A 55,923-nucleotide genomic window follows, 5' to 3' on the forward strand; every position below is an offset into this window, starting at 1 on the left:
TGCGCTCGAAAGCGAGGTCGTCATCGGGCGAGACGGCGAGGCGAAAATAGGCCATGGCATCGCGGATCTCGCGCCGCTCGTAAAAGCGCGGCCCGCCGATCACCCGGTAGGGCAGGCCGATGGTCAGGAATCTGTCCTCGAAGGCGCGCATCTGATGCGAGGCGCGCACCAGAATGGCGATTTCGTCCAAGCCGAAGGCGCGCATGCCGCGCGTGCCCTTCTGCATCGCCTCGATCTCATCGCCGATCCAGCGCGCCTCCTCCTCGCCGTCCCAATGGCCGATGAGGCGGACCTTCTCGCCCTCCGCGCGGTCGGTCCAGAGCGTCTTGCCAAGCCGCCCGGCATTGGCCGCGATCAGCTTCGAGGCGGTGGCAAGGATATGCGGCGTCGAGCGGTAGTTCTGCTCGAGCCGGATCACGCGGGCGCCGGGAAAGTCCTTCTCGAAGCGCAGGATGTTGCCCACCTCCGCCCCGCGCCAGCCATAGATCGACTGATCGTCGTCGCCCACGCAGCAGATGTTGCGATGCCCGCCGGCGAGAAGCCTCAGCCAAAGATACTGGGCGATGTTGGTATCCTGATACTCGTCGACGAGGATGTAACGAAACCAGCGGCGGTATTGTTCGAGAATGTCATCATGGCCCTGGAAGATCGCCAGCACGTGCAGGAGCAGGTCGCCGAAGTCGACGGCGTTGAGCTCGCGCAACCGTTCCTGATACTGGGCGTAAAGCGCAATGCCCTGCCGGTTGAAGGCATTCGCTTCGCCTGCCGGCACCTTGTCGGGCGTCCAGGCGCGGTTCTTCCAGTTGTCGATGATCGCGGCAAGCTGGCGGGCCGGCCAGCGCTTCTCGTCGATGTTCGCGGCCAGGATCAGCTGTTTCAGCAGCCGCACCTGGTCGTCGGTGTCGAGAATGGTGAAGTTCGGCTTGAGCCCCACAAGCTCGGCATGGCGACGCAAGAGCTTCACGCAGATGGCGTGGAAGGTTCCGAGCCAGGGCATGCCTTCCACCGTCTGGCCGAGCAGTTGCGAGACGCGCTCCTTCATCTCGCGCGCAGCCTTGTTGGTGAAGGTCACGGCCAGAATCTCGTTGGGCCGCGCGGTGCCGGTGTGCAGAAGATGCGCGATGCGCGCGGTCAGCGCCCGCGTCTTGCCCGTGCCCGCCCCGGCAAGCATCAGCACCGGGCCATCGAGCGCCTCGACGGCTTCGCGCTGGGCGGGGTTGAGACCCTCCAGGTACGGCGCAGGGCGCCCGGCGGCGAGCGCGCGGGCCGACAGGGTGCCGGGGGCAGAAGCGTCTTCGGGCATGGTCATGGCTCCTAGATAGCCCATGGCAGGCGGCCTGAAAAGCGCCTGTTCGGCAAATGTTCGCAAGCGCCGGCAATGCTGCGCCGTGCGCTTTGCGCCACGAATTCCCGCGCGGCGTCTAACGGGTCCTTAAGGTTTCTCGCCCAGTGTGCCGCAACGGGGCCAGTCGGCCGCAGGCGCGGTCTGGGCGGAGTGCGAGATGTTGGCAGCTGCGACACGGGCGCCGAAGGGCGTCGCGCGAGTGATTCGGCGGGGTTTGCTCCGCTACGGGGCGCTCTTGCGTCATCGCGGCCTGCGCTGGCTGGCGATGTTCGTTCCTGCGGCCATCGCGGTCACGGTCGCGGTGGTTGTGCTGGTGCCCGAGCCGGCGGCCGATCAGCTTCTGTTGCGCGATGTGGTGCGAAAGTCGGAGCTCTGGCGCCGCCAGATCCTTGGGCTGCTCCTTGGCGGTTCGACGGTGTTCGAGAGCGGCGAATTCTCGCGCGCCGACCGCGAGTCGCTCGCCCGCGTCACCCATGCCTCCGACATCTTCCTCCTGCGCCTGTTCGACGCCGGGGGCCGGCTCATATGGTCGAGCCGCGGCGGCGGCGAGGGTGTGATGGACGAGAGCCTCCCGCCTGACGTGCTGCGCGGTGAAACCGTCGCAAGCTTGCGCCCCCTGCACGAAGGGGAGGTGGACAATCTCTGGCTCCACGCCGCCAACCCGGGTGATCGGGAGGAGTTGCGCTGGGTGGCGACCGTCTATCGCACCGTTGAGAGGGATGGACGGCTCGTGGGCGCGATGGAGTTCCACTCCGACATCACCGACACCCGCCGCCCGGTCGTGCGGCTGCTGCGCAGCGTCATCGGCGGGCTCGGCTCGCTTGGGCTTGCGGTCACGATCGTCGGGCTGATCATGACGACCCGCGCCAGCCGGCGGCGGCTGAACGAATTGCGCGAGCGGGCCGAGCGGGATGCGCAGATCATGGCCGAACAGGTGAAGCTCGCCCGCGAGGTTCAGCTGCTCAGCGACCTCAACGAGTGGCTGCAGTCGGCTTCGACGCTTGACGAGCTGTTTGGCATGATTTCGCGCTTCATGGGCCATATCATGCCGCTCAGCGAGGGGGCGATCTATGTCTATTCCAATTCGCGCGATGTGCTCGACGGTGGCGTGGGCTGGAATGGCATGGAGGTCGAGGATCACATCCGCCCCGATTCCTGCTGGGCGCTCAGGCGCGGCCGCACCTTCGTGCATGGCACGACCGAGGTCAGCTTCTCATGCGCGCATGTGGAGCCCCACGACGGCAGGCCCTACTTCTGCTTCCCGATCCTTGCGCATGGCGAGACGGTGGGGCTGATGCACCTTCGCGCGGCTCCGGAGGAGACCGCGGCGGAGTTTCGCGAGTCGCGCAAGCTCGCCCAGATCTGTGCCGAGCAGATCTCGATGGCGATCGCCAATGTGCGGCTACGCGATCAGCTTCAGGAACAGTCCGTGCGCGACCCGCTGACCGGGCTCTACAACCGCCGCCACATGATGGACCGGCTGCGCGCGCTCACCGAGCGGGCGCGCAACGGTGGCGAGCCGGTTGCGCTGCTGGCGATCGACGTCGATCATTTCAAGAAATTCAACGACAACCACGGCCATGACGCGGGCGACATGGTGCTCAGGGCCGTGGCCACGGTGCTCGATCAGTCGGTCTCCGGCGAGGAGATCGCCTGCCGGCCCGGAGGTGAGGAATTCGCCCTCGTGCTGCCCGGTGTGGGCGGCGAGGCTGCACTTGCGCGCGCCGAGGCGCTGCGGGCGGCGGTGGAGGCGATCGAGGTGCGTTACGGCGACAGAATGCTGCCGCGGATCACCATTTCGGTCGGGGTTGCGGAGTTTCCGCGCGATGCGGCGATGGTGCAGGAGCTGATCCTTGCATCCGACCGAGCGCTTTACGCGGCCAAGGCCCAGGGGCGCAATCGCGTTGTCGCCTGTGCTGGCGCGGGCGTGACCGCGACGCGCGGCGGCGCAGGCGTGGGCGCGGCGCCCGGCGTGGCGGGCGCGGATGGTTCGCGGAACGCGGCAGAAAGGCTGGCGCGGCTCCCGCGCATGCGGGCTGGTGGCGGGAGTGCGCAATCGGCGGGCGAACGCGACGTGCCCGGTTGAGCGCCTGAGCGCCCGCACCTGCCCGTGTGCAGCACGCGCCGCCACGCCGCGGCTGCAGGACTGGTCGTGTCCGCCGGATTGGTCGCGCCTGCCGGATTGTCGGGGGCGGCGCGGGCGCGTATGGGTTGGCCATGGATCTGGACCACAGCCATCCTGCCATCAGCGATCTCGCCGCACGCGCGCGGCGGCGAATCCCGCGCTTTGTGTGGGACTATCTCGACAGCGCGACCGGGTCGGAATCGACCCTGCGCCGCAATCGCGAGATGCTCGATTCGGTGCGGCTTGTGCCTTCCATACTGCACGGCGAGATCGCGCCGGATCTCTCCACGCAGCTCCTCGGCCGGGAGTGGAGCCGGCCTTTCGGGATCGCGCCGGTGGGCATGTCGGGGCTGATGTGGCCCGATGCCGAGCGCATCCTCGCCGGAATGGCCGGCGCGACGAACATACCCTACTGTCTTTCCACGGTGGCGACGCGCACGCCCGAGGAGGTCGGCCCGCATGTGGCAGAAGCGGGCTGGTTCCAGCTCTACCCGCCGCGTGACCGTGAGATTCTGACCGACATGCTGCGGCGGGCGCGTTCGGCAGGGTTCCGCACGCTGGTGCTGACCGTCGATGTGCCCGTGGCCAGCCGCCGCGAGCGTCAGCGCAAGGGCGGCTTGACCCACCCGCCGCGGCTGACGCCGCGGATCATGGCACAAACGGCGATCCGCCCGGCCTGGGCGCTCGGAACGCTTCGCCATGGCATGCCGCGGCTGCGGTTCATGGAAAGCTACAGGAGCCATCGCGGCCCGCTGCCCTCGACTCAGCACATCGGTTATTTGCTGCGCACGTCGCCCGACCGCGACTATCTCGCGCGTCTGCGCGATGCCTGGAAGGGGCCGCTGGTGGTCAAGGGGGTGCTGCGCGCCGACGACGCGGCGGCGCTGGTCGGGGCCGGGGTGGACGCCGTCTGGGTGTCGAATCACGCCGGACGGCAGTTTGACGCCGCTCCGTCGACGATCGAGGTGCTGGCGGCCATCCGTGCCGCCGTGCCGGCCGGCTTTCCCGTCATCTTCGACTCCGGCGTCGAGAGCGGGCTCGACATCCTGCGCGCCTTCGCGCTCGGGGCGGATTTCGTCATGCTTGGCCGCGCCTTCCATTACGGGCTTGCCGCCTTTGGCCGGCGAGGGGCCGCGCATGTGGTGCACATTCTCACCGAGGATCTGAAGGCCAACATGGGCCAGCTCGGCATTGCCCGGCCCGAAGAGGCGCGTCATGTGCCGCTGATCGGCCCCGTCGCGCGCGCGCCATAGCGGCGGCGCGTTCGGGCGCGCTGGGATGTTTACCGCTGGCGCGCTTTCCCCTAGAGATGCTGCAACTGCGAAATCGGGGAGGGCAGGCATGGCCGAATTCCGCAAGATCCTTGTCGCCAACCGCGGCGAGATCGCCATCCGTGTGATGCGCGCGGCCAATGAGCTGGGCAAGAAGACGGTGGCGGTCTACGCGGAGGAGGACAAGCTGAGTCTCCACCGCTTCAAGGCCGATGAGGCCTACAAGATCGGCGGCGGGCTCGGGCCGGTGGCGGCCTACCTCTCCATTCCCGAGATCATTCGCGTGGCGCGCCAGAGCGGCGCGGACGCGGTGCATCCGGGCTACGGGCTTCTCAGCGAGAACCCCGAATTCGTGGAGGCCTGCGAGGCGGCGGGTCTCGCCTTCATCGGCCCGAAGGCGGAGACCATGCGCGCGCTTGGCGACAAGGCAAGTGCCCGCAAGGTGGCCATTGCGGCGGGGGTGCCGGTGATCCCGGCCACCGATGTGCTGGGCGACGACATGGAGGCGATCCGCGCCGCGGCCGAGAAGATCGGCTATCCTCTGATGCTCAAGGCCAGTTGGGGCGGCGGCGGGCGCGGCATGCGCCCGATCTTCGGGCCGGACGAGCTTGAGGCGAAGATCCTCGAGGGCCGGCGCGAGGCCGAGGCCGCCTTCGGCAACGGCGAGGGGTATCTTGAAAAGATGATCCCCCGCGCGCGCCATGTCGAGGTGCAGATCCTCGGCGACTCCCAGGGCAACATCTACCACCTGTGGGAGCGCGACTGCTCGGTGCAGCGGCGCAATCAGAAGGTCGTCGAGCGTGCGCCGGCGCCCTACCTCTCCCCCGCCCAGCGCGAGACGCTCTGCGCGCTCGGCAAGAGGATCGCCGAGGCGGTCGGCTACCAGAACGCTGGCACCGTCGAGTTCCTCATGGACATGGAGACGGGCGAATTCTACTTCATCGAGGTCAATCCCCGCATCCAGGTCGAGCATACGGTCACCGAGGAGGTGACCGGCATCGACATCGTCCAGGCCCAGATCCGCATCGCCGAGGGCAAGAGCCTCGTCGAGGCCACGGGCGTTGCCGCTCAACATGACGTGCAGCTCAACGGCCACGCCATCCAGTGCCGGATCACCACCGAGGATCCGCTCAACAACTTCATCCCCGACTATGGCCGCATAACCGCCTATCGCGGCGCCACGGGCATGGGCATCCGCCTTGACGGCGGCACCGCCTATTCGGGCGCGGTCATCACCCGCTACTATGACTCTCTTTTGGAAAAGGTCACCGCATGGGCGCCCACGCCCGAGGCGGCGATTGCGCGGATGGATCGGGCCTTGCGCGAATTCCGCATCCGCGGCGTGGCCACGAACATCGCCTTCGTCGAGAACCTGCTGAAGCACCCGACCTTCCTGAACAACGAGTATCACACCAAGTTCATCGACGAGACGCCGGAGCTCTTCGATTTCGCCCCGCGCCGGGACCGGGCGACGAAGATCCTCACCTACATCGCCGACGTCACCGTCAACGGCCACCCGGAGACCAAGACGCGCCCGCGCCCGCCCGAGGGGCTCAAGACGCCCGAGCCGCCGCGACTGAGGGCCGAGACGCCGCCGCCGGGCACGCGCCAGATCCTCGAGGAGCGCGGCCCCGAAGGGCTTGCCGAGTGGATGAAGGCGCAGGAGCGGCTCCTGATCACCGACACAACCATGCGCGACGGCCACCAGTCGCTTCTGGCCACGCGCATGCGCTCGATCGACATGATCCGCGTGGCGCCTGCCTATGCGGCGAACCTGCCCACGCTGTTTTCGGTCGAGTGCTGGGGCGGTGCCACCTTCGACGTGGCCTACCGCTTCCTGCAGGAATGCCCCTGGCAGCGGCTGCGCGATCTGCGCGCGGCGATGCCGAACCTTCTCACCCAGATGCTCCTGCGCGCCTCGAACGCCGTCGGCTACACCAACTACCCCGACAATGTGGTGGTCAGCTTCGTGCGCCAGGCGGCGGCCTCGGGGGTGGACATCTTCCGCGTCTTCGATTCGCTCAACTGGGTCGAGAACATGCGCGTCGCCATGGACGCGGTGATCGAGACCGGCAAGGTCTGCGAGGGCACGATCTGCTACACGGGCGATCTTCTCGATCCGGCGCGTTCGAAATACGACCTGAAATACTACGTCAACATGGCCCGCGAGCTGGAGGCGGCCGGCGCCCACATCCTCGGCATCAAGGACATGGCGGGCCTCCTGAAACCGGCGGCGGCCACGGCGCTTTTCACCGCGCTGAAGGAGGAGGTGGGCCTGCCCATCCACTTCCACACCCATGACACGGCGGGTATCGCCTGCGGCACGATCCTTGCCGCGGCCGAGGCGGGAGTGGATGCGGTGGACTGCGCGATGGACGCGCTTTCGGGCAACACCAGCCAGGCCACGCTCGGCACCGTCGTCGAGGCGCTGCGCCACACCGCCCGCGACACCGGGCTCGACATCGGCGCGATCCGCGAGATCTCCAACTACTGGGAGGCGGTGCGCGCCCATTACGCCGCCTTCGAATCGGGGCTGCAGGCGCCCTCGTCGGAGGTCTATCTGCACGAGATGCCGGGCGGGCAGTTCACCAACCTCAAGGCGCAGGCGCGTGCGCTGGGGCTCGAGGAGCGCTGGCACGAGGTGGCCGAGATGTATGCCGCGGTGAACCGCATGTTCGGCGACATCGTGAAGGTCACGCCTTCGTCCAAGGTTGTGGGCGACATGGCGCTGATGATGGTGGCCCAGGGGTTGACCCCTGAACAGGTGCTGGACCCGGAGGTGGAGGTCGCCTTTCCCGACAGCGTGGTGGACATGCTGCGCGGCAATCTCGGCCAGCCGCCGGGGGGCTGGCCCGAGGTGCTGGTGAAGAAGGCGCTGAAGGGCGAGACGCCGTTCACCGACCGGCCCGGCAAGCATCTGCCGCCGGCCGATCTCGAGGCGGCGCGGGCCGAGGCGGAGAAGCTCTGCGGCGAGAACATCGACGACGAGGATCTCAACGGCTACCTGATGTATCCGAAGGTCTTCGTCGACTACATGAAGCGGCACGCGATCTACGGGCCGGTGCGCACGCTGCCGACAAAGACCTTCTTCTACGGCATGGAGCCGGGCGAGGAGATCTCCGCCGAGATCGATCCGGGCAAGACTCTGGAGATCAGGCTGCAGGCGGTGGGCGAGACGCGCGAGGATGGCAATGTCAGCGTCTTCTTCGAGCTCAACGGCCAGCCGCGCATGGTGCGTGTCCCCAACCGCGCTGTGCAGGAGACAAAGCCCGTGCGTCCCAAGGCCGATCCGGCAAATCCGGCTCATCTCGGCGCCCCGATGCCGGGCGTGGTGGCCTCGGTCGCGGTTGGCGAGGGGGCGCGGGTGAAGCCGGGTGATCTCATCCTGACGATCGAGGCGATGAAGATGGAGACGGCGATCCATGCCGAGCGCGAAGGTACGGTGAAGGCGGTGCATGTGCGCCCTGGCGACCAGATCGACGCCAAGGATCTTCTGGTCGAGATCGGCGAATAACGCCGGCTTGCCGACGTGCCGCGGGCCAGCGGCAGACGATGGGCGCCGGTCGGAGGAGGATGACAATGCCAATGACGGAGCTGCTGAGCGATCCGAGCGTCTGGGCGAGCTTCCTGACCCTGACGGTGCTGGAGATCATTCTCGGCATCGACAATGTGATCTTTCTTTCGATCACTGCCGCGCGATTGCCGGAGCATCAGCGCCGTCCGGCGCGCATGATCGGACTTGGCCTGGCGCTTGGCATGCGCATCGCCCTGCTCTTCTCGATCGCCTGGCTGATCACCCTCACCGAGCCGCTTTTCACCGCCTTTTCGATCACGTTCAGCTGGCGGGACATGATCCTGCTGGGTGGCGGGCTGTTCCTGATCTGGAAGGCTGCCACCGAGATATTCGACGAGGTCGAAGGCGACGGCCATGACGAACGCCCCGCCAGTGCCGGCTTTGCCACGGTCATTGCGCAGATCGTGGTGCTCGATGTCGTCTTTTCGCTCGACAGTGTGATCACGGCGGTGGGAATTGCCGATCACCTCGAGGTCATGATCGCGGCGGTCGTCGTGGCGATCCTGGTGATGATGGTGGCGGCCGAGCCGATCGCGCGTTTCGTCGAAGGTCATCCATCGACAAAGATGCTGGCGCTTGCCTTCCTGGTGATGGTGGGCATGGCGCTGGTGGCCGACGGTTTCCACTTCCACGTCGAGCGCGGCTTCATTTACGCCGCCATGGTCTTTGCCGGTTTCGTCGAGGCGCTCAACCTGCTGCGTGCGCGCAACCGCCGCCTGGCCCGCGCGCGCGCCGCCCGGCGCGACTGATCGGCCCGCCGGTCAGGCCGCGGTCACGAGTGGCGCCCGTGCACCGCGCCGGCAGGAGGTGAAGAGAAGCCGCCCCGCTTCGGCCTGCGGGTCATGCGCCGTCGCCTGAGCCGCTTCGGGCGCGCCACCGGGCCGGGCGGCGTGGTCGGCTCCTGGCGATATCGGGGGCGCCCGCCCCTCGCGGACGGGCTGCGCCCGGCGGCAGTGCGGCCAGGGATCGATGCGCAGATGCTCCTCGAGCACCAGCCGCCCGCCCGAGGCGGCGCGCCTTGCCGCGGCGGTCACGGCGTCAAGGGCGGCATGGGCGAGTTCGGCCGGGCGGATGTTGCCGGGCATCAGCGCGTGCAGGCTCGGCAGCAGCAGGTGCAGCTCTTCCGCTTCCGGTCCCTGCCGTTCGCTCAGCATGATCGTCGCGGCGGCTGGGTTGCGCCATTCCGCCAGCAGCGCCAGGGAATGGGTGAGCCTTCCGCGAAGGCGCTCGGGCAAGATCAGCACGTCGACATTGCCCCGGCGAATGCAGGACTCGGCGACGTGATAACTGGCTGCGCAGCCTGCCTGGAAGCCCTTGCGCATGAGCGCCATTGAACATGCAAGCTGCCGGCGGCAGTCATCGTCAAGGATGAGGGCGTGCATCCCGTCGCCTCCCTTCTGGAGCTGTGAATCGCTCCCAACCTACGGGCGCAGGGTTAAGCGCTCGCTAAGCGGTGGCGGGGGAGGGCGGCGATGAGGATTTTTCTTTCTCCCCGGCAATTTCCCCCTTGAAGCCGGCGGCGAATCTTTCTAAATCCCGGCTCACCCAACGGGGCGGGCGTAGCTCAGGGGTAGAGCATTACCTTGCCAAGGTAAGGGTCGTGAGTTCGAATCTCATCGCCCGCTCCAACTAGCCTTTTACATCGTGACGTAGCTGCCTCTGCGGAGTTTGCAGGTGCGCATATGGTGCGCATGGCGCGCGATTTGCGCGCCTGTCGCGGCGCGATGCCAAGGACGATCGCCGAGCGTTCAGGCAGTCGATGCCGGGCGACCAAGTCCGCGGGCTTTCGCGCGGGTGGGTGACAGCCTGTCTTGCGGGAAGATCCGGGGCCGGGAGCGGAAGCCTCGCGCAAGCCTCCTTCCCGGCACCCGGCCGTTGTGCGGGCCCAGCCTGAGCCGTGATCCGGTCAAGCTGCGTCGACTTGCGCCGTTACCAGTTCGGGCGCGAATGTGCGATGCGGTCGATATCGCCCCGCGTGAGCCCGATGTCGTCGAGCTGGCGGTCGCTCAGCCGCGACAGGGCCTTGCGCGTGATCCGCGCGTCATTCCACTCTGTAACCGCGGCAATGAGGGTGGCGAAAAGGCTGGTCAGGCGACCACCGCTCCGGTGGCCGCCGGCCATGTTGCGGGTCTGCTCATAGGTGGCCATCTGGGCGTTCCTTCATGTGGAATTGCGCACGGCAAGGCGCCGTGTCACCGGCGGGCAGCTAGCCGCGCCCCGGCGTGCGGACAACGATGATTTTCGCATGGCACCCATGCAGCCCCGGCATGACGCGGCCCGTCCGCCATTCCGGTGGCCGGCGGCGCATGGGCGGACATGCGCGAAGCGGCTTGGCGGATGTTCGCGTTTCGTGCTAGTCAGGCCGCACGGGGCACGGGCAGGGCAGGCGAGCACATGCGCATACTCGGCATTGATCCGGGACTCCGCACCCTCGGCTGGGGTGTGATCGAGGCAGATGGCGGGCGAATCGGCCATCTGGCCAACGGTCTCTGCCACGGCGCGGGCGAAACCCTCGCGGAAAGGCTGCTGGCGCTCTATCGGGGCCTGAGGGTCGTGATCGAGACCCATGCGCCCGACTGCGCCGCCATCGAACAGACTTTCGTCAACCGCGACGGCGCCGGCTCGCTCAAGCTCGGGCAGGCGCGCGGGGTGGCGCTGCTCGCGGCCGCCGAGTCGAGGCTCCCGGTGGGGGAATACGCGCCCAACACGGTGAAGAAAACCATCGTCGGCACCGGCCATGCGGCCAAGCGGCAGATCGACCACATGGTGCGTCTGCAGCTTCCGGGCGTGCAGATTGCCGGGCCCGATGCCGCCGACGCGCTGGCGGTGGCGCTGTGCCATGCCCACCACGGCAAGGCAGGCGCCCGGCTGGCGGCGGCACTGGCGAGGGCGGGCGCGCGATGATCGGGCGGCTTGCAGGCCGGCTGGTCTACAAGGGCGAGGACCACGCGCTCGTCGATGTGGGCGGCGTGGGTTATGTCGTCCAGCTCGCCGGGCCGACGCTCGCCGCGCTCCCCGCCCCGGGCGAGGCGGTGGCGTTGTGGACGGAGATGCTCGTGCGCGAGGACGCGATCACGCTCGTCGGTTTCGCCTCGCTGATGGAAAGGGAATGGTTCCGGCTGCTGGTCTCGGTGCAGGGGGTGGGCGCGAAATCGGCGCTCGCCGTGATCGGCGCGCTCGGGGCCGAGGGAGTGAGCCGGGCCATCGCGCTGGGCGACTGGAACGCGATTCGCGCCGCCCATGGCGTGGGGCCGAAGCTTGCCCAACGCGTCGTCAACGAGCTGAAGGATCGCGCCCCGGCGGTGATGGCGATGGGGGCGGGCGAGGCCGCGCCTCTTGCCGGCGCGCCAGAGGAGATGGCCCCCGAGCCCGCTTCGCAACCGTCTTTTCCGAAGTCCCGCCCGCAACCCCCCACCTTCGCCACGGCGCAGGCCGAGGCGCTCTCGGCGCTGGGCAATCTGGGCTATGGGCCGTCGGAAGCCGCGCGCGCGGTGGCCGAGGCGGCCGCTGCCGAGCCCGAGGCCGACACGGCCGCGCTCATCCGTGCCGCGCTGCGGCTTCTCGCGCCGAAGGGATGAGCGGCATGGCCTGCAGGCTTGAACGGGTGAAGCCCCCCTTCCATATCCCTCGCGAGAGCGCCCGTAAGGGCGCGAGAGCGTTCGAGGCCCGGCATGATGTCGACCATTCGCACCTTCATTCTCCTGGCGGCGCTGACCGCCCTCTTTGCCGTGATCGGCGGGATGCTTGGCGGGCAGACCGGGGCGATCATCGCGCTCGTGATTGCGGGCGGCATGAACCTCTTCGCCTGGTGGGGGTCGGACCGGATGGTGCTGGCGATGAACGCCGCGCGCCCCATCAGCCGCGCCGAGATGCCCTGGCTTCACGACATGGTGGCCGAGCTTGCCGCGCGCGCCGGGCTGCCGATGCCGAAGCTCTATCTGGTGGAGACCGACCAGCCCAACGCCTTCGCCACCGGCCGCGATCCGGCGCATGGCGCGGTCGCGGTCACGCGCGGGCTTCTCGCGGCGCTCTCGCGCGAAGAGCTTGCGGGGGTGATCGCCCACGAGCTTGCCCATATCCGCAACCGCGACACGCTGATCATGGCGGTGGCGGCAACGCTGGCCGGCGCGATCTCGATGCTCGCCAACTTCGCCTTCTTCTTCCGCCCCTCCGACCGCGAGGGGCCGGGGATTTTCGCCACCATCCTGATGATGATCCTCGCCCCGCTTGCCGCCGCTCTGGTGCAGATGGCGATCTCGCGGACGCGCGAGTATGCGGCCGACCGCGCCGGTGCCGAGATCTGCGGCCATCCCTTGTGGCTTGCCTCCGCGCTCCAGCGCATCGAGGCGCTCGCCCGCCGCGTGCCGAACCCCTATGCCGAGGCGAATCCGGCCGAGGCGCATCTGTTCATCGTCAATCCGCTCACGGGGCGGGGGATGGACAATCTCTTCTCCACCCATCCGAGCACTGCGAACCGCGTGGCCGCGCTCCACGCGCTTGCCCGCGAGATGGGGCGCGCCTCCGATCCCGCGCCGCGCCCGTGGCAGGCGCGGCAGCGCCGCTTCACCGGCCCCTGGAGCTGAGCGGCGCGGCATTTGACCGCGCGCGGACAAGCGGCGAGAGTGGCGCCGCGACCCACACAGCAAGGCGCCGCCCATGACCGAACCGGACCCGCTCCTGCGCCCCGAGCCGCGCCCCGAGGATGCCGACCGGGCGTTGCGGCCCCAGAGCCTTGACGAGTTCATCGGCCAGGCCGAGGCGCGGGCCAATCTGGCCGTCTTCATCGAGAGCGCCCGCCGGCGTGGCGCGGCGATGGATCACGCGCTCTTTCACGGCCCCCCTGGCCTTGGCAAGACGACTCTGGCGCAGATCATCGCCCGCGAGTTGGGGGTGAACTTTCGCATGACCTCCGGGCCGGTGCTGGCGCGGGCGGGCGATCTTGCCGCGATCCTGACCAATCTCGAAGCGCGCGACGTGCTCTTCATCGACGAGATCCACCGGCTCAACCCGGCGGTGGAGGAGGTGCTCTATCCGGCGATGGAGGATTTCGAGCTTGACCTTGTCATCGGGGAGGGCCCGGCGGCGCGCACGGTGCGCATCGAGCTGCAGCCCTTCACGCTGGTGGGCGCGACCACGCGGCTGGGGCTTCTGACCACCCCCCTGCGCGACCGTTTCGGCATTCCGGTGCGGCTGCAGTTCTACAGCGACGAGGAGCTTTACGAGATCGTCTCGCGCGGGGCGCGGCTTCTGGGCGTCGCGGCCGAAGAGGCGGGGTTGCGGGAGATCGCCGCCCGTGCCCGCGGCACGCCGCGCATCGCCGGGCGGCTCCTGCGCCGGGTGGTGGATTTCGCGCTCGTCGAGGGCGACGGCCGGCTCACGCGCGAGATCGCCGATCGCGCGCTCACCCGGCTCGGGGTGGACAAGCTCGGGCTTGACGGCGCCGACCGGCGCTACCTGCGGCTCATCGCCGAGCACTACGGCGGCGGGCCGGTCGGCGTGGAGACGCTGGCCGCGGCACTGAGCGAGGCGCGCGATGCCATCGAGGAGGTGATCGAGCCCTATCTGTTGCAGCAGGGGCTGGTGAGCCGCACGCCGCGCGGGCGGGTTCTCGGCCGCCGTGCCTGGGCGCATCTGGGGTTGGCGGCGCCCCGCGAGCCGGGGCAGGGAGATCTGTTTTCGGAATGAGCTTGAGCCGGGAGCGGCCGCGCGGGGGCATCGAGCCCCCGCGCGCCCGGCCTCCGGCGGGGGTATTTGGCCCAGGGTGAGAAGAGGGGCGGTGCGATGAGCATGCTGCCGGAGCCATTTTCCGGCTGGCTGGCGCGGCGCGGCTGGGAGCTGCATCCGCATCAGCGCCAGATGCTGGCGCGCGCGCAAGACAAGGCGTTGCTTCTCGTCGCGCCGACCGGCGGCGGCAAGACGCTGGCGGGGTTTCTGCCAAGCCTCCTCGAGCTTGCCGCGGGCGCGCGTGACGGGCTTCATACGCTCTATGTCTCGCCGCTCAAGGCGCTTGCCGCCGATATCCGGCGCAACCTGTCTGTCCCGGTTGCCGAAATGGGCCTTGCGGTGCGGATCGAGGACCGCACCGGCGACACGTCCGCCGGACGCAAGCGCGCACAACGGGTGGACCCGCCGCACATTCTTCTGACCACGCCCGAGAGTCTTGCGCTGCTGCTGAGCTATCCGGAGGCGCCGCAGCTTTTCGGGACGCTGTCGCGGGTGATCGTGGACGAGGCGCATGCGCTCGCCGAATCGAAACGCGGTGACCAGCTCGTGCTCGCTCTCGCCCGGCTCGAGCGTCTCGCCCCGGGGCTGCGGCGCGTGGCGCTATCGGCGACGGTGGAAGACCCGCGGGCGCTGGCACAATGGCTGGCCCCCGAGGGCCTTCCCTGCGCCGTCCTCCAGGCCGACCCCGGCCCCGCGCCCGACATCGCCATGCTGGAGACTGCCTTGCCCCCGCCCTGGGCCGGGGGCGGCGGGCGGCATGCGATCCCCGAGATCCTCGACGCGATCCGCCGTCATCGCACGACGCTGATCTTCCACAACACCCGCGCGCAGGCGGAGATCTTCTTTCACCATCTGTGGCTGGCGAATGACGATGACCTGCCGATCGCCATCCACCACGGATCGATGGCGCGCGAGGCGCGGGCCCGCGTGGAGGCGGCGATGGTGGAAGGCAAGCTGCGCGCCGTCGTGTGCACCGGCACGCTCGATCTCGGCATCGACTGGGGCGATGTCGATCTCGTCGTGCAGGTGGGCGCGCCGAAGAACGTCAAGCGGCTGGTGCAGCGGATCGGCCGCGCCAACCATCGCTACAACGCGCCCTCGAAGGCGCTTCTGGTGCCGGCGAACCGCTTCGAGGTGGTCGAATGCGTGGCCGCGCTCGAGGCGGTGCGGGCCCGCGCGCTTGACGGGGCGCCGCGGGGCAATGGCCCGCGCGACGTGCTCTGCCAGCACATCCTCATCACCGCCGCGGCGGGTCCGTTCGATGCCGACGCCCTCTACGAGGAGGTGCGCGGCGCCGGCGGCTACCGCGATCTTTCGCGCGCCGATTTCGACGCATGTCTCGATTTCGTCGCCACGGGTGGCTATGCGCTGCGTGCCTATGACCGCTGGCAGCGCCTGAAGCGCCGGCCTGACGGGCTGTGGGAGCTGCGCGACCCGCGCACCGCCGCACGCATCCGCATGAACATCGGCACCATACAGGACAGCGACATGGTCAAGGTGCGCCTGCGCGGGCGCGGCCGGCCGCTTGGCGAGGTGGAGGAGGCCTTTGCAGCCACGCTGACACCGGGGGACACCTTTCTGATCGGCGGGCGCGTGGTGCGCCACGAGGCGATGCGCGAGATGACGGTGGAGGTGAGCCCCACCGCGGCGCAGCGGCCGAAGGTGGCGGTCTATTCCGGCACCAAATTCGCAACCTCCACCCAGCTCATGGACCGCATCCTTGCCCTCCTGGCCCGTGAGAGCTGGCCGGAGCTGCCCTGCCACACCGCCGAGTGGCTGGCGCTGCAGCGGCAGGTCTCCCGCATGCCGGCGCGCGGGGAGATCCTTGTCGAGACCTTTGCCCACGACGGCCGGCCGCATGCCTGCGTCTGGGGCTTTGCCGGGCGCAGCGCGATGCAGACGCTGGGGCTTCTCCTCACCCGACGGATGGAGACGGCGGGGCTCGGCCCGCTCGGCTTCGTGGCAAGCGACTACGCGGTGATGATCTGGTCGGTCGATCCGGTCACCGAGCCGGCGCCGCTCTTTGATGCCAGCGGGCTGAGGGCCGAGTTCGAGGACTGGCTGCAGGGCAATGCGGTGATGAAACGCACCTTCCGCTGCGCTGCCATCATCGCCGGGCTGATCGAGCGCAACGCCCCTTCGGGGCGCCGCAGCGCACGGCAGGCTGCCTTCTCCTCGGACATCATCTATGACACGCTGCGCCGCTTCGATCCCGACCATGTGCTGATGCGGATCACCCGGGAGGAGGCAATGAAGGGCCTCGTCGATTTCGTGCGGATCGAGGAGATGCTCATGCGCACCGGCGGGCGCATCGTGCATGTGGCCTGCGAGCGCGTGCCGCCGCTTGCCGCGCCGCTCCTGCTCGAGGCCGGCCGCGTGCCGATCGATGGGGCGGGCGCCGAGCGGCTGCTCGCCGCCGAGGCCGAGAGGCTCATGCAGGCCGCCGGCCTTGCCGACGTCGGGGCGGGATCTTCATGAGCGGCCACGTCTTCACCCTTGCCGGTGCCGCGCTCGAGGCACGGGGCTCGGGCGCGCTCTGGTGGCCCGAGCGCGGAATTCTCGCGGTCTCCGACCTGCACCTGGGCAGGTCCGAGCGGGTCGCGCGCCTGGGCGGCGCCCTGCTGCCGCCCTATGAGAGCGCCGCCACGCTCGCCCGGCTCGAGGCCGAAATCGCAGCCCTCGCTCCGCGCAGCGTGGTCTGCCTCGGTGACAGCTTCGATGACGATGCCGCGGGTCACGCCCTGGACGAAAAGGCCCGGCTGTGGCTCACTCGTCTCATGGCCGGCCGCAGCTGGACCTGGATCGCCGGCAATCACGACCCCGGCCCGCCGGCGCTTGGCGGCAGCCACCTTGCCGAACTTCCCGCACCGCCCCTGACTTTCCGCCACATCGCCCGCCGGGGCGCCTCGGGCGAGGTCTCGGGCCATTACCACCCCAAGGCGCGGCTTGCGCTTGGAGGCCGGAGCCTTACGCGCCCGTGCTTTCTCGTCGACCGCAAGCGGGTGATCCTGCCCGCCTTCGGCGCCTACACCGGCGGTCTCGACTGTCGCGACCCCGCGCTCACGGGCCTTATGCAAAAGGGCGCCCTTGCCATCCTCACCGGCCCGCGCCCGCACCCCATCCCCATGCCACGGCGTTGAGGCGCTGCCCTGTTCCCATCACCCTGGTGCAAATACCCGTTCCGGGCCGACGCTGGCGCGCCGTCGGGCATGATGGGCGATTGCATGCGCCCGCGCCGCAGCCTAGCCTCGCTGCCATGAACGCGCGCCCGCAAGCCGAGCCCGAGACCATTGCCCGCATCCGCGAGAGTTTCGCGCGCCAGGGCCTCATGGCCACCCTGGGCGCCGAGATCGTCTCGATCGCGCCGGGGCGGGTGGTCATCGCCGCTCCCATCAGCGAGGCGGTGGGCCAGCAGCACGGCTTCGCCCATGCCGGGCTCACCTTCGCGCTGGGCGACAGCGCCGCCGGCTATGCGGCACTGAGCCTGATGCCGCCGGGCGCGGAAGTGCTGACGGCGGAGATGAAGATCAATCTGCTCGCCCCGGCAGCCGGGGCGCGGGTTGTTGCGGAAGGCGAGGTTGTGCGGGCCGGGCGCCGGCTGACCGTGGTGCGTGCGAGCGTCTTTGCCGAAGACGAGGCCGGCGCGCGGCGCGAGGTGGCGCTGATGCAGGGCACGATGGTGCCTGTCGAGACCAGCTGAAGCCTCAGCAGTTGGGCACGTTGACGGCGAGCCCGCCCAGCGAGGTCTCCTTGTATTTCTCGCTCATGTCATGGCCGGTCTGGCGCATGGTCTCGATGCAGGCATCCAGCGGCACCAGATGCGTGCCGTCGCCGCGAAGCGCAAGCGAGGCGGCCGAGACGGCCTTGATCGCCCCAAGCCCGTTGCGCTCGATGCAAGGCACCTGCACGAGCCCCTTCACCGGGTCGCAGGTCATGCCGAGGTGATGTTCGAGCGCGATCTCCGCGGCGTTCTCCACCTGCTCCGGCGTGCCGCCCATCACCGCCGCAAGCCCCGCCGCCGCCATCGCCGCGGCCGAGCCCACCTCGGCCTGACAGCCGCATTCGGCGCCCGAGATCGAGGCGTTGTACTTGATGAGCCCGCCGATCGCCGCCGCGGTCAGCAGGAACTCGCCCACCCGCGCCGCGCTCGCCCCCGGCACATGGTCAAGCCAGTAGCGGATCACCGCCGGCACCACCCCCGCCGCGCCATTGGTGGGCGCGGTGACCACCTGCCCGCCGGCGGCGTTCTCCTCGTTGACGGCCATCGCATAGACGGCGATCCAGTCGTTGATGGTGTGGGGGGCCGTGAGGTTCATGCCGCGCTCGGCCATCAGGCGGCGGTGGATCTCGCTCGCGCGCCTTTGCACCTTCAGCCCGCCGGGCAACTCGCCTTCGGCTGAAAGCCCCCGCTCCATGCAGGCCCGCATCACCTCCCAGATGCGCTGAAGCCCGCGATCGAGCTCACCCGCGCTGCGCCGCGTCAGCTCGTTGGCCCGCTTCATCGCCGCGATCGACAGGCCCGAGTCGCGCGCCATCTGGAGCATCTCGGCGGCGCTGCGGAAGGGGTAGGGCACGGGCGTGCCCTCGTCGCGGTCCCGGCCCGCGGCCAGCTCCGCCTCGGTCATCACGAAGCCGCCGCCGATCGAATAGTAGGTCTCCGAGAAGATCACGTCCCCCTGGGCGTCGGTGGCCGACAGGATCATGCCATTGGCGTGGCCGGGCAGGGTGCGCTCGTAATCGAAGACGAGATCGCGCGCGGGGTCGAAGGCGAGCGGCGGAAAGCCCGGCGGCGTCACCTCGCGGCGGGCGCGGATCTCGGCCAGCGTGGCCTCGGCCCGGTCATGGTCGTAACCCTCCGGCGTGAAGCCGGCGAGGCCAAGGATCACCGCCCGGTCGGTGGCGTGGCCGACGCCGGTGAAGGCCAGCGAGCCGTGCAGCGAGGCGCGCAGACCGCGCGCGGTGAAGGGGGAGGCGGCGAGCGCCTCGAGAAAGCGTGCGGCGGCCACCATCGGCCCCATGGTGTGGGAGGAGGAAGGCCCCACACCCACCTTGAACATGTCGAAGACGGAGACGAACATGAGCCGCAACCATTCCTGAGCAGTCTCCTGCGGTTTTGCCAGAGCGGCGCCACGGGAAAGGGATGGATTGCGACATGGCGCGCGCCGAATCCGGTGCCACAGCAGGGAGAGTAGCATGATTGCGGTGATATTCGAGGTGGAACCGGCCGAGGGGCGCAAGCAGGAGTATCTCGACATTGCCGCCGAGATGCGCCCCCTCATCGAGGAAATCGACGGCTTCATCTCGGTGGAGCGCTTCCAGAGCCTCGTCAATCCGGGCAAGCTCCTGTCGCTCAGCATCTTCCGCGACGAGGCGGCGGTGGCGGAATGGCGCAACCGCGCCGCGCATCGCGCGGCGCAGGCGAAGGGGCGGGAGGGCATCTTTGCGGGCTACCGCATTCGCGTGGCCCAGATCATGCGCGACTACACGATGGAAGACCGCGCCGAGGCCCCCGAGGACAGCCGCCAGGCGCTGGACGGTTGAGGCTCAGCCGTCGCCCGGCTCCGGCCGTGTCAAGATGAAGGCCGCGGCCCCGCCCATCGCCAGCCCCTGCAGTGCGAGCGCCCAGAGCGGCAACCCCAGAAGGAGCGAGAGCGCGAAGACAGCGAGCATCGCCACGACCGCCGCCCGCTTGGCGCGGGGGGAGACGGCACGCTCGGCCTCCCACGCGCGGATGTGCGGGCCGAAATGGGCATGTTCCACGAGCCAGGCGCGCGCCCGCGGGCTGCCCTTGCCAAAGAGAAAGGCCGCGAGCAGCATGAAGGGTGTCGTGGGCAGACCCGGCAGGACAATCCCCAATACGCCGAGTCCCACGGCCAACCATCCCAGCGAAAGCCAGATCAAGCGCCCCATGTTTCGCGCCTCCTCGCCTGTCATCTGCATGCTCCGACCGCCGGCTTCAAGATCATCCCTTTTCAGGATGAACGGTGCCCTGCACGTGCGAATCCCCCTCGCCCAGCCGCGCTCCATTTCCTATAAGCGCGGGCGAGAAGGAGGACCGCGCCCATGTCTGCAAATCTTTCGCCCATCGACACCGCCAAGTTTGTCGCCGCGAGGCGGGCCGTGGAATATGTCGAGGATGGCATGAAGGTCGGTCTCGGCACCGGCTCCACCGCCGCATGGATGGTGCGCTGTCTGGGCGAGCTGGTGCGCGAGGAGGGTCTCAGGATCGTCGGTGTTCCCACCTCCAGCCGAACGGCGGAGCTGGCGCGCCGGGTCGGCATCAAGGTGGTCAGCCTCGACGAGGCCAAGTGGCTCGACCTGACCATCGACGGCGCCGACGAGGTGGACCCGGCGCTCAACCTCATCAAGGGCGGCGGCGGCGCGCTTCTGCAGGAGAAGATCGTCGCCACCGCTTCCGACCGGATGATCGTGATCGCCGACGCCTCCAAGCATGTGGAGACGCTCGGCGCGTTTCCGCTGCCGGTGGAGGTCATCCCCTTCGGATGGCAGACCACCAAGGCGCTGGTGGAGGAGACGCTCTCGGGGCTCGATGTGCTGGGCCACTCCACCACGCTCAGGCTCAACGGCGAGGCGCCCTACGTCACCGACGAGGGCAATTTCATTCTCGACCTGCACCTCAAGCGCATCGGCAACGCCCGTCAGACATCGCTGGTGCTGAACCAGATCCCCGGTGTGGTCGAGAACGGGCTGTTCATCGACATCTGCGACATCGTGGTGACGGGCCACGGTGACGGCAGGGTGGTGATCAACGACATCAACACTGGCCTGCGCGAGGAGGAGCGCCTCGAAGTCGTGGAGAGCGAGAACATCTTCGCCGATCTCGACGACTGACCGTGGGCATCGGGGCGTTGGCCTTTGTGCGCGCCTGTGCGATACCCCCCGCGTGAGGCTGCAGCGAGGAGGCGCGGGTGAGCGCGTTCGACTTTGATCTGTTCGTCATCGGCGGGGGCTCGGGCGGGGTGCGGGCCGCGCGCATGGCCGCCGAGCGCGGCGCGCGGGTGGCGCTGGCGGAAGAATACCGCATGGGCGGCACCTGCGTGATCCGCGGCTGCGTGCCCAAGAAGCTCATGGTCTTTGCCTCCGAGCTGGGCGAGGCGGCAGAGGATGCCGCGCGCTATGGCTGGCAGATCGAGAAAGGGGGCTTCGACTGGCCGGGGTTTCAGGAGCGTCTGGCGCGCGAACTCGACCGGCTCGAAGGCATCTACCGCGCCAACCTGCAAAAGGCGGGCGTCACGATCTTCGACCAGCGCGCGGTGCTCGCCGACCCGCATACGGTCCGGCTCGCTGATGGCTCGAGCCACACCGCCGCGCATATCCTGGTCGCCACGGGCGGCGCCCCCTTCAAGCCCGCCGAGACGCCCGGCATCGAGCTTGCGATCACCTCGAACGAGGTGTTCCAGCTTGCGGCCCTGCCGGAGCGCATCCTGATCGTTGGCGGCGGCTATATCGCCTGCGAGTTTGCCTGCATCTTCAACGGCCTTGGCAGCCATGTGACGCAGTATTACCGCGGCGCGCAGATCCTGCGCGGCTTCGATGACGAAAGCCGCGGACATCTGGCCGAGCTGATGCGCGCGCGGGGGATCGACCTGCATGTGGGAACCGATGTCGAATGGTTGCGCCCCGAACCGGGCGGCGGCATCCGCGCGCGCGCCTTCGACGGGCGCGAGGCCGTATTCGACCAGGTGCTCTATGCAACCGGGCGCAAGCCCAACACCGCCGGGCTCGGGCTCGAGGAGGTCGGCGTTGAGCTCGGCCGCTGGGGTCAGGTGATCGTCGATGACTATTCGCAGACTTCGGTTCCTTCCATCTATGCGGTGGGCGATGTCACCGACCGGGTCAACCTCACGCCCGTGGCCATTCGCGAAGGCGCGGCCTTCGTCGAGACGGTCTTTGGCGGCAACCCGACGAAGCCCGATCACGAGAACGTTCCCTCGGCCATCTTCACCCAACCCGAATACGGAGCGGTCGGCATGACCGAGGAGGAGGCGCGCGAGGCGGGGCCGATCGAGGTCTATTGCGCCTCCTTCCGCCCGATGCAGGGCAGCTTCATCGGCCGGGAGGAGCGGGCGCTCTACAAGCTCATCGTCTGCCGCCGGAGCCGGCGCGTTCTCGGCTGCCACATCATCGCGCCGGGGGCGGGCGAGCTGATCCAGCTTGCCGGGATCGCGGTGAAGATGGGCGCCACAAAGGAAGACTTCGACCGCACTGTTGCGGTACACCCGACGATGTCGGAAGAGATCGTATTGATGAAAACACCGGTCAGGACGGCTTGAAATCGGGGCGCCTGCCCACAGGTTTCAGGTTCACACGACGCGACACGGACAGGACAAGCACGGAAAGGCAGACCATGGCCACGAATGGCGGAGGACCCTGGGGCGGCGGCAACCGCGGTGGCGGACGCGACGGAGGTGACCGCGGAGGCGGCCGCCGCCCGCCGGGCGAGGGCCCGCAGATTCCCGAAATCGAGGAGATCGTGAAGAAGGGGCAGGAGCAGCTGCGCGTGCTGATGGGCGGGCGCGGCGGTGGCGGCCGTGGCGGCGGGACCGGAGGCGGCGGCGGCGACGGTTTTCGCCTGACCCGCGGATCGGTCACGCTCGGCATTCTCGCGCTCATCGCCGCATGGCTCTGGGCTTCGCTCTACACGGTGAAGCCCGAAGAGCAGTCGGTTGAGCTGTTCCTCGGCCGCTACTCGGCCACCGGCAACCCCGGCCTCAATTTCGCCCCCTGGCCGGTGGTCACCTACGAGATCGTGCCGGTGACGCGCGAGCAGACCGAGAACATCGGTGTCTCCGGCACACGTCGGGCCGACTCGGGGCTGATGCTGACCACCGACGAGAACATCGTCGATCTCGACTTCCAGGTGGTCTGGAACATCTCCGACCCGGCGCGCTACCTTTTCAATCTTGCCGATCCGGTTGACACCATCCGCGCGGTCTCCGAGAGCCGCATGCGCGAGATCATCGCCGCCTCGGAGCTGGCGCCGATCCTCAATCGCGACCGTGGCATCATCGCCTCGCGGGCGCAGGAGCTGATCCAGCAGACGCTCGACGAGTACGACTCGGGCATCCGCATCATCCGCGTCAACCTCGACAAGGCGGACCCGCCGGCGGAGGTGATCGACGCGTTCCGCGAAGTGCAGGCCGCAGAGCAGGAACGTGACCGGCTCGAGCGGCAGGCCGATGCCTATGCGAACCGCGTTCTGGCGGGCGCGCGGGGCGAAGCGGCCGCGCTCCTTGAACAGGCCGAAGCCTATCGCGCGCGGGTCATCAACGAGGCGCAGGGTGAGGCGAGCCGCTTTCTCGCGGTGTTGATGGAATATCGCAACGCACCCGAGGTCACGCGCAAGCGGCTCTATCTGGAGACGCTCGAGCAGGTGCTGGGCGAGGTCGACAAGGTGATACTCGACAACGATGTCACCGGCGCCGGGCAGGGCGTGGTGCCCTATCTGCCGCTCAACGAGCTGCGCTCGGGCGCGGCGAGCCGCGGTCAGTGAGCGGGAGAAAGAGACCATGAACAAGACGCGACTCATCATCCCCGCAATCGTCGTGCTGGCCTTTCTGGGCCTCAGCTCCGTCTTCATCGTTGACGAGCGCGAGAAGGCGCTGGTCCTGCAGTTCGGCCAGATCCGCGCGATCAAGGAGGAGCCGGGGCTCGGCTTCAAGATCCCGCTCATCCAGGAGGTGGTGAAATACGACGACCGCATCCTGTCGCTCGACACCCCCGAGATCGAGGTAACCCCGGCGGACGACCGCCGTCTGATCGTTGACGCGTTTGCGCTCTACCGCATCGACGATGTGCGGCAGTTCCGCCAGGCCGTCGGCGTCGGGGGACTGCGGACCGCCGAAGACCGCCTCTCGGGCATCCTCAACGCCAAGGTGCGGGAGGTGCTCGGTTCGGAAGACGTGACCTCGAACACCATCCTGTCCGAGGCGCGCGCGGTGCTCATGGAGCGCATCCGCGACGCGGCGCGCGAGCAGGCCGCGGCGCTGGGGCTCAGGATCGTCGATGTCAGGCTCAAGCAGACCTTTCTGCCCGAGCAGAACCTCGCCGCAACCTTCGCGCGGATGCGGGCCGAGCGCGAGCGCGAGGCCGCCGACGAAGTCGCCCGCGGCGAAGAGGCCGCGCAGCGCGTGCGCGCCCAGGCCGACCGCTCGGTGGTGGAGATCACGTCAAAGGCGCAGCGCGATGCGGAGATCATCCGCGGTGAGGCCGACGCCGAGCGCAACCGCATCTTCGCCGAAGCCTATGGGAAGGATCGGGAGTTCTTCGAGTTCTACCGCTCGCTCACCGCTTATGCGCGGGCGCTGAAAGGCGAGAACTCGACGCTCGTCATCACCCCTGACAGCGCCTTTTTCAACTATCTCGAAAGCCCCGAGGGTGGCGGCGCCGATCGCCCCGCGCCCGCCGTGGCGGAGTGAACGGGGCCGATGCTGGCCACGGTCATTCTTGCCATCGGGCTTGTCTTCATCGTGGAGGGGCTGGTGTTCGCACTGGCCCCTTCGCGCCTTGAGGAGATCCTTGCCATGCTGGCGCGGCTGCCGCTGGAGACGCGGCGCCTGATCGGGCTTGGCGCCATGACGCTCGGGGTGGTTCTGGTGGCGCTTGCCCGCAGTCTCGGGGCGTGAGCGCGGTGAGCGGCGGACGCGCACGGAATTTCACATCCCCTTGAACTCTTGCACGAAAGATTGCCGCGTGGTCAGCTGCGCCTATCTGCCAGCGCACGAGCAAGAACCGGCGCCCGCGCCGAAGCCGCGGCGCCCAGATCGTGAGGAGAACGGAGTGAAACCGATCGCACACCCCCCCGGCCGCCTCGCAGGCGGCATCAGAGCGCTCTGGTTGCTGACCCTCGGGCTGGCAATGGTCGTGGCCCAGGCGGCCAGCGCCGTGGCCCAGGCGGCGCCACCGAGCTTTGCCGATCTCGTCGAGCGGATCCAGCCCGCCGTCGTCAACATCTCCACGAGCCAGACCGTGGCCACCAGCACCGAACCCGGTCCGATGGTGCCGCCGGGCTCGCCTTTCGAGGAGTTCTTTCGTGACTTCCTCGACCGCAACCAGAACGGCGATCGTCCGCGCCGTCCCCGTCGCGCCGCGGCGCTCGGCTCGGGCTTCGTGATTTCGGAGGATGGCTACATCGTCACCAACAACCACGTGATCGAGGGCGCTGACGAGATCACCGTGGAGTTTCTTGGCGGCGAAACCCTTGATGCCAAGATCGTTGGCACCGACCCCAAGACCGATATCGCTCTGCTCAAGGTCGAGGCAGACAGACCGCTTCCCTTTGTCCGCTTCGGTGACAGCGACAAGGCACGCGTCGGCGACTGGGTGCTGGCGGTGGGCAACCCGCTCGGGCAGGGGTTCTCTGTCTCGGCTGGCATCGTCTCGGCCCGCGGCCGGGCGCTCTCGGGCACCTATGACGACTTCATCCAGACCGATGCCGCCATCAACCGCGGCAACTCGGGTGGCCCGCTCTTCAACATGGATGGCGAAGTGATCGGCGTGAACACGGCGATCCTGTCGCCCACCGGCGGTTCCATCGGCATCGGCTTCTCGATGGCGTCGAACGTGGTCAGCAAGGTCGTCGACCAGCTGATGAAATACGGCGAGACGCGCCGGGGCTGGCTTGGCGTGCGGATTCAGGACGTCACCCCAGACCTTGCAGAGGGCCTCGGTCTTGACGAGCCGCGCGGCGCGCTGGTCACCGACGTGCCGGAAGGGCCTGCCAAGCAGGCCGGCATCGAGCCGGGTGACGTGATCGTGGCCTTCGATGGCGAGGAAGTCGACAACACCCGTGAGCTGGTGACCCTCGTCGGCGACTCCGAGGTCGGCAAGACCGTGCGCGTCACCGTCTGGCGCGATGGAAAGACCCGGACGCTTGCCGTGACGCTGGGCCGGCGCGAGGAGGCCGAGCGGGCCATGCCGGCATCCGCTCCCTCGAACGAGCCGATCGAGAAGGAGATCCTTGGCGTCACGGTTGCGCCCATGACCGATGAGCTTGCCGAACAGCTCGGTCTCGAGCCGGGTTCCGAGGGGCTGGTGGTGAAGGATGTCGATCCGGCCTCGGCCGCCTACGAGAAGGGGCTTCGCGCAGGCGACGTGATCTCCGAAGCGGGCCAGGCTCCGGTGAAGAGCGTGCGCGATCTCGAAGAGCGTGTCGCCGAGGCACGCGAGGCAGGGCGCAAGTCGGTGCTGCTGCTGGTGCGGCGTCAGGGCGAGCCGCGCTTCCTCGCCCTTCCCGTGAGCGAGTAGAGCGGCGGCGGAAAATCGTCCCGCTCGGGCTTGAGGGGCGCCTCCGGGCGCCCCTTTTCATTGTCCCGGTGCCACGGCGGTCGTCAGCCGGGAAGGTCCGTCGGATCGGGGTCGAATTCCGCCGGGGCTTCCTCGGGGCCGACCTTCGCCAGCCCGAGCCGCCGCGCCGCGGCCAGCGACAGCACCGCGCTGTCGAGCCCGAACTGGCGCTGATAGGCCCGCACTGCGCGCCGGGTGCGGGCGTCGATCTTGCCCGTGACGGCGCCATGGTAGAAGCCGCGCGCGGCCAGAGCCCGCTGCAGGGAGGCGATGAAATCGGGGGTCAGATCCTCCTCGCAGGGGATCTCGAACCACAGCTCCTTGCGCGGCCGCACGATCTTCTGCCGCTTTTCGGTGCGGTAGACGGCCGGATAGAGCACGCTGCCATCCGAGCCAAGCTGGGCTGGCTGCACCAGCGTCTGTTCGGTCACGGTCTCTATGACGGCAGGCGCCACGTCGCGCGCATAGCAGCGGCCGTCGACGGTTTCGGTGAGCGTAGCCGGTTCCGTGCGCCCGACCTCGGCGATGCCACTGAAGGCGAGCGGCCCGCTTCCCCCGGAGCAGCCGGCCAGCACGAGAGCCACGGCGACGGTGCCAGAGGAGCGCCACTTGCGCATCTTTCTCCTGCTCCTGCCCATAGGCCCGCGCTCCCTACATGCCTTGCGGCGGAGCTTAGCGCCGATGCCGCGGCCGGGCCAGCGTCAGTCTGGCGGCTGTGCCAGCCGGTCCAGAAGCCATGAGAGATCCTCCACATGCTCGGCCAGCACATGGCTCACGCCGCCCTCGCGCTGCAGACGCCCCGTGACCCGCAGAAGCCGCCCGGCAATCACCGCGCGGCGGAAGCGCTCATAGACATGGCGCCAGACGATGACATTGGCCACGCCGGTCTCGTCCTCCAGCGTGACGAAGATCACCCCCTTGGCGGTGCCGGGTCGCTGGCGCACGAGCACCAGCCCCGCCACCGTCACCCGCGCCCCGCCCGGCACCTCGCCGAGCCGGCCATGGGGCAGGGCGGCCGGCGGGCGCGGCCAGAGAGAGGGCAGGGCAGTCCGCGTGGCGGCAGGGGGTGCAGGCATGAGAACAATAATAGAACATGTGCCATTTCCCGCAACCCGGTCCGAAGGGTGGCAAATCCCCCGCGATTGCCCTATCTGACGGCCGGAAGCAGACCAGGGCCGCCGCAGCCCGGCAGGCGAAGAGGAAGCACATGCCGAAGATCACCTATATCGAGCACAACGGCACCGAGCATACCGTCGAAGTCCCCGTGGGGCTGACGGTGATGGAAGGCGCGCGCGACAACAACATCCCTGGCATCGAGGCCGATTGCGGCGGCGCCTGCGCCTGTTCCACCTGCCATGTCTATGTGCGCGAGGACTGGGTGGAGAAGCTCCCGCCCAAGGAGGCGATGGAAGAGGACATGCTCGATTTCGCCTGGCAGCCCGACCCGAAGCGCTCGCGCCTGACCTGCCAGATCAAGGTCACCGAAGAGCTCGATGGCCTCGTCGTGCAGATGCCCGAACGGCAGATCTGATGCTGCGCGCGGCAACCCTCCTCATTGCCGCCACGTTTGCCGCTCCCGCCGCTGCCCAGACGATCACGAGCGCGCACTACACCGAGCCCACCACCCGCTACCCCCACGGCGTGCTCGGCGACACGCTCGAATGGGGCGCGCTCACGCTCACCCTCTCCGACGGCAGCGCCCGCCACATTCGCCTGCCGCAAACCCGCGTCTTCGAGGATATCACCCCGCGCCTTTCCGACATCGACGGCGACGGCGCGCCCGAGGTCATCGCGGTGGAAAGCGACAGCGCAAGGGGGGCGCGGCTCGCCATCCTCGACGAGAACGGGCTTGTCGCCGCCACCCCCTTCATCGGCCGCCGCTTCCGCTGGCTGGCACCGCTTGGCGCCGCCGACCTCGACGGCGACGGCGCGGTGGAGATCGCCTGGATCGACCGGCCGCATCTGGCAAAGACCCTACGCGTCTGGCGCTACAGCGGCGGCCGCCTTGTCGAAGTCGCGCAACTTCCCGGCCTGACGGCGCACCGCATCGGCGAGCCCTTCATCTCGGGCGGCATCCGCGACTGCGGCGACCGTCCCGAGATCATCACCGCCGATGCGGGCTGGACCCGTGTAATGGCCACGCGGCTTGACGGCGGCCGGCTCGTCGCCCGCCCGCTCGGCCCGCTCGACCCCGGCCGCACCACGCTTCACGCCGCGCTCGCCTGCCGGGACTGAGCCCCTCTCTCTCACCTTGGGCCAAATACCCTCGCCGAAGGCACGCGCGCAGCGCGCGCGTTCCCTTGCACCGGCGCTGCCGCGCGGCTACCACGCCGGAAACACGGAACGCCGTCCATGCCAGAGCCTTTCCCGCCGCCCGATCAAATGCCGCCCGTCCGCGGCACGCTGACGCCCCTGCGTCCGCTTGCCGATCTCACCTGGCTCAGGGTCGGCGGGCCGGCAGACTGGCTGTTTCAGCCCGCCGACGAGGCCGACCTCGCCGCCTTCCTCGCCGCCCTGCCCGCCGAGGTCCCGGTGTTCCCGATCGGGGTGGGTTCCAACCTCATCGTGCGTGACGGAGGCATCCGCGGCGTGGTGATCCGGCTCGGCCGCGGCTTCAACACGATCTCGATCGACGCCGAGGCCGGCACGGTCACCGCCGGTGCCGCCGCGCTTGACGCCCACGTCGCCCGCCGCGCCGCGGCCGCAGGGCTTGACCTGACCTTCCTGCGCACCATCCCCGGCGCCATCGGCGGCGCGGTGCGGATGAACGCCGGATGCTACGGCACCTATGTCGCCGATGTCTTCCGTTCCGCCCGTGCCGTCACCCGCGAGGGGCGCATCGTCACGCTGGGGCCCGACGATCTCGCCTTCGCCTACCGCCAGAGCCGCCTGCCCGAGGGCTGGGTGCTGACCGAGGCGCGCTTCACGCCGCCGCGCGGCGCGCCGGAGGCGCTCGAGGCGAAGATGGCCGAGCAGATCGCCCGGCGCGACGCCTCCCAGCCCACGCGCGAGCGCACCGCCGGCTCCACCTTCCGCAATCCCGCGGGGTTTTCCTCCACCGGCCGGCCCGACGACAGCCACGAGCTGAAGGCCTGGAGCCTGATCGATGCCGCCGGCATGCGCGGGGCGCGCCGGGGGGGCGCGATGATGAGCGAGAAGCACCCCAACTTCCTGATCAACACCGGCGACGCCACTGCCGCCGATCTCGAGGGGCTTGGCGAGGAAGTGCGCGAAAGGGTGTTCCAATCCTGCGGGATTCGGCTAGAGTGGGAGGTCATAAGGGTCGGCGAACAAGGACCGGCCCGGGAAAACTGAACAGGGGTCCGCAGAAGACCCTTTCGACGAGGCAGACGTGGCGGGCAGATCGGGCAGAGATGCTCCCCGTGTCGCGGTGTTGATGGGCGGTGCCTCTGCCGAGCGTGAGGTGTCGCTTTCCTCGGGGCGTGAATGCGCCGCCGCGCTCAGGGGCGAGGGATACGAGGTGGTCGAGGTCGATGCCGGCCGCGACCTTGCCGAGCGCCTTGACGAGATCGCGCCCGACGTCGCCTTCAACGCGCTGCACGGCCGCTGGGGCGAGGATGGCTGCGTTCAGGGCCTGCTTGAGTGGTTGCGCATCCCCTACACCCATTCGGGCGTTCTGGCCTCGGCGCTGGCGATGGACAAGCAGCGCGCCAAGGCCGCCTTCCGCGCCGCCGGCCTGCCGGTGGTGGAAAGCATCCTTGCCCCGCGCGAGGAGGTCGAGGCGCGCCACGTGATGCCGCCGCCCTATGTGGTCAAGCCCAACAACGAGGGCTCCTCGGTGGGGGTCTACATCGTGCATGAGGCGGCCAACGCCCCGCCGAAGCTCGGCCCGGAGATGCCGCCTGTGGTGATGGTCGAGGCCTATGCGCCGGGTCGTGAGCTGACCGTGACGGTGATGGGAGAGCGCGCGCTCACCGTCACCGACATCGTCACCGACGGCTGGTATGACTACCACGCAAAATACGCGCCCGGCGGCTCACGCCATGTGGTGCCAGCCGAGATCCCCCGCGATGTCTTCGAGGCCTGCCTCGACCACGCGTTGCGCGCGCACCGGGCGCTCGGCTGCCGCGGGCTCACCCGCACCGACTTCCGCTGGGACGAGTCGAAGGGCCTTGCCGGGCTCGTGGTGCTCGAGCTCAACACCCAGCCGGGCATGACGCCCACCTCGCTCAGCCCCGAACAGGCAGCGGTGTGCGGGATCTCCTTCGGCGCGCTGTGCCGCTGGATCGTGGAGGATGCCTCATGCGACCGCTGAGCGGCAGACCTTGGCGCCGCGGCGGGGCGCGGCAGGTGGCTCCGGCGCGGCGACGCGATCCGGCGCCGTCGCGTCTGAGCTACCGTCTGCAGCGGCTGTGGCTCACTCCGAGCTTCCGGGCGCTGGTGGTCAGCGGCCTGCCGGCCTTTCTCGTGGCCTTCACGCTTGGCAACTGGCTGTCCGATCCGGCCACGGTGGAGGCGATGCGTGCACGGCTTGAGGAATTGCGCGCCTCCATCGCCGCGCGTCCCGAGTTTGCGGTGCGGATGATGGCCATCGACGGCGCATCCGACGAGCTGGCGCAGGACATCCGCGAGATCCTGCCCATCGACTTTCCCACCTCCTCCTTTGACCTTGATCTGAAGGAGATGCGCCGTGCCGTTGCCGATCTCGACGCCGTTGCCAAGGTGGACATGCGCATTCGCCGCGGTGGCGTGCTTCAGGTCAATGTCACCGAACGGCTGCCCGCCGTGCTTTGGCGCGACGAGCACACGCTCGAGGCGCTTGATGCGGAGGGGCACCGCGTGGCCTCGGTCGCATCCCGCCTCGACCGCCCCGACCTGCCGCTGATCGCCGGGGCAGGCGCTGACCGGGCGGTGCCCGAGGCGCTCGCCATCCTTGCGGCCGCCGAGCCCATAACGGGGCGGTTGCGCGGCCTTGTGCGCGTCGGCGAGCGGCGATGGGATGTGGTTCTTGATCGCGACCAGCGCATTCTCCTGCCCGAGGCCGATCCCGTTCCCGCCCTCGAGCGGGTGATTGCTCTGGACGAAGCAACCGAGCTTCTCGCCCGCGATGTGGCGGTTGTCGACATGCGCAACCCTTCGCGACCGACGCTGCGCCTGACGGCGGCGGCGATGGAGGAGTTGCGTCGGCTGCGTGCGATTGATTCCAGGATGGTGAGCCAATGACCGATCTCTACCGGAACCAGAGGGCGATGCGGAACATGCGCCGCGCAGCGCTCCAGCGCGGCGTGGTGGCAATTCTCGACGTGGGGACCAGCGCCGTCACCTGCCTGGTGCTGCGTTTCGACGGGCCGGGGGCGCTTTCCCGCGACGATGGAGTGCGCCCTCTGGCGGGGCATTCGACCTTTCGGGTCATCGGTGCCGCGACCACCCGCTCCCGCGGCGTGGCCTTCGGCGAGATCGAGGCCATGGCCGAGGCCGAGCGCGCCATCCGCACCGTCGTGCAGGCCGCCCAGAAGATGGCCGGCGTGCGGGTCGATCATGTCATCGCGTGTTTGGCGGGCGCCGGGCCGCGAAGTTACGGGCTCGCGGGGGAGGTGGACCTGCCCGAGGGCATGGTGCGGGAGGCCGACATCGCCCGCGTTCTTGCCGCCTGCGAGGTGCCCGACTATGGGCCGGGCCGCGAGGTGCTCCATGCCCAGCCGGTGAATTTCGCCATCGACCACCGCTCGGGCCTGCTCGATCCGCGCGGTCAGGCGGGCAATCGACTGGCCTGCGACATGCACATGCTCACGGTGGACGCCCGCGCCATCGAGAACCTGATCCACTGCATCCGGCGCTGCGATCTGGAGCTCGCCGGCATCGCCTCGGCGGCCTATGTTGCGGGGTTCTCGACGCTGGTGGAGGACGAGCAGGAACTTGGCGCGGCCTGCATCGACATGGGCGGTGGGACAACGGGCATCTCGATCTTCATCAAGAAGCACATGATCTACGCCGACAGCGTCAGGCTCGGCGGCGAGCATGTCACCCGCGACATCGCGCAGGGCCTGCAGGTTCCCTGCGCCGTGGCCGAGCGCATCAAGACGCTGCACGGCGGCGTCATTGCCACGGGCATGGATGATCGCGACATGATCGAACTCGACACCGACGAGAATGCCCGTCCCGTGGGCGAGCGGCGCGTGGTGAGCAGGGCCGAGCTCATCGGCATAATGCAGCCGCGGGTCGAGGAAATCCTCGAGGAGGTGCGCGAGCGCCTCGATGCGGCGGGCTTCGAGCATCTTCCGAGCCAGCAGATCGTGCTGACGGGAGGAGGCAGCCAGATCCCCGGCCTCGAGGCGCTGGCGCCCCGCATCCTCGGCCCGCAGGTCAGGATCGGTCGGCCGATGCGGGTGCAGGGCCTGCCGCAGGCAGCCTCCGGGCCGGCCTTTGCCGCCGCCGTGGGGCTGTGCATGTTCGCAGCCTGCCCGCAGGACGAATGGTGGGACTTCGAGGTGCCGGCCGAAAGGCTGCCGGCACGCTCGCTCAGACAGGCGCTGAAATGGTTGCGGGACAACTGGTGAGTCACAAGACTGGCGAAGTGGAGCGAAATCCCGCCGAGAAGGCAGGTTTTCCGCGCTACATTTTGTGGCGGAATTGTGTTTTTCTGGTGACGAGCGGGGGGCGAGACGCTAGGATCGCCCAAAACAGGCAGGATCGGTCGCGGCGCGGGTCGAGACGGGCCGGTCACAACAGCAGGCGGACGGAGCGATGACACTCAACCTGAAGATGCCCGAAGAACATGAGCTGAAGCCGCGGATCACGGTCTTCGGTGTGGGCGGCGCGGGGTGCAACGCGGTCAACAACATGATCGCCAAGCAGCTGGAGGGCGTCGAATTCGTCGTCGCCAACACCGACGCCCAGTCGCTTGCGCAGTCGAAGGCGCCCAATCGCATCCAGATCGGCGTCAAGGTGACCGAGGGGCTCGGCGCGGGAGCGCGGCCTTCGGTTGGCGCGGCTGCGGCCGAGGAATCCATCGAGCAGATCGTTGACCACCTCGCCGGAACGCACATGTGCTTCATCACCGCCGGCATGGGCGGCGGCACCGGCACCGGCGCCGCGCCGATCATCGCCCAGGCGGCGCGCGAGCTCGGCGTGCTTACCGTGGGCGTGGTCACCAAACCCTTCCAGTTCGAGGGCGCCAAGCGCATGCGCCAGGCCGAACAGGGCGTGGAGATGCTCCAGCGCGTGGTGGACACGCTCATCATCATTCCCAACCAGAACCTCTTCCGCCTCGCCAATGAGAAGACGACCTTCACCGAGGCCTTCGCCATGGCGGACGATGTGCTCTATCAGGGGGTGAAGGGGGTCACCGACCTGATGGTCCGGCCCGGTCTCATCAACCTCGATTTCGCCGACGTGCGCGCGGTGATGGACGAGATGGGCAAGGCGATGATGGGCACCGGCGAGGCTTCCGGCGAGGACCGCGCCCGCCAGGCCGCCGAAAAGGCCATCGCCAACCCGCTTCTCGACGAGATCAGTCTGAAGGGCGCCAAGGGCGTTCTGATCAACATCACCGGCGGCTACGACCTGACGCTCTTCGAGCTCGACGAAGCCGCGAACCGCATCCGCGAGGAGGTGGACCCGGATGCCAACATCATCGTCGGCTCCACGCTCGACGAGTCGATGGAAGGCATGATGCGGGTGAGCGTGGTGGCCACCGGCATCGATGCCAACCAGGAGGTCATGGAAACGCCGGTGCCGCGCCGCCGCCTGGCCGAGCCGCTGCACAAGCCCTCGGAGGTGGAGCAGACGGTGGCTGCGAGCCATCCGGAGGCTGCCCGCGCTGCCGCCGATGCCGTTGCCGGCCACCCGCCGCAGGAACGCCATCAGGAGGCCGCTCAATCGGCCCCCGGCCTGTTCGACGCTCTCGACCCGGTGGCCGCGGCCGCCGAAGAGCAGGCCGAACACATCTTCGACGAACCGGAGGCCGCGCAGGATGATCTCCCCCCGCCGGCCTACCGTCCCGGTGCGACGGGCAGCGAGGCGCCCTACGCGGCAGCCGATGAAGAGACCCGCGACTATGCCTGGCAGGAGCCCCGCGTCGAGCCTGAACCCGAGCCGGTGGAAGAGCTTTTCGTCGCGCCGAAGCCCGGTGCGCCCTCGCCCGAGGCGCTCGCCCGCCTGCGCGCGGCGGTGCAGCGCAGTCCGGCCGCCGGGGGCGCGGCCCGCACGCTGCGCAGCGACGAGCGCGCCGAGCCAAGGGAGGTGGAAAAGCCGCGCCGGGGTGGGCTGGGCTCCCTCATCGGGCGGATGACCGGGGCAACGGGGAGCGACCCGCGCGCACAGGCGCCTGCGCGCCGGGTCGCGCCGCCGCCGCTCGAGGATGACGAGGCGCTCGACCCCGAGCAGGAGCGCATCGAGATCCCCGCGTTTCTCCGTCGTCAAGCGAACTGACGTTGCGTCAATGCGTCTTTCCCCCGCCGCGAGACCGCCGCGACGCGGCGTCGCGCGGGGGAATCTCTTGAAAAACAAGCCGGACTGCCCTTCTCTTGCGCTGGTCGGCAAAGATTCGCCAATGCCCGGGAAGGCAGATCGCGAACGTTGCATTGCCGCAGGCGCGCCGTCATTAAGTGGTCGGCAGGGACAAACGGGGGCGAAACGGGAGCGGTACGATACCGCTTTCGAAAGGGTGAAGTGTTGCAGAGAACGATCAAGTCTTCGGTGAGCTTTGACGGTGTCGGCTTGCACACAGGCGCGCATGTGCGCGCGACGGTGCGGCCGGCGGCGGCGGAATTCGGCATCTGGTTCCGCCGTCTGGACGCTGCCAGGGGGCTTGACCCGATGATCCCCGCCCATTGGAGCGCGGTGGACCCTTCGGAGCGCTGCACCCGGTTGAAGAACGCCGACGGTGTCAGCGTCTCCACGGTCGAGCATGTCATGGCGGCGCTGGCCGGCTGCGGCATCCACAACGCGGTGATCGAGGTCGAAGGCCCCGAACTGCCGATACTTGACGGCAGCGCCGCGCCGTTCGTGACCGCGTTCATGGCCCGCGGAGTGCGCGAGCTCGATGCGCCGGTGCGCGTCTTGCGGGTCTGCGCGCCGGTGGAGGTGCGCTCCGGCGAGGCGTTCGCACGCCTCGAGCCCGCGGAGGGCTTCGAGATCGCGTTTTCCATCGACTTTCCCGATCGTGCCATCGGCCGGCAGGAGAAGGCCCTAGACATGGCCAACGGCGCCTTCGTGCGGGAGCTTTCCGACAGCCGCACCTTCGGCCGTCTTGCCGATGTCGAGCGCCTGCGCGCCGCCGGGCTCGGGCTTGGCGGATCCCTCGACAATGCCATCGTTGTCGATGGTGGCCGCATCCTCAATCCCGACGGCCTGCGCCATGCCGACGAGCCCGTGCGCCACAAGATGCTTGACGCGCTCGGCGATCTCGCGCTCGCCGGCGCGCCGCTGCTGGCCCGCTATGTGGGGCATCGGGCGGGCCATGCGCTGACCAATCGTCTTCTGCACCGGCTCTTCGCCGAACCCGCCGCCACGCGCATTGAAACATGCCCGCCCGAACAGGCACGCAGGCTTCCGGGCATGGAGATGAGCCACGCCGATATTCCCGTCTCCTGTTCGGCGTGAAGGCGCACCGCATCGCCGGCCGCGCGCCAATTGCCGTTTTGCCCCGATTTTTTCTGTGCTAGGACCACAGGGACGGCTTGCCGTCCGGCCGGCGTGGCAAAGTGAATTGGGGGTATCGTGAGCGATCGAGCATCCTTTTGTTGCGCAAGGGGTCTTGGTACGGCCGCCTGGCTTTCCTTTCTGGCAGTCGCTCTCGGCGCCTGCGCGGACCAGGACGTGAGCCGGATCGACTTCGAGAACTACACGGCGCAGGAAATCTTCGCGCTCGCCGAGCGGGAGCTCGAGCAGGCCAACAACCCCGAGGATGCGGCGCGGATCTTCGGTGAGGTCGAGCGTCTCTATCCCTATTCGGAGCTGGCCAAGCGCGCGCTCATCATGCAGGCGTACAGCTACCACCAGGCGAAGGATTACGAGAACGCGCGCTCGGCCGCGCGCCGGTTCATCGACTTCTATCCTGCCGACGAGGACGCTGCCTATGCGCAGTATCTTCTGGCGCTCAGCTACTACGACCAGATTGACGAGGTCGGCCGCGACCAGGGGCTGACAATGGAAGCGTTGCAGGCGCTCAGGGTGGTGATCGAGCGCTACCCCGACAGCGAGTGGGCGCGCTCGGCGAAGCTGAAGTTCGAGCTTGCCTTCGACCATCTCGCCGGCAAGGAGATGGAGGTTGGCCGCTACTACCTGAAGCGCAAGAATTACACCGCGGCGATCAACCGCTTCCGCAATGTCGTGGAACGGTTCCAGACAACCACCCACACGCCCGAAGCGCTGTACCGGCTGGTGGAGGCCTATCTTGCTCTCGGCCTTGACGCCGAAGCGCAGACGGCCGGCGCCATCCTCGGGCACAACTACCGGGCCAGCGAGTGGTATCAGGACGCCTACGCGCTTCTCACCGGCCGCGGCCTGCGCCCCGAGGTGGCGGGAGACAGCTGGCTGCGCAGCGTCTACCGGCAGATGATCCGCGGCGAGTGGCTCTAGCGGTGATGACGCTTCCGGCAGGCGGCTGAGAGCACGGGAAGGGCGATGCTGCGCGGGCTCGACATCCGCGATCTGCTGATCATCGAGCGGCTGGAACTGGAGTTTCAGCCCGGCCTGAATGCGCTCACCGGCGAGACCGGGGCGGGAAAATCCATTCTTCTCGACGCGCTCGGTTTCGCGCTGGGCTGGAAGGGGCGGGCAGATGTACTTCGCCCCGGCGCCGCGCACGGCGAGGTCACCGCGGTGTTCGATCTTGCGCCGGGCCATCCGGCGCGCGCGGTGCTTGCCGAGGCCGGTCTGCCGGAAGGCGATGAGCTGATCCTGCGCAGGATCATCTCCAGGGAAGGGCGGAGAACCGCCTTCGTCAACGACCGCCGCACATCGGGTGACGTGCTGCGGCGGATCGCCGAGACGCTGGTTGAGCTGCACGGCCAGCACGACGACCGCGGCCTTCTCAACCCGCGGGGCCACCGGGCCCTTCTCGACGCCTTCGCCGGTAACGCCCGCGAGCGGGAGGCGGTGCGCGAGGCGTGGCGGCAGCTGGGGCAGGCGCGGCAGCGGCTCGCCGATGCCGAGGCCGATATCGCGCGGCTCGCGGAAGAGGAGGGATTTCTTCGCCACGCCGTGGACGAGCTTGAAAAGCTGGCGCCGCAGCCCGGCGAGGAGGCCGAACTTGATTCCGAGCGGCGGAAGTTGCAGGCAGCGCGACGCATCGGCGAAGACATCGCCCGCGCCCATGCAGCCTTGGGCCATGAGGGCGCGGAGCGGCCGATGGCCGATGCCCTGCGCTGGCTGGAGGGTGTGGCCGACCGGGCGGAGGGGGCGCTCGACGAGGCGATCGAGGCTCTGGGACGGGCGCTTGACGAGCTGGGACGCGCCGAGCAGGCGGTGGCGCGGGCGGCGGAAAGTCTCGAGTTCGACCCGGCCCGGCTCGAGGCGGTGGAGGAGCGGCTGTTTGCCATTCGGTCGCTCGCGCGCAAGCATTCCGTTGCGCCCGACGACCTTCCGGCCCTGGGCGAGGAGCTGGCCGCGCGGCTTTCAGCACTTGAAGGTGGCGCGCGTGATCTTGCCGCTCTCCGCAATGCCGTCGCCGAGGCCGAAGCGGCCTATGATGCGGCAGCCGAGGCGCTGGGCGCGACACGCCGCGCAGCGGCCAGGCGGCTCGACGAGGCGATGGCGGCGGAGCTGCCCCCGCTCAAGCTCGAACGGGCGATGTTCCGCACCGAGATCACCCCGGCCGAGCCGGGCCCGGAAGGGTGCGAGGCGGTGAGCTTCACCGTCTCCACCGCGCCGGGGGCGCCGCCGGGGCCAATTTCGCGCATTGCCTCGGGCGGCGAGCTGTCAAGGTTCCTGCTGGCGCTCAAGCTCTGCCTGCATGGCGACGACTCCGGCGTCACCATGATCTTCGACGAGATTGACCGTGGCGTCGGCGGGGCGACGGCCGATGCTGTGGGGCGGCGCCTTGCGCGTCTCGCCCAGGGCGGGCAGGTGCTTGTCGTTACCCATTCGCCCCAGGTGGCAGCGCGCGCGGCGCATCACTTCCGCGTCGAAAAGCGACTCTCGGAACGGGGCGTGAGCTCGACTGTCGTTGCGTTGTCCCCAAAGGAACGGGTCGACGAGATTGCACGGATGCTCGCCGGCGACACGGTGACGGAAGAGGCACGCGGCGCGGCGCGGGCGCTTCTGGCGGACTAGGGGGCGGCTTCGGCCGCGCTCCGCTCAATAGGTGCGGATCAGCCCCACGAGCTTGCCCTGCACCTCGACCTCATGGTCGGGATAGACCCGCGTCTCATAGGCCGGGTTTGCCGCCTCGAGCGCGATCATGCCGCCCTTGCGGCGGAAGCGCTTGAGCGTTGCCTCATGCCCTTGCACCAAGGCCACGACGATGTCGCCATTGTCGGCGGTGGAGGTCTCGCGGATCACCACGATGTCGCCGTCGTTGATGCCCGCCTCGATCATCGAGTCGCCCTTCACCTCGAGTGCATAGTGTCGGCCGTTGCCGGAAAGCATGCTGCCGGGCACCGCGACACCGCTTGAGGCGTGCGATATCGCCTCGATCGGAACGCCGGCGGCGATCCGCCCCATCAGCGGCAGCTCCACCGCTTCCGCAGGCTCGAGAGGCAGCGCCGTGGCCGGGCGCGCGGGGCGATCGCCCTCGATCACGCGGGGCGAGAACCCGGTGCGCGCCTCGCCTTCCGTGGCGAGCGATTCAGGCAGGCGCAGGATTTCGAGCGCCCGCGCGCGGTGCGGCAGGCGGCGAATGAAGCCGCGCTCCTCAAGGGCGGTGATGAGCCGGTGGACGCCGGATTTCGAGCGCAGGTTCAGCGCGTCCTTCATCTCGTCGAAGGAGGGCGGCACCCCGTCCTTCTGCATGCGCTTGTGGATGAAGGTAAGAAGATCAAGCTGCTTGCGCGTGAGCATCGAGGCGTTCCTCCCGCTGGTCTCGCCATTTCAGGTTGTGCGCGATGACATCAAATCGCGCAAGCGTGGCGACAGGTTCCCTCGATGTTCTACGGACGTTCACATAACGTGTCAACGCGCGCCGGATTGAAGCGGCAGGTATTCGACTATCTCGCCCGCCCGTCGTGGCGAATCGGCCACAGGGCGGATCAGAAGCGCGTCCGCAGCGGCGAGGATGCTCAGAAGCGAGCTGTCCTGATTGTCGAAGGGCAAGAGGCCCCGCTCGGTGAGCCGCGCGCGCATGTAGTGCTCGCGCGGGCCGTTGGCGGGCACATCGACGGCAAGCGGTGCCTTCAGCCTCGGTGCCGGGGCAGGGGGGAAGCCGAGGATCGCGCGCAGCGCCGGGATCAGGAACACATGCCCGCAGACCATCGACGAGACGGGGTTGCCAGGCAGGCCGATCAGAACCGCCTCACCAAGCCGGCCGGCCATCAGCGGCTTTCCGGGGCGCATGGCGACCTTGTAGAAGGCGCGCTCCATCCCCGCCTCGGCGGCGGCGGCTCCGACGAGGTCATAGTCGCCGACCGACGCCCCGCCGATGGTGACGATGAGATCGGCGCCCTCGGCCAGCCGGAAGGCCTGATCGAGCGCTTCTGCCCGGTCGGGCACGATCGGCAAGAGCCGCGCACGCGCGCCCTCGGCCTCGAGAAGCGCGGCAAGACCGAAGGCGTTCGAGGCGATGATCTGGTCGGGCCGGGGCTGCCCGCCGGGCATCACCAGCTCGTCCCCGGTCGAGATGATGGCGACCTCCGGCCGGCGGGTCACGGGGAGCTCGGGCAGGTTCATCGCCGCCAGAAGGGCGATATCGGCCGCGGCCAGCCGGCGCGGGCCTTCCACGGCCGTGCCGGCGGCAAAGTCGCCCCCGCGCGGGCGGATGTGAAAGCCCTTGTCGAGATTGTCGCCGATGACGATCTCGTCGCCCTCGCGGGTGACATCCTCCTGTATCACGACGCGGCTCGCGCCTTCGGGCAAGGGCGCGCCGGTGAAGATGCGCACCGCTTCTCCGGGGCCGACGCGGCCGGCGAAGGCGCGCCCCGCGGGTGCCTCGCCGATGACCTTGAGCCGCGCGCCGGGGCGCACATCCTCGGCGCGGGCGGCGTAACCGTCCATTGCCGAGGCATCGAAGGGGGGCTGATCGCGCCGCGCCTCGACGCGCCCGCGCAGCACCCGCCCCGCGGCCTCGCGCAAGGGCACGGTCTCAACCGGCAGCGGTCGCACCAGCGCAAAGATGCGCTCGAGTGCGTCCGATACCGGGATCACGCGCCCGCTCCCTCGCGCCCCGCCTCGTAGCGGCCGGACTTGCCGCCGTCCTTCATCACGAGGCGAATCTCGCCGATGACCATGCCCTTCTCCACCGCCTTGACCATGTCATAGACGGTGAGCGCGGCCACCGAGACGGCGGTGAGCGCCTCCATCTCCACGCCGGTCTGGCCCGAGGTCTTGACCGTGGCGGTGATGCGGATGCCGGGCAGGCTCTCGTCCGGTTCCAGATCGAGCGCGACCTTGGTGATCGGCAGCGGGTGGCACAGCGGGATGAGATCGGCCGTCTTCTTCGCGCCCATGATGCCCGCCAGCCGCGCCACGCCCAGAACGTCGCCCTTCTTCGCGCGTCCCTCGACGATGAGCGCCAGCGTCTCGGGCTTCATGCGCAGATGACCCGAGGCCACGGCGACCCGATCGGTCACCGGCTTTTCCGAGACATCCACCATGTGCGCGCGGCCCTCGGCGTCGAAATGGGTGAGCTCGCTCATGGGGCCTCCTCCGGCGTCAGGGGGTTGGCAAGAATGGCGCGGGTTGCGGCCGCGACATCGCCCGCGCGCATCAGGCTCTCGCCGATGAGAAAGGCGCGCGCGCCGACCCGCGCCATCTCTGCCAGATCCTCAGGCGTGAAGAGGCCCGATTCGGCGATCACGCGGCGCTCCTTCGGCACCATCGGCGCAAGGCGGCGCGTGGTCTCCAGCGTCGTTTCGAAGGTGTGAAGGTTGCGGTTGTTGATGCCGATGAGCGGCGAGGAGAGCGCGAGCGCGCGCTCGAGCTCGGCCTCGTCATGCACCTCGATCAGCGCATCCATCCCCCAGCTTTGCGCGGCGTCCTCAAGCTCGGCGGCCTGCGCGTCGGAGACGCTGGCCATGATGATGAGAATGCAGTCGGCCCCCCAGGCGCGCGCCTCGGCCACCTGATAGGGGTCGTAAAGGAAATCCTTGCGCAGCACCGGCAGCGACACCGCCTCGCGCGCGGCGGTCAGATACTCGGGCGCGCCCTGAAAGCTCGGCCGGTCGGTGAGCACCGAAAGGCAGGTGGCCCCGCCCGCCTCATAGGCGCGGGCGAGTGCGGGCGGGTCGAAATCGGCGCGGATGAGGCCCCGGGATGGCGAGGCCTTCTTGATCTCGGCGATGAGCCCGTAGCCGGTGGCGCAGGTGGCCTCGAGAGCGGCGGCGAAGGGGCGCACCGGCGGCGCGGCGCGGGCGGCGGCCTCGATCTCGGCGAGGGGACGGGCGGCCTTGGCGGCGGCGATCTCCTCGAGCTTGTAGGCCTTGATGCGGTCGAGAACTGTGGTCATGGCAGGCAGATAGCCCGGCCAGCGCGCGATGGGAAGGGCAGCGAGCTCACCCGCGGCGCCGTGTTACCCACCGCTCAAACGGAGAGCGCCTTGCGCAGGGCTTCGGGCAGGCGGCGCGGCCGGCCCGCCGCATCGAGCATCACCAGCGTGACCAGCGCGCGGAACAGCGGCGTCTCCTCGCGCGTTATCTCCTGATCGAGCACGAGCCGGGCGGGGCTTGCATGATGCAGCGTCGTGGTCACGCACAGAAGGTCATCGAAGCGGGCGGGGCTCAGATAGTCGGCCTCCACACGCCGCACGGCGAAGACCGCGCCCTCACGCTCCTTCAGTGCGCGCTGGTCGATCCCCAGCTCGCGGACCCATTCGGAGCGCGCACGCTCGATGAATTTCAGGTAGTTGGCGTAATAGACGATGCCGGCGAGGTCGGTGTCCTCGTAATAGACCCGGCAGGTGAAGCGGTGCGCATCCATGACCCGCCGCCTAGCGCGCCCGCGCGCGAATCGCAATCACCGCCGGGGACGGAGCGCGGCCAGCGCCGCCTGAACCGCGCGCGGCAGATCGGTCGCGGCGCCCTCTGGCGCGGCGTCGAGCGCGCTTTCCACGTCCTTGACCAGAATGCCGATGGTGTTGTCATGGCCCATGCCGTCGCGGGCAAACTCGATCTCGTCGAAACCGGAGGCAAACCAGTTCTGGCCCGAGGAGGCGTGGATGAGCCGAAGAATCGCGGCCTCGTCAATCCCGGCAGCATCGGCCCACTCGAGCACCAGCCGCGTCATCGCCGTGTGCGAGGCGGCGAGCAGGTTGTTCAGCACCTTTGCCTGCATGCCGGCACCGAAAGCCCCCATACGGTGAAAGGAGCTTCCCATCGCCTCGAAAAGCGGCATCAGCCGGTCGATCACGGCTTTATCGCCGCCCAGCATGAAGCTAAGCTCGCGCCGCTCGGCACGAACCGCCGCCCCCGACATGGGCGCATCGACAAGCGCGATGCGCGCAGGCAGGCGGGCAGGCAGGCGCGCGAGCCAGCGCGGGCTGAGGGTGGAGGAGATGACAAGAGCCTCGAGCTCGTCGGCGCGTTCGATCATGCGCTGGGCATCGAAGAGCAGCGCCTCGGTCTGGGCGATGTCGCGGACCACCGTGACGAGGATACGCAGGCCGCGGGCGAAGGCTGCCGGATCGTCCGTCATCGCCGGGGCAAGGGGGCCGTAGTCGGCGGGCGGGCGGATGTCGAAGCCGCGGGCATCGAAGCCCGCCGTGCGCAGCGCGCGCAGCATCGGCGCGCCCATCCGCCCGCAGCCGGCTATACCGATCCCCGAAAGCGCGTCCCCCATGAACACCCGCCCGAGTTTGAAACCGGCCCAAGGCTGGCCGATTTCGCGGCCCTGCGCAATCGTTGAAGCCGGGGTGGCGGGGCCGGGGCTGCCGGGCGCTACTTCACGATATGCTCGTCCTTCACAAACATGTTCGCCCAGGCGCGGTCAACGAGTTCCGGCGTCATCTGGTAGGGAATGCCCTCGAACTCGCAGATCGAGATGATCTGGTCGATGAGGAACACCGGCTGGTAGTTGGCATAGACGTTGCCGATGGTGGGATACTTGTTCTCCAGAAGGTGCACCAGCGATTCCTCGTCGAGCGGCAGCCCCTTCTTGCGCGCGACCAGCGCGAAGATCTTCAGGAAGTCGCGCTTCGAAGGCCCGTCGATCTTGATCTTGAAGAAGATCCGCCTCAGCGCCGCCTGATCGAAGATCTCGTTGGGGTGGAAGTTGGTCGAGAAGATCACCAGCGTATCGAAGGGCACCTCGAACTTCTCGCCCGATTGCAGCGCGAGAATGTCCTTGCCCTCCTCGAGCGGCACGATCCAGCGGTTGATGAGCGCCTGGGGCGGCTCCTTCTGCCGGCCGAGGTCGTCGACGATGAAGACACCGCCGGTGGACTTCATCTGCAACGGCGCCTGATAGGTGCGGGCCACGGGGTTGTAGACGAGGTCGAGCATTTCGAGCGTGAGCTCGCCGCCGGTGATGACCGTGGGCCGCTCGCACAGGATGTAGCGGCGGTCATGGCGCGTGCCGCGGAGGCGCAGCGCGTTCGGATCCTGCTCATCTTCCGGCACGGCGGTGTGCACGATGGGGTCATAGACGGTGATGACCTGCCCGCCGTACTCCACCGCGTGGGGCACGTATATGTGGTCACCCAGCGCGTCTCGGATCCCGTTGGAAATCGACGACTTGCCGTTGCCCGGTGGCCCATACATCAGGATCGAGCGGCCGGAGCTGACCGCGGGGCCAAGCTGGCCGATGAGCTCCGGCGGCAGGACCAGGTGGCCCATGGCGCGGGTGAGCTGCTCGCGCGTGATGCGGATGTTGCGGATGGACTGGCGCTTGACCTGTCGGGCGAAGTCATCGAGCGGCACGGGCAGGGGGCCGAAATATTCCGACTGGGCAAGTGCGTCCTGGGCCCGCGCCTTGCCCGCTTCGGTGAGCTGATAGCCCATCTCGCCGCCGGAATTGGCGTGCAGCGTGCCGGTGGCCTCCACGAGCCCTTGGCGGCGGGTGGTGTCGATGAGCTCCTGGGTGAGCACGAGCGGCAGGCAGAGCGCGCGCGAGAGCTGGCCCGCGGTGTCGAGGCTGCGGCGGAACATGGTCTTGAGCAGCATGTCGCGCAGCATCACCGGGCTCAGGCCCGTTTCCTCCAGCGTCTTCGGCGGCGGTGGCGCGAAGACGGTACCGCTGTGCATGTTCATCCCGTTGCTCTCCCTTAACATTGCGCGCGACATCACGCGGCGGACCCGGGCGGAACCACGGTGCCGAAACTGTCGCTGCACTGTGGCAAAATCGGGAACGCTTCGGGGAATGACGGTGAAAGCGAAAGGGTCAGGCACCGAAGATCAGTCCGAGCCCGAGGTAGAAGGCGAGCGAGGGGCCGAGCGCCAGGCCCATGGGAAACTTCTGCGAGCTCCATGAGGCCCAGTCAGCGGTCAGCGCGCGAAACCGCGGCATGGCGCGGAAGGCACGGTGGGTGAAGAAGGCCGCCAGCATCACCACTGCCAGCAGGATCAAGAAGAGCCGCGCGTCAGCCGCGGGCACGAAAGGGGCCATGGCGGCGGCGAACTTGGCGTCGCCTGCCCCGAGGAGCCTGAGCGCGTTGGCGATGAAGCCTGCCACCAGAACCCCCAGCATCTGTGCCACGCGCCATGGGTATTCGGCCAGCGGCACGGCGAAGAGACCGAGAACAAGGAACACGGCCGCAAGAGCGAGCACCGCCTTGTTGCGGATCTTCATGTGCTTCAGGTCGCTCATCGCCACCCAAAGGCAGATGGGCAGCACGAAGGGCAGAAACAGCGCCGATTCCCAGAAGGTCAGGGCCATGACCGCTCAGAGGCTTGCATTCGACTCGAGCGCGCGCAGCGCCCGAACCGCCGCCTCGAAATGCTGCGGGTGGGTCTCGATCGCCTCCTCGAGAAGCGTCCTGCCGGTGTTCACGTCGCCCTGCTTGATCGCCGCGAGCGCCATGGTGTGCAGAAGCTGGGCGCGCTCGACCTGGGTCATCGGGATCGGCGGCAGCGTGTACTTGCGCTGCGCGGCGCGGGCCAGCACGAGGTTGTTCTTGGCGGTGAAGACCGAGGGGTCTTCCTTGACCGCCTCTAGAAACAGCCGCTCGGCCTCGGCATGGTCGCCGCGGGTGAGCTTGGAGTAGCCCCAGTTGTTGAGAACGGCGGCGGGCTTCGTGGTCAGACCCGCGGCCGTCTCGTAGAAGGCGTCGGCGCGCTTCCAGTCGCGGTTGGAGTCGGCCACCATTGCCTCGAGCCGGTAGCGCTTGTAGGTCTCGTAGGTGGGGGGCACGGAGTTGAGCGTGGCCTCGGCGCGCTCCCAGTCTCCAACGCGGATGAGCGCATCCGCATAGTCGACGCGATCCTCGTCGGTGACCTCCTTGTGCTCCATCACCCGCTTCCATACCTTCACCGCCTCCTCGGGCCGGCGGGCGCGCACAAGCGACTTGGCAAGCCCGCGCTCGAGGTCGATCCGGCCGGGGTGCTCCCGCAGCGAACGGCTGAAGTAGGCCACCGCTTCTTCGGGATCGGCCACGGTCAGCATGATGTCGCCGAGATTGCTTTCGTCGATGACGTTGACCGCGTCCATCGCGCGTTCCACGTCCGCGTCGGTTCCTCGCGTGCAGCCTGCAAGCGCGAGCGTGCCGCACAGAAGAAGCCCCACAAGCCTGCCCTGCCGCATAAGCCTTCTGTCCCTACTGCCCGATCGGCCCTCAATCCGGGGCGAGAAGAAGGTAGTCTCCCTCGCCACGGCGCAAGAGGGCCGGTTTGCCTGTGTTTTGGTCATCATAACCCGGATTTTCCTGTTTAGCGAGTGCCAGGGCCAGATTTTCTCTGATCTGTGGCGTGCTGCCGGCATCGAGCGCGAATGCCTTGCGGAAGACATGAACGGCCTCGGCGTGGTTTCCCCTTTCCATCAGCACGACGCCGAGATTGTTCCAGGCCGGGACAAACCCCTCGTCGCGTTGCGTGGCCAGGCGCAGATGCCTCTCGGCCTGCCCGAGCCGCCCGAGCTTCAGCTCGGCCGAGCCGATTGCGGTGAGCACCTCGGCAGTCAGCCCATGCTCGAGAGCGGCGCGATGGTATGCATCAAGCGCCAGCTCGTATTCTCCCGCGGCCATGAGCCGGTGGCCGACGACGAGCGCATCGACCGCTTCGCCGCGCGCCGGCGTGCCGGTCGGTGCATAGGGGCCGTTTTCCTCGATCAGGCGCTGAACGGGATCGTCGCAGCCCGTGAGGGCCGCGACGATGATCGCGCACAGGGCGAGACGGGCCGCAAACAGCGCCTGCATGCTCAGCGTCCCACGGGTACACCGCCCGAGTTCAGAGTCAGGTAGATGTCATAGACCGATGGCCCGACGAGGATAACCATGAGCGGCGGCACGGTCAGCGCCATGGTCATCAGCGTCATCTTAGTCGGCAGCTTGTTTGCCGCCTCCTCGGCGCGCATCAGCCGCTTGTCGCGCATCTCCGCCGAAAACACCCGGATCGACTCCGAGATCGGGGTGCCGAAGGTCTGGGACTGGATCAGCACGGTCACGAAGCTGGAGACGTCCGGCACGCCGACGCGCTCTGCGAAGTCGCGCAGAACGCTCGCGCGCTCCTTGCCGGCCTTTATCTCGTAGCTGATCAGCTGATACTCCTCGCTGAGCGCAGGGTAGGCCGTCTGCATCTCGCGCGCCACCCGCATCACGGCCTGGTCAAAGGACTGTCCGGCTTCGACACAGACGAGCATCAGGTCAAGCGAGTCGGGAAAGCCTTCGATGATCTGTTTCTGCCGCTTTTCCGCGCGGGAAGCGATCCAGCGCTTGGGCGCCATGTAGCCGATGAGCGCGGGCAGGGCGGCCATCATGATCTGCGGCGTCCCGATCGGCTCGTCACTGGTGGCGGCGAGAAACAGGATGTAGACGAGCCCGACCACAAGCGCGCCGAGCGCGAGGGTCAGCTGGGCGAAATAGAAGATCCGCACCGCCGACTTGGTGCGGTAGCCGGCGCGAATGAGCGCCATGCGCACGGCGGAGTATTTCTCCTCGTCCTGCGGCTCGAGGAAGTGCGAGAACCGCTCGAGCTTGTCCTTCCTGTCGGCGTGGCGCAGGCGCGGCCCCTCGCCCCGCGCCGTTCCTTCCCGCGCCTGCTTGAGCTTGTTGAGCGGGTCGGAGCGCTCCTTGAGCATGATCGGGACGGCAAGGGCGATGAGCAGGATGCCCAGAACCCCGGCGAGGATGATCGGCCCGAAGGTGCCGAGCGTGCTGGCCATTGCTGCAGCCTTCGGGGTGACAAGCGGTGTGAGCATCGGCACGCCCTCCGGTCAGACCTTGATGTTGGTGAGCATGCGCATCACCACCAGGTTGGCAATCAGGAACCCGCCGACCACGAAACAGGCCGGGATGAACACGGGCGTTTCCATCACCTTGTCGTAGTAGTTGGGCTGGGCGACGTTGATGCCCGCGAGCGCCACGAGAGGAAAGCCCGAGAGAAACTTGCCCGACCACTTCGCCTCCGCGGTGATCGCCGCCACCTTGCGGAAAAGCTTGAAGCGCTGGCGGATCACGTCCGACAGGCCGGCCAGGATTTCGGCAAGGTTGCCCCCCGACTGCTGCTGGATCGACACGGCCACGGCGAGGAAACGCAAGTCCTGCATGTCGAGCCGCTCGGCCATCGCCTTGAGCGCCTCGCCCACGTCGCGCCCGTAAGCCGCCTCGTCGGAGATCACCCCCATCTCGGTGCCGAGCGGGTCGGGAATCTCCTTCGCCACGATGGCAAGCGCCGCCGAGAAGGGATGGCCCACGCGCAGGCTGCGCACCATCAGCTCGATGGCGTCGGGCAGCTGATCCTCGATCAGCTTGATGCGCTTCTTGGCCTTGCTCGCCACCCACAGATAGATGCCGCCCACGCCCATTCCGACGGCGACGAGCAGCCTTACCGGCAGGCTGGCGCCGGTGCCCACCGTCAGGCCGACGAAGGCCACGCCCGAGACGAGGAACATCATCATCACGAGCTGGGCCGGCGAGAAGGCCAGATTTGCCTTCTGCGCCTTGGCCGCAAGGATGGAGTAGATGGGGATGGACTGCGACTTCAGGTGCTGGCTCATCTCCTTGCGCAGCTGCTCGAGCACCTGTTCGCGCCCCACCCCCTTCTCGAGCATGCGCAGGCGGCGGTTGACCCGGCTGTTGAGGCTGATCGTCTTGCCGAAGGCCATCAGGTAGATGCCCTCGACGAGCGCCAGCACCGCCAGAAAGATCAGGCCGTAGATGAAAGGTTCGATCGACAGGGTCATGGCTCAGATCGTCACTGTGGGCTCGAAGATGGAGGGCGGCAGGTCGTAGCCCCACTGCTTGAACCGGTTGGAGTAATGTGACCGGATCCCCGTCGCGGTGAACTGGCCGATGATCTTGCCGTTCGGCTCGATGCCGAGGCGCTGGAAGCGGAAGATCTCCTGCATCGAGATCACGTCCCCTTCCATGCCGGTGATCTCGGTGATGGAGACCATCCGCCGCGAGCCGTCCTGCAGGCGGCTGGCCTGCACGATGAGGTTGACCGCGCTCGCGATCTGGCTGCGCACGGCCTTGAGCGGCATCTCGATGCCGGCCATGGCCACCATGTTCTCGAGCCGCGAGATGCCGTCACGGGCCGAGTTGGCGTGGATCGTGGTCATCGAGCCGTCATGGCCGGTGTTCATGGCCTGCAGCATGTCGATGACCTCCTCGCCGCGCGTCTCGCCGACGATGATGCGGTCAGGACGCATGCGCAGCGCGTTGCGCAGACAGTCGCGCTGTGTCACCGCACCCTTGCCCTCGACGTTCGGTGGGCGGCTTTCCATCCGGCCGACATGGGGCTGCTGAAGCTGAAGCTCGGCGGTGTCCTCGATGGTCAGGATGCGCTCGGAGGGGTCGATGAAGGAGGAAAGCGCGTTGAGCGTGGTGGTCTTTCCCGAGCCGGTGCCGCCCGAGACGATGATGTTGAGCCGCGTCGCCACCGCCGCCTCGAGATACATCGCCATGTCCTCGGAGAAGGCGCCGAAGCGGATGAGATCCTGAACCGAAAGCTTTTCCTTCTTGAACTTGCGGATGGACACGAGCGAGCCATCCACCGCGATCGGCGGGACCATGGCGTTGAAGCGCGAGCCGTCTGCAAGGCGGGCGTCCACGTAGGGGTTGGATTCATCGACGCGCCGGCCCACCGCCGAGACGATCTTGTCGATGATCCGCATCAGGTGGCGCTCGTCCTTGAAGGTGACGTCGGAAAGCTCGAGCTTGCCGTTGCGCTCCACGAACACCTGGTAAGGCCCGTTCACGAGGATGTCCGAGACGGTGTCATCCTTCAGCAGCGGCTCGAGCGGGCCGAGGCCGATGACCTCGTCGATGAGATCCTGGATGAGCTGGGCGCGATCCTCCCGGTTGAGCACCACGCCCATTTCCTCGAGCGACTCGGCGGTGATGGCGTTGATCTCGGCGCGCAGCTCGGCTTCCTTGGCGTGCTCGAGCGCGGCGAGGTTGAGCTGGTCGAGCAGCCTCCGGTGCATCTCGGTCTTGATTTCGAGAAGCCTCTGACGGCGCTTGCGCTCCTTGTCCTCCGGCACCGGCTGTGCCGGGGCGCGATGCGTGCCGGCGCGCGTGGTGCTCGGGCGGGGCGCGGCCGGTGCCGCGGCTTGCTTCGGAGTTGTCGGCGCCGCGGGCTCGGCGGCCGGTGCCGCGGCGGCGGCTCGAACAGCCGCGGTCTCGGCCGGCGCGGCGCCGGCGGTGACTGCGGGTTTGGAGCTGGTCTTCCTGTAACGCGAGAACATCCTCTGCCCCCTCATGCAGCCTTGTCGGTTTCGGCCATATGATGTGCGTGCAGTTGTCGCGCGAGTTTCTGGATTTCCTTGCGCAGCGGATTCTTGGCCGCGGTCTCGGCCAGCGGCAGGCCATGGTCGCAGCTCTGCGTCACCGGCTTGCCGCCGTCGGGGAGCTGCACCTCAAGCGCGATCTCGAGACTCTCGGCCATGCGCTTGACCCGGCCCTTGCCGGTCAGATCGGTGAATTTCGGTGCGCGGTTGAGGACGAAGCGCAGCTTCTCGTAGGGCAGTTCCTCCTGCTTCAGGGCCCGCACGAGCCGCAGCACGTTCTGCGCCGAGCGCATGTCAAGTTCGACCGGCGTGAAATAGACATGTGCCCCGGACAGGACGGCCTCGGTCCATTGCACCAGGGTCGTCGGCATGTCGATGACGACGTAATCGAACAGCGAGCGCGCCATCTCGATCACCCGTTCGACATCTTCGGAGGTGATGATGTCGAGCGGGACGACATCGGTCGGGGTGGTCAGCACGCTCAGCCGGTCCTGGAACACCGTCAACGCGGCGCTGAAGGCATCGGCATCCATCGCGGCGGTGTCGGAGAGAAGCTCGAAAACCGCCTCGCGGCGGGGCAGGTCGAGATAGGTCGCAACCGAGCCGAACTGCAGATCGAGATCAATCAGACACACCTTGGGCGGTGGCGTGCCCTCGAGACAGGCCAGCTCCCAGGCGAGATTGACAGCGAATGTCGTCGCGCCAACGCCGCCGGCGATCCCGTGCACCGCGATCACCACGCCGTCACGGTTGGCGCGTGCGGCGGCCGGAGCCGCGGGAAACGCAGCCACCGCGGCCGGGGCCGGGGCGCGCAGCCGTTCGATGGCCTCATGCAGCGCACCCTCGGGCAGGGGGTAGGGGACGAACTCCTTCGCCCCGAGCCGCAGCAGCTGATGGAGCGCGATCGGGCTGACTTCCTCGGCAATCAGGATGACGTCAACGCCCGCCTCCTCGGCAGCAAGGATGACATCGGCGACCATGGCGAGGTTTTCCTCGTCCTGATCGTCGATGGCGATGGCCACGAATTCGAGCCTTCTCGCCTCCGGCTGGGAGAGGAAGGCGCGGGCTTCCTCGATGGTGATGTCGCCCCAGGCCTCGCCGAGTTCGGCCTCCATGTCCTCGATCAGAAGATCGAATTTCTGAACGTCGCGCGAGATCGTGCAGGCCTTGATCTCAGGTGCCGCTCGGTTGTCGGACGCAGCAACGCTCATGCTCGTACCTCACTACTCCACATGCCGGGGCGGTCCGCGAGTGCTGCGGCCGACCCGGTGGGGCCTTCCCGATGAAGATTCTCGGGGCTGCCTCTCCGATCGACGACAATCACCGGAGAACTGGGCAACATTGGGGCCAAATCGCACCAAATGTTCGATCCTGCAGAACGGCGCGAAAATGCGAAACGGCCCGCCGGAATGGCGGGCCGCAGCGGGCCGGTCAGGCTTTCCGCAATCAGCCGCCCGAGGCGATTTCCTGTGCTTCGACAGTCGGTTTTGCGGTCGCCGAGGCAACGTATTCGCGAAAGACGATCTCGGCGTACTTGCCGTTCATCACCGTCGGGTGCCGCTTGACGAAGCCCGAGACCTCGGTCACCGTCCGCCGGTTCCGCTCCTCGGGGCCCTCGGTATAGACCAGCGGTCGATCTTCACCGTAGCTCACGAGCGCCTCGAGCCGGCTGCGGCTGATGCCCTGCCTTGCGAAGAAGTCCACCACGGCCTCAGCCCGCCGTTTGCCGAGCTGGCGGTTGTAGGCCTCCGAGCCGACCTTGTCGGTGTGGCCGTAGACGCGGAAGCGCACCTCGGGGAAGCGCTTTATCCAGTCGGCCTGCTGGCGGAGGATCGCGATCGCCTCGGGCGTGAGACGGGCGCTGTCGAACTCGAAGGTGATGGTCGTCGGAACCTCGCGGGCAAAGCGTTCGCCCAGGGCGACAACATAGTCGCGCTCGCCCGACATGATCTCGGTATTGTTGCGCGTCGGGGCGCCGAAACCGCCTTCATCGGCGCTCGCTCCGAGTTCGCGCGCCCAGTCCGGGCTGCGGTCACACGCAGAAAGGGCGAGGGTGGTGGCGCCAAGCAGGCTCAACGCGGCAAGGCGGAGGGGGCGGAGGATCGCATTTCTGTTCATGCCCGTCACTCCATCACATAGCCGTAGCTGCCTTCGAAATCCTGGCGCGCCACCTCGGCCGCGCCGCCCTTGCGGGGCGTGGCGCGCCCGCCGATGTCGCCGAAGAGGAAGAATTCGGTCTCGGTGGGCAGGCGGACCCGGTCGGTGGGCAGCGCCAGCGCCTCGCCCGCAACGGGCGTGACGAGATGCGGGGTGACGAGGATCACGAGCTCGCTCTGATTGCGCGCATATTCGGCGCTGCGGAACAGCGCGCCCAGAACGGGGATGTCGCCAAGCCAGGGCACCTGGCCCTTGAGGTTGGCGAAATCGTCCTGCAGGAGCCCGGCGATGGCAAAGCTTTCGCCGTCACGCATCTCGACCGTGGTCGATGTCTCCCGCTTGGAGAAACCGTTCACGGCGAAGCCCGCGTTCTGCACCGTCACGGTCGTGTCGATGGCCGAGACGGCGGCCTTGATCTCGAGATTGATCACGTCGCCATCGACGACCCTCGGGATGAAGGAAAGCTCCACGCCGAAGGGCTTGTACTCGATGGATATGCCGCCGTCCGAATTGACCACCGGAATCGGGTATTCGCCGCCGGCGAGAAAGGTTGCCTCCTGCCCGGAAAGCGCCGTGAGGTTGGGCTCGGCGAGCATGCGCACCATGCCCTTGCTCTCGAGCGCCTCGAGAAGCATCTCGAACTGCAGCCCACCGACGTTGAAGCCGAAACCGAAGCGCCCCGTGGACTCGCCCGAGTAGCTCGGCAGCGTCGCGGGATCACCGTCGAACACGGCGCTGACATTGGTGTTCGATGAATATTGCCCGGTGCCGCCAAGCACCGAAAGCCCGCCGCCGAAGGCGGTGCCGTTCGCGGCGAGCGAGGAGGAGAGGCTCTTGGTCACCGAGCGGCGCATCTCGGCAAAACGCACCTTCAGCATCACCTGCTGGGTGCCGCCCACCGTCATCAGGTTCGACACGCGGTCGGGCGCGTAGCGCTCGGCAAGCTCCAGCGCCCGGTCGAGCTTGGCGATGGAGGAAACCGTGCCCGAAAGCACGATGCCGTCATTGGCGGTGCGCACCTCGATCTTCTCGCCGGGCAGGATCTGCTGCAGCCGCTCCTTGAACTCGGCGATATCGGGAGTGACATGCACCTCGACATTGCCGATCAGCCCGCCATCGGCGCCGAGAAGGGTGAGCGTAGTGCGCCCGGCGGACTTGCCCAGAACGTAGATCGTCCGGTCCGACAGGGTGGAGATGTCGGCGATGTTGGGGTTGGCGATGCTGAGCTCGGCGAAGGGGCGCTCGCTTTCAACCACGACCGCGCGGTTCATCGGCACGTTGAGCCGCGCCGCCCGATCTCCCGCCAGCACGCGCAGGGACTGTGCCATGCCGGGCGGGGCGGTGGAAAAGAGAACGGACAGGCCGAGAAGGCCCGCACAAAGGAAGCTCGCGATTTTCATGTGACCCTGCCTCTCTGATCACCTGCCTGGCCGGATCTGATGCGCCCGGTTTCGGGGGATCATGCCGGAAAACCGCGAATCGGGCAAGAAACATCGGGTTGACGGACAAAATTCATGTGGAGCGCGGGCAACAGAAAGCCCCGTCCCGCACGGCAAAGCCCCGCCCCCGGTGCGACCGGGAGCGGGGCGGGGCGATTCGCGACTGCCCGATCAGTTCGTGCACGGGATCTCGGTGATGACAACTTCCGACCCGCGTCGCGTGCGGATCGTGCAGACCTCGGGTTCGGTCTCTGCCACGTCCACCTCCTCCACCGGTTCGGGTGCGTCCTCGATGCCGAGAAGCTCGCGCTGATCGATCTCGACGCCGGAGACAACCGTTTCGTCCCGCACCCCGACCAGCGCCAGCGACAGCTTGCCGGTGCTCTGCGCTTGCGCGAGGCGGGCGACCTCCTCGGGGCTGGCCTCCACGGTGACGGTGCGGGCAATGGTGGGGCTTGCGCGATCGCTGTCCGCGATCTGGTCCACCGCGATCAGCCTGATGTTCGAGCCGATCAGCTTGGTGATGCTGCCGCCACGCTCGCCGCCGCTCCGGAGCGGCGGGCGGCCCGTCCAGTAGACGTCAACCCTGTCGCCGGGGCGCAGGAAGCCGGAGACGCCCGTTGCGACATCGACGGAAATCGCGAAGGCACGCTTGCCGGCGCCGAGACGCGAGGCAACCCCGGCATCCTCGCCCGGCTCGGTCATCTTCACCGGCAGCAGCGGCTCGAACTTCTCGATGGCGCGCAATGCGGTGCGCGGGCGTTCGGCGCCTTCGGGAAACAGCGCCTCGAGGTCGGTGAACACGCCCTCGGGCAGGGCGTTTTCGGGCCATTTCACCGCGATCACGTTGTCGGGCGTGATCGGATCGCCGTAGCGCAGGCTCTCCTTGGCGACATACACGTCAACCGTCTTGACGATCTTGGCGCGGGCGGCGCGCTCGCGCTCGAGCTGCGCCTGATACTGGCTGATGTAGCCGTTCGCCATGTAGACCGCGCCGCCGGCGAGCCCGACGCCCAGCAGGAGGACAAGTAGGAATATCGCTCGCATCTGCATGCTCCTCGAAGGTTCCGCGCGGCCGTCTCGTGCGGCCGTCCTGGCAACAGAGTGTTGCCGGGCATTGCGGCAAAATGATGGGCGAGAGAAAGCGGTTCGGTGGCACTGTTCAGTCGACGATGGAACCGTAGGAGATGCTGGCGCGGGACTCCAGCTCACCGCCGGCGGCCGCCGATGCGTCGATCATGCCATCGGCAAGGGTTGCCATGACGGCGAGGCCCAGGGCCACCGTGCCGGCGGCGACGACGATGAATTCGGCGGAAACGCCCGCAGCGTCACTTTCGATGAATTCAAGGAAACTGCTCATCTAATTCCCCTTCGGGCTGTTTGGTGCGCCGATCCCCGCTGCAACACGGGGGAAGCGCTCGTGGTCGCCGCAGACTTGCGTGGTCGCGCTCGGAAGTCTCCGGATCAACTGTGCCCAAATGGGGACAGCGTGTGGCAAGAACGGCTCGCCGAACGATCAGTTTTCTGGAGAGCAAGGGCAAATTTCGGAAACTTTGTTTGCGATGTTGCGAAAACCGAGTAAGGCCGCGCCCATGTGGCGCGGCCCTTTCCGGTGACGCCGGAGAATCCTTCGGCGGATCAGTTGTCGGTGACGGCTTTATATTCGTTCGCCGTCGTCTTGGTCTCAAGTTCGTTTCCGACTTTCACGGCGGTATCGATTACCCCATCAGCCAGCGTGGCCAGAACCGCAATGCCGAGGCCCACGACCGCAGCCGTCACGACCACGAAGTCAACGGTCACCGCACCATCCTCGTCGCGCTTGAAGTTCTTGATGAAGTTGAACATGTTCCTGTCCCTCTGGTTTGCACTTCAGTCTTCACGTCCCTCAACGGCTCCGGGCGTCTGGCCTCGTTCCCGTTTCGGATGAGTGCATTTGGCTCCCGGATTCGGGCAGGAATTTGGCGTCAACGGTTCTTTTTTGGTTTCTGCCGAAAATTCCGTGAAAACTTGATAGTCCATTGATTCAAAACGAGAAAAATTTTCTCTGGCAC

The 55,923-nt window shown here is 68.1% G+C and carries 54 protein-coding genes and 1 tRNA gene (1 of these 55 running past the window's edge); 29 read left to right on the forward strand and 26 right to left on the reverse strand.

From position 1 onward, the window contains the following. Window positions 1–1,327 carry the 5' portion of an ATP-dependent helicase gene (locus tag BLQ14_RS07335; protein WP_245657004.1) on the reverse strand. The gene continues 1,046 nt to the left of window position 1, outside the view, so the window shows 1,327 of its 2,373 coding nt (coding positions 1–1,327); the start codon lies at window positions 1,325–1,327; its stop codon lies beyond the left edge, outside the window. 232 nt (window positions 1,328–1,559) lie between these two features. Here BLQ14_RS07335 and BLQ14_RS07340 point away from each other — a divergent pair, with 232 nt between their 5' ends. The 4 genes from BLQ14_RS07340 to BLQ14_RS07355 all read left to right on the forward strand — a co-directional run bounded on the left by BLQ14_RS07340 (window position 1,560) and on the right by BLQ14_RS07355 (window position 9,064). Next, a complete protein-coding gene (locus BLQ14_RS07340) occupies window positions 1,560–3,431 on the forward strand; it encodes a sensor domain-containing diguanylate cyclase (RefSeq protein WP_092499721.1) in 1,872 nt (623 codons plus the stop codon). Window positions 3,432–3,562: 131 nt separating this feature from the next. Further along, window positions 3,563–4,723 (forward strand): alpha-hydroxy acid oxidase, encoded by a 1,161-nt coding sequence (locus tag BLQ14_RS07345; protein WP_092499723.1) that lies wholly within the window; start codon window positions 3,563–3,565, stop codon window positions 4,721–4,723. Between the two features lie 88 nt (window positions 4,724–4,811). Further along, a complete protein-coding gene (locus tag BLQ14_RS07350) occupies window positions 4,812–8,255 on the forward strand; it encodes a pyruvate carboxylase (protein WP_092499725.1) in 3,444 nt (1,147 codons plus the stop codon). A gap of 71 nt (window positions 8,256–8,326) precedes the next feature. After that, the gene (locus BLQ14_RS07355) at window positions 8,327–9,064 is read left to right on the forward strand and encodes a TerC family protein (RefSeq protein WP_092499727.1); all 738 of its coding nucleotides are present in this window, start codon (window positions 8,327–8,329) and stop codon (window positions 9,062–9,064) included. Window positions 9,065–9,076: 12 nt separating this feature from the next. Here BLQ14_RS07355 and BLQ14_RS07360 read toward each other — a convergent pair whose 3' ends face one another. After that, on the reverse strand, window positions 9,077–9,697 hold the full coding sequence (locus tag BLQ14_RS07360) for a hypothetical protein (protein WP_092499729.1): 621 nt from the start codon (window positions 9,695–9,697) through the stop codon (window positions 9,077–9,079). A gap of 171 nt (window positions 9,698–9,868) precedes the next feature. Between BLQ14_RS07360 and BLQ14_RS07365 the strand changes: the two genes are divergently transcribed. Next, window positions 9,869–9,943 (forward strand) — tRNA-Gly (locus BLQ14_RS07365). Window positions 9,944–10,244: 301 nt separating this feature from the next. Here the strand turns inward: BLQ14_RS07365 and BLQ14_RS07370 are convergent. After that, window positions 10,245–10,463: a DUF1127 domain-containing protein gene (locus tag BLQ14_RS07370; protein WP_092499730.1), complete on the reverse strand. Its 219-nt coding sequence runs from the start codon at window positions 10,461–10,463 to the stop codon at window positions 10,245–10,247. A gap of 246 nt (window positions 10,464–10,709) precedes the next feature. On the opposite strand from BLQ14_RS07370, the gene ruvC reads away from it, so the two are divergent. From ruvC to BLQ14_RS07405, 7 genes are all read left to right on the forward strand, one after another. Next, complete coding sequence (gene ruvC, locus BLQ14_RS07375) at window positions 10,710–11,219, forward strand: crossover junction endodeoxyribonuclease RuvC (RefSeq protein WP_092499732.1); 510 nt, start codon at window positions 10,710–10,712, stop codon at window positions 11,217–11,219. After that, window positions 11,216–11,893, forward strand: coding sequence for a Holliday junction branch migration protein RuvA (gene ruvA, locus BLQ14_RS07380; protein ID WP_092499734.1), 678 nt, complete (start codon window positions 11,216–11,218; stop codon window positions 11,891–11,893). The genes ruvC and ruvA overlap by 4 nt, the downstream gene beginning before the upstream one ends. A gap of 96 nt (window positions 11,894–11,989) precedes the next feature. Beyond that, on the forward strand, window positions 11,990–12,898 hold the full coding sequence (gene htpX / locus BLQ14_RS07385; protein WP_092500210.1) for a zinc metalloprotease HtpX: 909 nt from the start codon (window positions 11,990–11,992) through the stop codon (window positions 12,896–12,898). A 73-nt stretch (window positions 12,899–12,971) separates the two neighbouring features. Next, window positions 12,972–14,000, forward strand: coding sequence for a Holliday junction branch migration DNA helicase RuvB (gene ruvB, locus BLQ14_RS07390; RefSeq protein WP_092499736.1), 1,029 nt, complete (start codon window positions 12,972–12,974; stop codon window positions 13,998–14,000). Window positions 14,001–14,096: 96 nt separating this feature from the next. Then, window positions 14,097–16,517 carry a ligase-associated DNA damage response DEXH box helicase gene (locus BLQ14_RS07395; protein WP_092499738.1) on the forward strand — a complete coding sequence of 807 codons (2,421 nt, stop codon included), beginning with the start codon at window positions 14,097–14,099 and terminating at the stop codon, window positions 16,515–16,517. Next, window positions 16,514–17,179 carry a ligase-associated DNA damage response endonuclease PdeM gene (pdeM, locus tag BLQ14_RS07400; RefSeq protein WP_092499740.1) on the forward strand — a complete coding sequence of 222 codons (666 nt, stop codon included), beginning with the start codon at window positions 16,514–16,516 and terminating at the stop codon, window positions 17,177–17,179. Before BLQ14_RS07395 ends, pdeM begins: the two co-directional genes overlap by 4 nt. 116 nt (window positions 17,180–17,295) lie before the next feature. After that, window positions 17,296–17,739 (forward strand): PaaI family thioesterase, encoded by a 444-nt coding sequence (locus BLQ14_RS07405; RefSeq protein ID WP_092499742.1) that lies wholly within the window; start codon window positions 17,296–17,298, stop codon window positions 17,737–17,739. 4 nt (window positions 17,740–17,743) lie between these two features. On the opposite strand, the gene BLQ14_RS07410 is transcribed toward BLQ14_RS07405, so the two are convergent. Continuing rightward, a complete protein-coding gene (locus BLQ14_RS07410) occupies window positions 17,744–19,117 on the reverse strand; it encodes an L-serine ammonia-lyase (RefSeq protein ID WP_092499744.1) in 1,374 nt (457 codons plus the stop codon). Between the two features lie 115 nt (window positions 19,118–19,232). Here BLQ14_RS07410 and BLQ14_RS07415 point away from each other — a divergent pair, with 115 nt between their 5' ends. Beyond that, the gene (locus BLQ14_RS07415; protein WP_092499746.1) at window positions 19,233–19,580 is read left to right on the forward strand and encodes an antibiotic biosynthesis monooxygenase family protein; all 348 of its coding nucleotides are present in this window, start codon (window positions 19,233–19,235) and stop codon (window positions 19,578–19,580) included. Window positions 19,581–19,583: 3 nt separating this feature from the next. On the opposite strand, the gene BLQ14_RS07420 is transcribed toward BLQ14_RS07415, so the two are convergent. Continuing rightward, window positions 19,584–19,949 (reverse strand): YbaN family protein, encoded by a 366-nt coding sequence (locus BLQ14_RS07420; protein ID WP_092500211.1) that lies wholly within the window; start codon window positions 19,947–19,949, stop codon window positions 19,584–19,586. 153 nt (window positions 19,950–20,102) lie between these two features. Here BLQ14_RS07420 and rpiA point away from each other — a divergent pair, with 153 nt between their 5' ends. From rpiA to BLQ14_RS07450, 6 genes are all read left to right on the forward strand, one after another. Continuing rightward, the gene (gene rpiA, locus BLQ14_RS07425; protein ID WP_092499748.1) at window positions 20,103–20,891 is read left to right on the forward strand and encodes a ribose-5-phosphate isomerase RpiA; all 789 of its coding nucleotides are present in this window, start codon (window positions 20,103–20,105) and stop codon (window positions 20,889–20,891) included. Window positions 20,892–20,968: 77 nt separating this feature from the next. Then, window positions 20,969–22,333, forward strand: coding sequence for a glutathione-disulfide reductase (gor, locus tag BLQ14_RS07430; protein WP_092499750.1), 1,365 nt, complete (start codon window positions 20,969–20,971; stop codon window positions 22,331–22,333). 74 nt (window positions 22,334–22,407) lie between these two features. Beyond that, a complete protein-coding gene (hflK, locus tag BLQ14_RS07435; protein ID WP_092499752.1) occupies window positions 22,408–23,553 on the forward strand; it encodes an FtsH protease activity modulator HflK in 1,146 nt (381 codons plus the stop codon). 16 nt (window positions 23,554–23,569) lie between these two features. Next, window positions 23,570–24,478 (forward strand): protease modulator HflC, encoded by a 909-nt coding sequence (gene hflC, locus BLQ14_RS07440; RefSeq protein WP_092499754.1) that lies wholly within the window; start codon window positions 23,570–23,572, stop codon window positions 24,476–24,478. A 9-nt stretch (window positions 24,479–24,487) separates the two neighbouring features. Further along, window positions 24,488–24,685, forward strand: a complete 198-nt coding sequence (locus tag BLQ14_RS07445; protein WP_176759531.1) for a DUF2065 domain-containing protein — start codon at window positions 24,488–24,490, stop codon at window positions 24,683–24,685. Window positions 24,686–24,917: 232 nt separating this feature from the next. After that, the gene (locus BLQ14_RS07450; protein ID WP_092500213.1) at window positions 24,918–26,306 is read left to right on the forward strand and encodes a DegQ family serine endoprotease; all 1,389 of its coding nucleotides are present in this window, start codon (window positions 24,918–24,920) and stop codon (window positions 26,304–26,306) included. Between the two features lie 83 nt (window positions 26,307–26,389). Here the strand turns inward: BLQ14_RS07450 and BLQ14_RS07455 are convergent, their stop codons facing one another. Together BLQ14_RS07455 and BLQ14_RS07460 are read right to left on the reverse strand one after the other, a co-directional pair. After that, a complete protein-coding gene (locus BLQ14_RS07455) occupies window positions 26,390–26,962 on the reverse strand; it encodes a peptidoglycan-binding domain-containing protein (RefSeq protein ID WP_092499756.1) in 573 nt (190 codons plus the stop codon). Window positions 26,963–27,046: 84 nt separating this feature from the next. Next, window positions 27,047–27,421, reverse strand: a complete 375-nt coding sequence (locus BLQ14_RS07460; protein ID WP_092499758.1) for an OB-fold nucleic acid binding domain-containing protein — start codon at window positions 27,419–27,421, stop codon at window positions 27,047–27,049. Between the two features lie 131 nt (window positions 27,422–27,552). On the opposite strand from BLQ14_RS07460, the gene BLQ14_RS07465 reads away from it, so the two are divergent. The 10 genes from BLQ14_RS07465 (at window position 27,553) to recN (ending at window position 38,582) form a co-directional block, all read left to right on the forward strand. Further along, window positions 27,553–27,876: a 2Fe-2S iron-sulfur cluster-binding protein gene (locus BLQ14_RS07465; RefSeq protein ID WP_092499760.1), complete on the forward strand. Its 324-nt coding sequence runs from the start codon at window positions 27,553–27,555 to the stop codon at window positions 27,874–27,876. Further along, on the forward strand, window positions 27,876–28,580 hold the full coding sequence (locus BLQ14_RS07470; protein ID WP_092499762.1) for an FG-GAP repeat domain-containing protein: 705 nt from the start codon (window positions 27,876–27,878) through the stop codon (window positions 28,578–28,580). Before BLQ14_RS07465 ends, BLQ14_RS07470 begins: the two co-directional genes overlap by 1 nt. A 147-nt stretch (window positions 28,581–28,727) precedes the next feature. Next, window positions 28,728–29,660, forward strand: a complete 933-nt coding sequence (murB, locus tag BLQ14_RS07475) for a UDP-N-acetylmuramate dehydrogenase (protein ID WP_092500214.1) — start codon at window positions 28,728–28,730, stop codon at window positions 29,658–29,660. Window positions 29,661–29,697: 37 nt separating this feature from the next. Next, window positions 29,698–30,621: a D-alanine--D-alanine ligase gene (locus tag BLQ14_RS07480; protein ID WP_092499764.1), complete on the forward strand. Its 924-nt coding sequence runs from the start codon at window positions 29,698–29,700 to the stop codon at window positions 30,619–30,621. Then, entirely contained in the window at window positions 30,609–31,529 is a 921-nt protein-coding gene (locus tag BLQ14_RS07485) for a cell division protein FtsQ/DivIB (protein ID WP_092499766.1), read from the forward strand. The genes BLQ14_RS07480 and BLQ14_RS07485 overlap by 13 nt, the downstream gene beginning before the upstream one ends. Next, window positions 31,526–32,863 carry a cell division protein FtsA gene (gene ftsA / locus BLQ14_RS07490; RefSeq protein WP_092499768.1) on the forward strand — a complete coding sequence of 446 codons (1,338 nt, stop codon included), beginning with the start codon at window positions 31,526–31,528 and terminating at the stop codon, window positions 32,861–32,863. Before BLQ14_RS07485 ends, ftsA begins: the two co-directional genes overlap by 4 nt. A 187-nt stretch (window positions 32,864–33,050) precedes the next feature. After that, complete coding sequence (gene ftsZ, locus BLQ14_RS07495) at window positions 33,051–34,736, forward strand: cell division protein FtsZ (protein WP_092499770.1); 1,686 nt, start codon at window positions 33,051–33,053, stop codon at window positions 34,734–34,736. Window positions 34,737–34,979: 243 nt separating this feature from the next. Further along, window positions 34,980–35,909, forward strand: a complete 930-nt coding sequence (gene lpxC / locus BLQ14_RS07500; protein WP_092499772.1) for a UDP-3-O-acyl-N-acetylglucosamine deacetylase — start codon at window positions 34,980–34,982, stop codon at window positions 35,907–35,909. A 216-nt stretch (window positions 35,910–36,125) separates the two neighbouring features. Further along, window positions 36,126–36,887, forward strand: coding sequence for an outer membrane protein assembly factor BamD (locus tag BLQ14_RS07505; protein ID WP_245657006.1), 762 nt, complete (start codon window positions 36,126–36,128; stop codon window positions 36,885–36,887). Between the two features lie 45 nt (window positions 36,888–36,932). Next, window positions 36,933–38,582, forward strand: a complete 1,650-nt coding sequence (recN, locus tag BLQ14_RS07510) for a DNA repair protein RecN (protein WP_092499776.1) — start codon at window positions 36,933–36,935, stop codon at window positions 38,580–38,582. Between the two features lie 24 nt (window positions 38,583–38,606). Here recN and lexA read toward each other — a convergent pair whose 3' ends face one another. The 19 genes from lexA to BLQ14_RS07605 form a co-directional block, all read right to left on the reverse strand. Beyond that, complete coding sequence (lexA, locus tag BLQ14_RS07515) at window positions 38,607–39,308, reverse strand: transcriptional repressor LexA (protein WP_092499778.1); 702 nt, start codon at window positions 39,306–39,308, stop codon at window positions 38,607–38,609. 111 nt (window positions 39,309–39,419) lie between these two features. After that, window positions 39,420–40,607, reverse strand: coding sequence for a molybdopterin molybdotransferase MoeA (locus BLQ14_RS07520; protein ID WP_092499780.1), 1,188 nt, complete (start codon window positions 40,605–40,607; stop codon window positions 39,420–39,422). Then, entirely contained in the window at window positions 40,604–41,098 is a 495-nt protein-coding gene (gene moaC, locus BLQ14_RS07525; protein ID WP_092499782.1) for a cyclic pyranopterin monophosphate synthase MoaC, read from the reverse strand. The genes BLQ14_RS07520 and moaC overlap by 4 nt, the downstream gene beginning before the upstream one ends. Beyond that, window positions 41,095–41,907, reverse strand: coding sequence for an indole-3-glycerol phosphate synthase TrpC (gene trpC, locus BLQ14_RS07530; protein WP_092499784.1), 813 nt, complete (start codon window positions 41,905–41,907; stop codon window positions 41,095–41,097). The genes moaC and trpC overlap by 4 nt, the downstream gene beginning before the upstream one ends. 74 nt (window positions 41,908–41,981) lie before the next feature. Next, on the reverse strand, window positions 41,982–42,377 hold the full coding sequence (ybgC, locus tag BLQ14_RS07535) for a tol-pal system-associated acyl-CoA thioesterase (protein ID WP_092499786.1): 396 nt from the start codon (window positions 42,375–42,377) through the stop codon (window positions 41,982–41,984). Window positions 42,378–42,413: 36 nt separating this feature from the next. Next, window positions 42,414–43,235, reverse strand: a complete 822-nt coding sequence (locus BLQ14_RS07540) for an NAD(P)-dependent oxidoreductase (RefSeq protein ID WP_092499788.1) — start codon at window positions 43,233–43,235, stop codon at window positions 42,414–42,416. Window positions 43,236–43,333: 98 nt separating this feature from the next. Further along, window positions 43,334–44,644, reverse strand: coding sequence for an ATPase (locus tag BLQ14_RS07545; RefSeq protein WP_092499790.1), 1,311 nt, complete (start codon window positions 44,642–44,644; stop codon window positions 43,334–43,336). Between the two features lie 130 nt (window positions 44,645–44,774). Then, window positions 44,775–45,269, reverse strand: coding sequence for a prepilin peptidase (locus BLQ14_RS07550; RefSeq protein ID WP_092499792.1), 495 nt, complete (start codon window positions 45,267–45,269; stop codon window positions 44,775–44,777). 6 nt (window positions 45,270–45,275) lie between these two features. Next, a complete protein-coding gene (locus tag BLQ14_RS07555) occupies window positions 45,276–46,133 on the reverse strand; it encodes a tetratricopeptide repeat protein (protein ID WP_092499794.1) in 858 nt (285 codons plus the stop codon). Window positions 46,134–46,164: 31 nt separating this feature from the next. Then, complete coding sequence (locus BLQ14_RS07560) at window positions 46,165–46,743, reverse strand: tetratricopeptide repeat protein (RefSeq protein WP_092499796.1); 579 nt, start codon at window positions 46,741–46,743, stop codon at window positions 46,165–46,167. Between the two features lie 2 nt (window positions 46,744–46,745). Next, the gene (locus tag BLQ14_RS07565; protein WP_092500215.1) at window positions 46,746–47,708 is read right to left on the reverse strand and encodes a type II secretion system F family protein; all 963 of its coding nucleotides are present in this window, start codon (window positions 47,706–47,708) and stop codon (window positions 46,746–46,748) included. 51 nt (window positions 47,709–47,759) lie between these two features. Next, the gene (locus BLQ14_RS07570; protein WP_176759532.1) at window positions 47,760–48,728 is read right to left on the reverse strand and encodes a type II secretion system F family protein; all 969 of its coding nucleotides are present in this window, start codon (window positions 48,726–48,728) and stop codon (window positions 47,760–47,762) included. A 3-nt stretch (window positions 48,729–48,731) separates the two neighbouring features. Beyond that, window positions 48,732–50,234, reverse strand: a complete 1,503-nt coding sequence (locus BLQ14_RS07575) for a TadA family conjugal transfer-associated ATPase (protein ID WP_092499798.1) — start codon at window positions 50,232–50,234, stop codon at window positions 48,732–48,734. Window positions 50,235–50,245: 11 nt separating this feature from the next. After that, the gene (locus tag BLQ14_RS07580) at window positions 50,246–51,487 is read right to left on the reverse strand and encodes a CpaE/TadZ family protein (protein WP_092499800.1); all 1,242 of its coding nucleotides are present in this window, start codon (window positions 51,485–51,487) and stop codon (window positions 50,246–50,248) included. Between the two features lie 235 nt (window positions 51,488–51,722). Beyond that, window positions 51,723–52,394, reverse strand: coding sequence for an OmpA family protein (locus BLQ14_RS07585; protein WP_092499802.1), 672 nt, complete (start codon window positions 52,392–52,394; stop codon window positions 51,723–51,725). A gap of 5 nt (window positions 52,395–52,399) precedes the next feature. Next, the gene (locus BLQ14_RS07590; RefSeq protein WP_092499804.1) at window positions 52,400–53,833 is read right to left on the reverse strand and encodes a type II and III secretion system protein family protein; all 1,434 of its coding nucleotides are present in this window, start codon (window positions 53,831–53,833) and stop codon (window positions 52,400–52,402) included. A 210-nt stretch (window positions 53,834–54,043) separates the two neighbouring features. Beyond that, complete coding sequence (gene cpaB, locus BLQ14_RS07595; protein WP_092499806.1) at window positions 54,044–54,919, reverse strand: Flp pilus assembly protein CpaB; 876 nt, start codon at window positions 54,917–54,919, stop codon at window positions 54,044–54,046. 115 nt (window positions 54,920–55,034) lie between these two features. Further along, window positions 55,035–55,232: a hypothetical protein gene (locus BLQ14_RS07600; protein ID WP_092499808.1), complete on the reverse strand. Its 198-nt coding sequence runs from the start codon at window positions 55,230–55,232 to the stop codon at window positions 55,035–55,037. A 278-nt stretch (window positions 55,233–55,510) separates the two neighbouring features. Further along, a complete protein-coding gene (locus BLQ14_RS07605) occupies window positions 55,511–55,717 on the reverse strand; it encodes a Flp family type IVb pilin (RefSeq protein WP_092499810.1) in 207 nt (68 codons plus the stop codon). Window positions 55,718–55,923 lie beyond the last annotated feature (206 nt).

The sequence above is a fragment of the Meinhardsimonia xiamenensis genome (genome assembly GCF_900102905.1).
GTDB lineage: Bacteria > Pseudomonadota > Alphaproteobacteria > Rhodobacterales > Rhodobacteraceae > Meinhardsimonia > Meinhardsimonia xiamenensis.

Coding starts and splice junctions, on each gene's coding strand:
- ruvC (WP_092499732.1), top strand. CDS start 10,710: ATGCGCATACTCGGCATTGATCCGGGACTCCGCACCCTCGGCTGGGGT.
- lexA (WP_092499778.1), bottom strand. CDS start 39,308: ATGCTCACGCGCAAGCAGCTTGATCTTCTTACCTTCATCCACAAGCGC.
- BLQ14_RS07555 (WP_092499794.1), bottom strand. CDS start 46,133: ATGCGGCAGGGCAGGCTTGTGGGGCTTCTTCTGTGCGGCACGCTCGCG.
- BLQ14_RS07345 (WP_092499723.1), top strand. CDS start 3,563: ATGGATCTGGACCACAGCCATCCTGCCATCAGCGATCTCGCCGCACGC.
- BLQ14_RS07605 (WP_092499810.1), bottom strand. CDS start 55,717: ATGTTCAACTTCATCAAGAACTTCAAGCGCGACGAGGATGGTGCGGTG.
- BLQ14_RS07415 (WP_092499746.1), top strand. CDS start 19,233: ATGATTGCGGTGATATTCGAGGTGGAACCGGCCGAGGGGCGCAAGCAG.
- moaC (WP_092499782.1), bottom strand. CDS start 41,098: ATGAGCGAGCTCACCCATTTCGACGCCGAGGGCCGCGCGCACATGGTG.
- ruvA (WP_092499734.1), top strand. CDS start 11,216: ATGATCGGGCGGCTTGCAGGCCGGCTGGTCTACAAGGGCGAGGACCAC.
- BLQ14_RS07600 (WP_092499808.1), bottom strand. CDS start 55,232: ATGAGCAGTTTCCTTGAATTCATCGAAAGTGACGCTGCGGGCGTTTCC.
- rpiA (WP_092499748.1), top strand. CDS start 20,103: ATGTCTGCAAATCTTTCGCCCATCGACACCGCCAAGTTTGTCGCCGCG.
- BLQ14_RS07360 (WP_092499729.1), bottom strand. CDS start 9,697: ATGCACGCCCTCATCCTTGACGATGACTGCCGCCGGCAGCTTGCATGT.
- BLQ14_RS07460 (WP_092499758.1), bottom strand. CDS start 27,421: ATGCCTGCACCCCCTGCCGCCACGCGGACTGCCCTGCCCTCTCTCTGG.
- trpC (WP_092499784.1), bottom strand. CDS start 41,907: ATGACCACAGTTCTCGACCGCATCAAGGCCTACAAGCTCGAGGAGATC.
- BLQ14_RS07470 (WP_092499762.1), top strand. CDS start 27,876: ATGCTGCGCGCGGCAACCCTCCTCATTGCCGCCACGTTTGCCGCTCCC.
- hflK (WP_092499752.1), top strand. CDS start 22,408: ATGGCCACGAATGGCGGAGGACCCTGGGGCGGCGGCAACCGCGGTGGC.
- cpaB (WP_092499806.1), bottom strand. CDS start 54,919: ATGCGAGCGATATTCCTACTTGTCCTCCTGCTGGGCGTCGGGCTCGCC.
- BLQ14_RS07370 (WP_092499730.1), bottom strand. CDS start 10,463: ATGGCCACCTATGAGCAGACCCGCAACATGGCCGGCGGCCACCGGAGC.
- BLQ14_RS07545 (WP_092499790.1), bottom strand. CDS start 44,644: ATGAACATGCACAGCGGTACCGTCTTCGCGCCACCGCCGCCGAAGACG.
- BLQ14_RS07485 (WP_092499766.1), top strand. CDS start 30,609: ATGCGACCGCTGAGCGGCAGACCTTGGCGCCGCGGCGGGGCGCGGCAG.
- BLQ14_RS07420 (WP_092500211.1), bottom strand. CDS start 19,949: ATGGGGCGCTTGATCTGGCTTTCGCTGGGATGGTTGGCCGTGGGACTC.
- ybgC (WP_092499786.1), bottom strand. CDS start 42,377: ATGGATGCGCACCGCTTCACCTGCCGGGTCTATTACGAGGACACCGAC.
- BLQ14_RS07540 (WP_092499788.1), bottom strand. CDS start 43,235: ATGGGGGACGCGCTTTCGGGGATCGGTATAGCCGGCTGCGGGCGGATG.
- BLQ14_RS07465 (WP_092499760.1), top strand. CDS start 27,553: ATGCCGAAGATCACCTATATCGAGCACAACGGCACCGAGCATACCGTC.
- BLQ14_RS07355 (WP_092499727.1), top strand. CDS start 8,327: ATGACGGAGCTGCTGAGCGATCCGAGCGTCTGGGCGAGCTTCCTGACC.
- ruvB (WP_092499736.1), top strand. CDS start 12,972: ATGACCGAACCGGACCCGCTCCTGCGCCCCGAGCCGCGCCCCGAGGAT.
- BLQ14_RS07350 (WP_092499725.1), top strand. CDS start 4,812: ATGGCCGAATTCCGCAAGATCCTTGTCGCCAACCGCGGCGAGATCGCC.
- BLQ14_RS07410 (WP_092499744.1), bottom strand. CDS start 19,117: ATGTTCGTCTCCGTCTTCGACATGTTCAAGGTGGGTGTGGGGCCTTCC.
- BLQ14_RS07570 (WP_176759532.1), bottom strand. CDS start 48,728: ATGACCCTGTCGATCGAACCTTTCATCTACGGCCTGATCTTTCTGGCG.
- recN (WP_092499776.1), top strand. CDS start 36,933: ATGCTGCGCGGGCTCGACATCCGCGATCTGCTGATCATCGAGCGGCTG.
- BLQ14_RS07575 (WP_092499798.1), bottom strand. CDS start 50,234: ATGTTCTCGCGTTACAGGAAGACCAGCTCCAAACCCGCAGTCACCGCC.
- htpX (WP_092500210.1), top strand. CDS start 11,990: ATGTCGACCATTCGCACCTTCATTCTCCTGGCGGCGCTGACCGCCCTC.
- BLQ14_RS07450 (WP_092500213.1), top strand. CDS start 24,918: ATGGTCGTGGCCCAGGCGGCCAGCGCCGTGGCCCAGGCGGCGCCACCG.
- BLQ14_RS07445 (WP_176759531.1), top strand. CDS start 24,488: ATGCTGGCCACGGTCATTCTTGCCATCGGGCTTGTCTTCATCGTGGAG.
- BLQ14_RS07590 (WP_092499804.1), bottom strand. CDS start 53,833: ATGAAAATCGCGAGCTTCCTTTGTGCGGGCCTTCTCGGCCTGTCCGTT.
- BLQ14_RS07580 (WP_092499800.1), bottom strand. CDS start 51,487: ATGAGCGTTGCTGCGTCCGACAACCGAGCGGCACCTGAGATCAAGGCC.
- BLQ14_RS07565 (WP_092500215.1), bottom strand. CDS start 47,708: ATGGCCAGCACGCTCGGCACCTTCGGGCCGATCATCCTCGCCGGGGTT.
- pdeM (WP_092499740.1), top strand. CDS start 16,514: ATGAGCGGCCACGTCTTCACCCTTGCCGGTGCCGCGCTCGAGGCACGG.
- murB (WP_092500214.1), top strand. CDS start 28,728: ATGCCGCCCGTCCGCGGCACGCTGACGCCCCTGCGTCCGCTTGCCGAT.
- ftsZ (WP_092499770.1), top strand. CDS start 33,051: ATGACACTCAACCTGAAGATGCCCGAAGAACATGAGCTGAAGCCGCGG.
- ftsA (WP_092499768.1), top strand. CDS start 31,526: ATGACCGATCTCTACCGGAACCAGAGGGCGATGCGGAACATGCGCCGC.
- hflC (WP_092499754.1), top strand. CDS start 23,570: ATGAACAAGACGCGACTCATCATCCCCGCAATCGTCGTGCTGGCCTTT.
- BLQ14_RS07550 (WP_092499792.1), bottom strand. CDS start 45,269: ATGGCCCTGACCTTCTGGGAATCGGCGCTGTTTCTGCCCTTCGTGCTG.
- BLQ14_RS07560 (WP_092499796.1), bottom strand. CDS start 46,743: ATGCAGGCGCTGTTTGCGGCCCGTCTCGCCCTGTGCGCGATCATCGTC.
- BLQ14_RS07455 (WP_092499756.1), bottom strand. CDS start 26,962: ATGCGCAAGTGGCGCTCCTCTGGCACCGTCGCCGTGGCTCTCGTGCTG.
- BLQ14_RS07405 (WP_092499742.1), top strand. CDS start 17,296: ATGAACGCGCGCCCGCAAGCCGAGCCCGAGACCATTGCCCGCATCCGC.
- BLQ14_RS07395 (WP_092499738.1), top strand. CDS start 14,097: ATGAGCATGCTGCCGGAGCCATTTTCCGGCTGGCTGGCGCGGCGCGGC.
- BLQ14_RS07585 (WP_092499802.1), bottom strand. CDS start 52,394: ATGAACAGAAATGCGATCCTCCGCCCCCTCCGCCTTGCCGCGTTGAGC.